The sequence below is a fragment of the Caballeronia glathei genome, assembly GCF_000698595.1.
Lineage (GTDB): Bacteria > Pseudomonadota > Gammaproteobacteria > Burkholderiales > Burkholderiaceae > Caballeronia > Caballeronia glathei.
This window is the reverse complement of sequence record NZ_JFHC01000064.1, coordinates 1-47511: the sequence shown is the minus strand read 5'-3', so window position 1 is coordinate 47511 and position 47511 is coordinate 1. Positions and strand designations below refer to the sequence as shown.

The window sequence follows — 47511 nt, the reverse complement described above, 5'->3', positions numbered from 1 at the left end:
CACCCCCTTAGCCTGCAATGCCGCGTCGATAGCGGCGATACCGAGTGCAGCGCGATCTCGCCACATGGCGAACCGGATGCGATCGATCATATCCATGTAGTAGCCTTTCTCGGCGTTCCACTTCCCGACAGCCCAGCAGTGGCCCTTGCAATACGCCTCGTAGAGCTTGCGCTCGTGCTCACTGTGAGGCGCGCCTTTCTCGCCCATTGCCTCGGCCTGCGCTTCGGTTGGCTCCAGCCGCATCGCGGGGGCGGAGAAACGATCCGCAAACTCACGCATCCTACGGCGCGCGTCATCGGCATATTCGCCTTTGATTTTCATGCGCATTTGCGGGGTATCGAAAGCGCCCTTGAACGCCAGATATGCTTGGGCAAAATCCAGCCGCATCGCATCTATGTCGGCGCTGCTCGCAGGAGTGGCTGCTAGCGCCTTCATGTGAACTCGGCCCCCAATGTAATGCCAGTCCACGCGTGCGCCGGTGGCCGCCGAAATCCCCGCGCATATCTCGTTGGCGGTGTGCTTGGGGATGTCGAACAGGCCGATGGACTGGCCCTTCTCGAAGACATCCTGCGCGCAGACTTCCGTCGATAGCACGGGATTCGCCCCCGCTGTGTCGGTGCTGTGCTGGGGGGCGGCGTAGAGCTTCGTGCCATCACCGATTTCAGGCCAGTTGATGTACGGGTGGAAGTACCAGCCCTCGAAGGAGCTGTGAGTTATTTCGCCGACTGCCTCCCCGCTGCTCTTGCCGCACTCGGCTTGCGTCGTCTTGCACTTCTCGCACAGTTGCACGCCTTCGTAATACGGGACGAACTTGTGGGCGCACTCGGCTTGCGCATCGCTCACAGTGCGGCGGGCGGCTTGACAAATTCTCTCGAACATATCTAGCTTGAAGACATCCGAACCGGACATGTAGGCGGAATACTCTCGGAACAGTTTTTCGCGCTCAGTCATTGCCCGCTCCCTTGTTCACTGCCTGTTCGATGGCGCGCTCAAGGCGCTGTTTGTGTGCCCGAAGCGACCGGACAATCGGTGTCTTGTCCAGATAGTTTCCCGGCGCACGTTCGGTGATCAGATCAAGCTGCCGCTCAAGCGTCTTGATGGTCAAGTCGATGGCATCCGTCAGCGCACGCGGGGCGCACTCGGCTTGCGTATCGCGCACAGTGCGGCGGGCGGCTTGCCAAGCTTGCCACATGCGATCTGCGGCAATATCGGCGTACCCTGACATGGTGCGACCAAAAGTCATTGGACTGTTCAATCGACTATTAAACCAGTGTTCAAACTTTTCTCGCTCAGTCATTTGCTCTGCACCCTTGCCATCATTCGCTAGAAGGGCACGGGCGAATCTGATAACATCGGCTTCGTCGCCGTAAGCATCAGCATCAAAGCCGGTAACGTGAAGCCAAAGTTCTTTAATCTGTTCGTCGTTCATTTCATCCCCTGAATAAGAGCGCGGATTGCTTGCAGTGCGTTCGCATAATGGTTGGCCCATCCGGGTTCTTTGCCCGCGTCTTTTGCGGCTTGGTACGCGCGCTCAATGCCGCGAAGCTCCGAATCCTTGCCGCCATCCGGCGCGTCAGACGATATAGCGGCGCGGGCATCCCATGCTTTCCTCGCTACGTCACACATCGAATTGACGAACCGAACGCCGTGCGACTCCGAAATCAGCCCTTCATCGCGCGCCCATGTCTCGAAGCGCTCACGTTCCGCTGCTACGTCTGCGCGGTCATTGCACACATTGCAGCCGTCGCAGCCTCGTGCGGCGCAGATCAACTTGTTTCGTTCTGTCACTTTCCACTCCTTGCGATCAGCACGCTGCCGATCCTGATTTCCACCGGTTGCCCGGCCAGTGTTGAGAACAGAGCCGCGCTCGCCGCTACCGCCTCATGCAGCAGCACGCTAGTCGGCATATTTGCGTTGCATAGCGCTCGTAGGTGAGTGAGAGCGGCGGTCTTTGTGGGGGTCATGCGGCGATTTCCTGCTTAGCCGCGTCATACTGGCGGATCGCCCAGGCGATCGCGTACAGGTTCCAGATGAAGCGGAACGTGTATTCCTTGCAGTTCCACTCCCAGCAATCCTCGAAGAGGCGCGGGAAGTCTTTCGATGAGAAATCCATCAATCGACTAAACGCGATGTCTTCGCGGTCGTCTTCCACGTAGGCGAAGACGTCGTCGTTGATGTCCCGCCACAGATCGGCGCGCTGCTCGGCCGTCGTCTCGCGCCCTTCGAGGTATCCGTCGACGCGCTCCTTCACGCGCTGCTTGAAAGACGATCCGGAGAAACGCTCTACAGCGCCACGACCGTATCCGTCGCTGCTGACTGCCTGAAGCTTCTCTGCCCAGTAGCCGGTGTTGATGTAAAGCTTCTTCGGGTCGTTGCCGCGGTCGACGCGGAAGAACGAGAACATGTCCGTCGTACGCGAGAAGACGTACGTGCCGCAGTCGCCGCGGATCAGCAGCGCGCCCGGCCACGTCAGAATCTCGAACCAGTAGCAACTGTCGCCGTCCGCTGCGCGGAACTTGATGTGCCGGTCGACGCCGTCGTCGCGCACGATGGTCATCTTGTGTTGCGCGATGTCGCGCTCAAATCGTTGCTGATCGCAGCTCATGATTTCTCTCTATCGTGTCCGGCGCTGTGCGCCATTATTCGGCGGTTGCTTTGCGGATTGCGGCGAGAGCTGCCTCATAAACCGGGCGCTCTTTGCAAATCGATGACGGAATAGCATGAGCATCAACCATTGCCTGCAGCGCTTCGAGCAACTCAGGAGCGGCGGCTATCAGGCGTGCATTCGCTTCCATTTGCTCAGGCACTTCAGTAGCGCCACACCAGGCGACCTCTTGCAGAACGCCGGGGCGCACCTTGCCTTCTACATATCGACTCAATCCTGTTCCAGTGACGAACCACGGTCCAGGCGTATGTTTCTCGCTCATTCCATTTCTCCTCGTACCGGCCACTTCACATTGCGCCGCGCTTCTTCCGTCCACTTACCAGTGCGCCGTGCTCGCTTGGCTCCATGCACAAACAGGCAGATGAACAGGCAGACGAGCGCCCATATACCCGCGACGATCAGCGTGCTCACGTCGTCAGCCCATTGCATCGAACGACCGAACAGCGCTCGATCTGAGCCGCGCGGTAGTCCATTTCTGCGCCAAGGGCGAGATAGGCGCTCGCGACGATCAGCGTCACCGCCCAAATCTTGATAATCCCCATCACGCACCTCCCGCAGCCAAGAAGACGACCAGATACCAAAAGCACCCGACTCCTACGCCGGTAAGACCGACGATCAGCCCGTTTTTCTGAGCGATGGTCATCGTTAGCTCCAGAATCCGCACCACACGCCGAAGCCGTGGACAATGCCGACCGGGAAGAAGATCGCGCCAGCAATCAACAGTCCCCACGAGTGCGAGATGAAGCAGTCTGCAATGTGCGTAAGCCACGCAGCGACGACAGCCAAGGCAATCGAAATACCAACAAATGAGCCCATGTCCACTCCCCAAGTTATCTGGCCGGTTTTGGCGCCCGGATTCGAACGCTATGGATCACCGGAAACCTCAGAACGATTACGCGTGCTCGGTTGCGATCAACTCGACAACCTCGTCGAAATACGCTCGGGCGGCTTCGACCTTCTGCTTGATCTTTTCTTCGAGTGCCCGGTCCCGTTGGTACGGAACCCGAGTCACACGAAGCGCCGGGTCGATGTGATCCACGTAATGGATCTCGGTCGGCTCGAAGCGGATCAGTTCATCGGGCGTCGTCACCATGCAGTAGGCAATCTCTGCCTCGTCTCGGTCCCACAGAAGCATGTAGCCGCGGAGCTGCCACTCGTAGTCCTTGTCCCGGCCGGCGCGTATCGTGGTGGGGAAGGTCGGGAGCGACCACGACGACTTGATGTCGATGATCTTGCTTCCGGTGTCGATATCGCATTCACCGGTCAGCCAGTCGTTCGTCTTGCGCTCCGTGTTCTTCGTGTAGCTGGTGAACAGCACATCGTTCAGCAGGGCGATGGACGTGTTCTCTACGATGATTCCCTTGTCCATTTCCTTGCTCCCGATGGTCTTCGTGTAGCCGTACACGAACTCGCTTGCCAGATCCTCGACGTACGTCTTCGCGCCGACCGACAGAACCTCATCCTTACCCTTCGGCTCCGTCATGATTCGGCTCAGCGACGAACATCTGATCTTCAGCATCACTTCCCTCCATCGCGGCCTTGACCGCATCGTTGACCTTCTTTTCCTGCTCGGCGGTCAGATCAAACTGCGCATTGAGCTTTTCCGTGGTGTACTGCCCCGCGAGAATCGACTTGATCGCCTTGTCCAGCCTGGATTCGTCTATCCGCTTCCTGGCTGGCTTCGCAACGGTCGGTCGTATTCGAAGGCACTCCACCGTCTCGCCGAAGGCCCGCGTCGTGCTGGCGAACAGTGTTATCCGCTTCCCTGACCATTCTTCGATGTACGGCCCGTAGAGCTTCTGGATCGACTTCGAATTCGTGTTGTTCAGAATCAGCGGCTTCTGGCCGACCAGATGAGCGACGGTGCATTCCTCCTTCTTTCCGTCCGCTCCTGAGACTTGTTCGCGCTGCACGTAATCGATGGTCACCGTCAAGTCTTCATCCGGATTCAGTGCATACGCGCCGATGTAGTCCGGATTTATCAGCTTCTTCCAATGCGTCAGTTGCTTGTCCATATGCGGCACTCCTTTGGCCGAATTCCGACAGTTTCAGATTTGCACTACTAATCGCAACGTTTTCAAGGATGAAAGCTGATATACAACTTGCATCGATCAAAACGCTGCGTGTTCCTGCTTATTCCGCGTCGTGCCCGTCGCGCCAGTCGAGAACCTTGTCGGCGAATTCGAACAGGTGCCACCACGTGTCGTTGTTCATCTTGACTTGGAACATGTCGATGTCCGGATTCAGATGCGCCACCGCCATTACTTCATCGCCGAAATCGTCCGTCGAAACTTGGATGGACACATAAGGCCGGGTGTCGTAGTAGGGGCTAATCTGCATCGCTCACCTCAGTTCAGTTTGTCGGTCCATCCGGTCGAAGTGCTCGTCCGAATGGTCATCGGTTGCTTCGTACTCGTCGTCCAGCTCGGCAAGCTCTTTGTCGTACAGCCACTCGCCTAGCCTCGTAACACCCTGAGGCGTGCATCCGTATTTCATGGCGTCACCCGTAGATCACATCGAACACGAACAGCACAGCGCAGAACGCAGCCAGAACAATCACGATGTTCGCGTCCATCTCAGCAACCCTCCCGCGTGTCGCGCAGGCCGTCCGAGATCAGACGGGCGGCTACTTCATGGAGCAGCTTTTCAACCAGCGCGCCGGCGCCACCTTCGGCGAGACGCTTCAGTTCGATCAGGTCTTCAGCAAGTACGCTCATCTCGGTCTCCATGTCGCTGTTCGTTCAGCGCATGGATGTACTCTACACAAGCAACGCTTGTATTGCAAGAGGCTCTTGCAAGAGAAGGCAAAATTTTTTTAGCGCAGCCCCTCTAACATTGCGCGACGCAACAAAAAACCCCGCTCAAGGCGGGGTTCTTGGGGCGCTTACTTGTACTGTTATTCGACTTCGATCGACATCGGGCAGATCGTGCCGAAGGGGTAAAGCTTGGTGAATTCTTGGCCGCTGTACTGGAAGTGGCAGCGAACCACCGTTTGTCCAGTCACGGTCTGCACCAACTCTTGTTGGCCGGTCGAATATGCTGTGACGGCGAATGCGTGCGCATTTGTCGCGGCTGCGAGGGCTATTATCGATGTGATTATTTTCTTCATATGATTACATCCGGTGCTTGATTTTACGGGCCGGGACGTAATGCGCAACGTAGTACATCCAGGTGATTTCCTCCGGCTGATAAAGGAGAGTGCCCGGCTCATTATATGAAGCGAGTTGGATACCTCCGCGGCGAGAAATAAGTCGTTTCAACATGGTTTCGCCGGTGTTCAGTCGCACCAGCACGTCATCTTCGATTTCCGGCGCCGTGCCGGGCTCTACAAAGGCGAAGTCGCCAGGATTGAACTTCGGCACCATTGAAGTACCGACAATCGGCGATAGAAAGGCATGCGGATCGGTCGTCGCCAACTCCGCATACTCATCGGTAGCTCCCACAGGATAATCCCCGTCCGTCCAGATTCGTTCAGGTAATCCGCCTTGTGCTCGCCCAACCACGAACACTCTGCGGAAGTTTTTAACGTCTACAGAATAGCGCAATGGCACAGCCTGCGCGCTACTTTCGGTAACGTTTGCGCCTTCGGATTCCGTCGATACGCTAGATTGACCTGTTTTTGTCTGCGGTGATTCCCCGAACAAGAGGTATTCCCGGGTTGTATTCAACGCTTCAGCAATTGCTTCAATTCTTTTTATGCTCGGCGTCGTTTTCCCCTTTTCCCATTGCTGAACGGTCTGCCATGACACGCCGAGACGGGCCGCAAGCGACTCCAGCGAGAGCTCTGCGGCTGCTCGCAATTCTTTGATTCTGGTGTGGATTGTCATATCCGCAATGCTAGCTGCAAGCGTTACTTGCGAAAATGCAAGAGGTGCTTGCAACACAAGCGGTACTTGTATAGAATGGTCTCCATGCACACCACTATCAAGTCCGTCATGACCCAAACCAACGATTCCCTCGAACGTGCCATCAAGCACTTCGGAACCTTGAGCGCTATGGCTCGGGCGCTGGAGCTGTCCGGGTATCAGGTCATCCAGGAGTGGCGAAAGCAAGGTCGCGTCCCGGCTGAGCACTGCTCCGCCGTCGAGGCGCACACCGGAGTCATGAGCGAGATGCTCAACGACCGGATCGACTGGACCTACTACCGGCGCACCGGAAAGATCGCCGCCTGATTTCCTTCTGGCTAGTTTCATGAGCCGGATCTTCTTTTGCGTCAATTTCATGTTGTTCTTTTTTTAACGAAAGGAGGTAAAGCAAATGTCTCGACGTGCTGAGTTCCGAAACGAAGTTAAGACCCGTCTGGAAGACCCGGTGTACGAAGGCATGCAGGCGTACAAAGCCCTGTATGGCATCGACTCGGATTCCGCGGCCCTGGCTCGCATCACGAAGCTGTTTCTGTTTGGCACTGTTGGCACTTTGCCTGCGAACCTCCTTGGGGTCAGTGCAGACGTGGCCCAAAACGGGTCCCGCATCGCAGCATGACCAATAGCACGACCAACTTGGCAGCTGAGCTCCCAATCCCTGAAGCGGGGGAATTGGTGTCTCGGGCTATCCAAATGGGCGTGTCGATGCAGATTTACATTGGGTACCACGTCCTGCGCTCAGCATATGGGCCGTTGCACCCGGTAGTTGTTCAGTTTGAAGCAGCCCACTTTGGGCGGTGACGGGGCCTAAAAACTAAACGGTCGACCACGATCGGATGAAGCAGTAATAAAAGCCGCTTTCCAATAGGCGCCTTCTATTTCTACTTTTCAGTACAACTAACGCCTGAAGGCGGTAGGGGCCTTGTGTGAGCATTCAAGCAATGAGTTGGGCGATGGAGCAGCAGATCGTGACGGACGCATCGGCGCGTCACGTTCTGCTGTGTCTCGCCAATTACGCCGACCATGATGGAAAGGCTGCATTCCCGTCGACTGCGAAGCTCGAACGGGACACTGGGCTTTCCGAAAGCACGATCCGACGCAAGCTCGACTCACTTGAGGAGTTGGGAATGATTGCAAAGGGCAATCAGTCGATCGTCGCCGCTTATATCGATCGCGCCGACAAGCGTCCCATCTGCTACGACATTCAGATGAAAAAGCCGGGTGGCACGGTGAACCCCCGTTCAGAGCGGGGTGTCACGGTGACGCCGACGGGGTGTCATGGTGAAGCTAACGGGGTGTCAATGACGCAGGAACGGGGTAGCACGGTGACACCCAATACGTCCTTTAACCCGTCCTTTAATCCACCCTTAAACCAAAAGCGTTCCAGCGACCGTGCTGACGCACTCGTCGCCGGCGCCGAAAAGAAGGCTTCGACGCTGACAGGCGAGACGTGGAATGCATACGAATCGGCTTACGAGCGTCGATACGGGACGAAGCCGGTACGAAACGCCACTGTCAACGCCCAGGTTGCCAACTTCGTGAAGCGTCTTGGCGGAACTGAGTCGCCCGCGGTCGCTGCGTTCTATGTCTCGCACAACAACCGGTTCTACGTGCAGACGATGCACAGCGCGGGCGCGATGGCGAAGGACGCAGAGAAGTTGCGCACAGAGTGGGCGACGAGCACCCGAGTCACCGAAACGAAGGCGCGTGAAGCCGACCGGCTCCAAACATCGGGCGATATGTGGTCCCGACTCATCGAACAAGCGGAGGTAGCAAATGGCGGCCGTTGATCTGATTCAAGCACTCGCGGCGACTGCCGAGTTGTGCGGAACGAACCTGAGCGAAGCGGCGGCAAAGATGCTGTTGACCGATCTCGCGGACTACGACGAGCGCGCGGTGCTGGTCGCGCTGTCGAAGTGCCGTCGCGAACTGAAGGGACGTCTGACGCTTGCCGAGATCATCTCGCGCATCGATGACGGCCGGCCGGGCGCAGAGGAAGCGTGGGCCGTTCTGCCGTTTGACGAAGGCACATCGGTCGTGTGGACCGAGGAAATGTCAAAGGCCTTCTGGGTTGCATATCCGCTCATCGAGGAAGGCGAAAAGGTCGCCGCGCGCATGGCGTTCAAGGAATCGTATCTGCGCCTTGTCGCTGAAGCGCGCGAGCATCGCATCCCCGCTCACTGGACGGCTTCTCTTGGTCACGACAAAGACGGCCGTCAGCCCGTCTTGGCGGCAGCAGTCGAGAAGGGACGCATTTCAAAGTCGCATGCATGCGCGCTGATTCCGAACTTTGAATCGGTCGACTCAGTTACGCCGTTGCTCGAATCGGCGAAGTCAAAAGAAGCTTTCGCATTGGCGGAACAGGTCATCAAACGCATCGGCGGCGGTAAGTGAGCATGAACTGCCGCAACTGCAAACACGCACAGGCTAAGACGGAAGCACGCGGGATGAACCAACTCGGTTTCCGCAACTGCAAGCACCTGCCGGTCTATCACTTCGTGGGCGGCGGCAACGTGTGCCGGATCGGCAAGTTCGAGGCGAAGGCGTGAAGCGCAGCCCGTCCGCATTGACTGCGGAACTGCTGAAAGAGCAGGGCTGGCTAGTTTGGACCGTAGAGCGCTGGATTCCAGGCGCGCGAATCCGAGTCGACCTGTTCGGGATTCTCGATCAGATCGCGATCAAGGACGGTGAGGTGATCGGATTGCAGCCTACGAGCTGGAGCAACGTGCCGGCCCGGGTGAAGAAGATAGCCGAGTCGGACCATATTGCCGAGGTCAGGAAATTGGGTTGGACGTTGCATGTGTATGGGTGGAAGTGGTGCCCCAAAACAAAGCAGTGGTTACACAAAATTGTTGACGTGAGCTAACGCGATGAAAGAAATCTGGCTTGGTTCTGCGAAAAATCCGCTTCTTATTGACGACTGCGATGAGGCTCTTGTGATGTCACGGGCTTGGCGTGTTGGGTCGCATGGCTACGCGCGGATCAACGTAAAGCAGGAAGGAAGGCAGACGACTGTACTTTTGCACCGCGCTCTGCTTGGGCTTATACCGGGCGACAAGCGAGAAGTCGATCACATCAATGGCAACAAGCTCGACAACCGACGCTTCAACCTTCGGGTGTGCGAGAAGGGGCAAAACGGCGCGAATCGCGGCAAGCAATCCAACAACCGGTCTGGTTTCAAGGGCGTCGAGTGGCACAAGGCGTCCCGCAAATGGTGCGCCCGCATTGGGTACAGGAACAAAAGCATTCATCTCGGGGTGTTCGATTCGCCCGAGTTGGCGCATGAGTTTTATTCGTTAGCTGCCGAGATGTTGCATGGTCAGTTCGCGAATGTTGGGGACGCGAAGGCAAAGGAATGGCGCCATCGCATTGTGGACGTGAGTTAGGGAACGGGGGTTCCAAATGGATCAGTGGTGGACTAACAGGGAAGTCGAGATCATCCGCAAGATTTGGTCTTCGACGGAAAGCATCGAGAGTCAAATGCATTTGCTTCCGAATCGGTCGCTTAAGGCGGCGAAGAACAAAGCGCGTGCGCTCGGGCTCGTCAAGGCTGTAGTTGAAAGGGAACTGATGCGCGATAAGGCGTTAGACCTCTTGGAGTTCTACGGGCCGATGTCGGCCGACAGGCTGATGGCTTTGATCCATCGATCCAGGCAAAACGCCGATTCGATTATCCGCCAACTCTACGATGAAAATCGCATCCACATCCACGGCTATGACGTGCTGATGCGCGCGAAGAAAAGCCGGATGGTCAAGGTATGGGCGGCCGGCGAGGGAAAGAACGCTAACGCGCCGAGGAAGCGCCAAAAGGTCGAGATTGCTGAAGTCCGGCAGGCCATCACGGTATCGCAGCCATTCCGTGACCCGTTCATCGAAGCCTTCTTTGGAGCAGCAGCATGAGACGAGCCCTGATTATCGGCGCCGATGGAATGTGCTTCGTTCTGCCGGCTCTGTACCTCGCGTACGTGAAGCAGAAATCCGAGTTCTCGGTGCGCAACGCGATCAAGAACGGCTGGAAATTCTGCGGCTACAAGATCGACTGGATGGAGCAGAAATGATCCCTGACAACTTTGATCCGCTCTATTTCGCGCTCGGCATCAGGCGCCGCGACTGGAACCAACCGACGCCGGTGAAGCAATGAACGACGAACAGAAAGCCGCGCTCGACTTGGCCGTGCTGAACCTCAAAACTCACGGCGACGATCAGTTGCTGCGCGCAGTGCAACCGTTGATTGAGTATTACGAAGCCCGCGCCCTTCTATCCGATGGCGGCAAGGGTGAGGCGGGATGCAGCATGGGCGTTGGTTGCGATGAGGCCGGAGTCTGCTACGCAATGGCTCACGGTCAGCCGGAACGATGTGCCGCCCCGCAAGCCGAGTGCGCCCCGCGTGCCCTGACGGATGAGCAGATTCACGAAATTTGGGTCAAATCGACCGCTCATACGATAAGTAGGCGGGTCGCTGTCGAATTCGCCCGCGCCATCGAACAGGCAGTGAGGGAGCCGAAATGACCGGCCGCGAGCAATTCGAAGCGAACTACGAAGAGCGCAAGCTTCCTCTCCTGTCGTCGGTGAAGGAGAGCCATTGGAATACATGGCAGGCCGCGCAGGAGGCGATTCTGTCGGCGCATGGGCCGGCGGTGATGCTCACGTGTCTCGACAACATCGCAATCATGCCGGCGCTTCCGGAGATTGTGAAATGAACGCCTGCAACGGCTGCGGTTCAGGCGGAACGACCCCGCACACGCACGATTGCCTGTTCGGTCACTTCCTCGACTACCAGAACTGGCGCGAACTCTCATGGGCGACGAAGCAACTGTTACGCGTCGCTTACGAGCATGCAGCTCGGGACGCTACGCCGAAATGGCGGCCGATCGATTCGGCTCCAATGGACGGCACGCCGCTGATGCTGTTCGCTCGTCACGTCGATGCCGAGGCGCCTATTCGCGTCGTGGGGTGGTACATCGATGGCGAGGGATGGATCGATTCAGCATTCCGCCCGAACAGGCCGCAGCGCCTAGCCCCTTCTCATTGGATGCCGCTTCTGGAGTTCCCGAAATCATGAGCGAGGTCCAGCGGTTCCGTCTTGTTCACCCCACAGCGCGGCAACTCGCCTCGCGCGCGTGTATCCAGGCTCCGGACGGATGGCTCGTCGAACTGAAGCCCGCCACGAAGTCCCGCGTTCAGGAAGCTCTCTATCACGCGATGTTCAGCGACATCGCCAAGCAAGTGCCATTCATGGGCGCCATGCGGGATAGCGAGACATGGAAGCGGCTCCTAGTCGATGCGTTCGCACGGATTAAGGCTGCTGAAGGCGATCCAGTACAGGGAATCGGTGCGATCGTACCGAACCTCGACGGGACGGGATTCGTGCAGCTCGGCGTGCAGACGCGCAAGTTCAGCAAGAAGCACGCTTCGGAGTTCATCGAATTCCTGCACGCGTGGTGCGCTGAGAAACAGGTGAGATTTTCCGGGAGTGGGGAATGATGGCAATCGGGTTTGTTATGTTTTCAGTCGCATGCTTAATGTCGTTCTTCGAGCCGTTCTTCGTCGAAAAGAGCGAAGGGACGCCGACATGGTATGCGGTTGTCGGCGTCATCTTTTGGGTAGGAGGCGCACTCGGGGTTATCGGTAGCTTCGGAGCCATCCTCTGGAAGCTGTTCCCATGACAGCCCGGCTGATCGGCATCCCCAAGCCGCAGACCTTCCGCTCGGAGAAGTTGCGCCGGGCGGTGGCGACGTTGCCGTGCCAGGCATGCGGACGCAGCGGCTCTACTCAGGCGGCACACGCCAACATGGGTAAGGGAATGGGAATCAAGGCGAGCGATGCATTGGTCGCGGCTCTCTGCACCAAGTGCCACTCGGAACTGGATCAGGGCGGCAAGATGAGCAAAGTTGCGCGCCGTGAGTTCGAAGCCGAGATGGTTCTCAAGACTTATGTCGCATTAATAGAGGCAGGCGTCATCGGTGTGTTGAAATGAAGTGTAAAATATGCATACCTAAATATTGGAGCGGAGATGGCCTCTCAAAAGCATAAAGAGCCGGTCGTCACGCACAGCTGCGCGAACTGCCGGCATTACGGTGTATCGCAAAAGATCGCGTGCTGTAAGCGTTATCCGCCCGTACCGGTTTATGACTATTCATCGGGGAACGTCATGGCGCACTATCCAGTAGTCGAGCAGGACGACAAGTGTTCGGAGTGGGCTCCGGTGCTTGCATCATGACGGACCAGAACTTGCGCAAGTGGGCGACGGATCGCGAGCTGAAGTATCTGGACGCCATCGAGGAACAGGGAAGCCGCACGAAGGCCGCCAAGAAGCTTGGTCTGCATCACAGCACGGTCGCTCGGGCGATTGAACTGCTTGAGAAGCGCGCAGCCAGATCGGGGTATGCGCCGGCGTACAACATGACGCACCCAGCGCCGGACGGATTTCTGACCAAGGGCACATCAACTTATTTCGGGAAAGACGGACAGCAGGGCGGCCAATGGGTCAAGACGGATATTGACCGGGAGCGTCAGGCCGAGATCATGCGCGAGGCATTCGGCGCGATGGCGGAGAACGTGCCGCGCCTCGCTCCGATCAAGAGGCCGAAGAAGACGATCGACAATCTCTGCAATCTGATCGTTTTCACGGACTATCACCTCGGACAGCTTTCATGGCATCGCGAAGGTGGTGCGGATTGGGATCTGAAGATCGCAGAAAGCCTGTTGCGGGATAGTTTTATCCACATGGTTGAAACCGCGCCACAGGCGAAGACCTGTATTTTGACAATACAGGGTGATTTCCTGCATAGCGACGGGCTGCTGCCTCTGACTCCGGCGCACAAGAACGTTCTCGACACGGACGGGCGCTTCTCGAAGATCGTCGCATCCGCAATCCGCGTGTTGCGCCACCTGATCGACCACGCGCTCGCCAAGCATGAAACGGTTCATCTGGTGATGTGCGAAGGGAATCACGACGAGGCGAGCTCGGTTTGGCTACGTCAGATGTTCGCCGCGCTGTATGAGAAAGAACCACGCCTGACGGTGAACGACTCAGAACTGCCGTTCTACGTCCACCAGCACGGCGAGATCATGTTGGCGTTCCACCACGGTCACAAGGTGAACAACGAGCAGCTTCCGATGCTGTTCGCGGCGCAGTTCCCGAAGGTGTGGGGCGCGACGACGAAACGATACGCGCACTGCGGCCATCGTCACCATGTCGACGAGAAGGAATACAGCGGGATGATCGTCACGCAGCATCCGACGCTATCAGCCCGAGATGCTCATTCCGCACGCGGTGGCTATATCTCGCAGCGTGCAGCGTCAGCAATCACATACCACGAGAAATTCGGCCAAGTGGCGAGAACGATTGTCACGCCCGAGATGTTCGATAGCGCGGAGAGTTGAGAAATGGCAATGACGATCACATCGCCGATGACGCATGCGGCGGACGCAATAGCGAATAACGTCCAGGAGACGATTTGCGCGGAAATTAAGCGCGTCATCCACGAGCACATCGATCCGGTCATCTCGGAAATTGCAGATGCCAAGGCTCGTGAGCTATGCCGGAACGTGCATGTGGTCATGCAGCGGAATATGGCGATGCCCGGTGACATGAACGTTTATGTGACATTCAAAGCGGGGAATTGAAATGATACTGAAAGAATCCAACAGCGCAGCATGGCTGGTCGAAGTCAAGAAGCGCGTCACCCGGCTGGATCAGATGACCGCGCAGGGTGGAAGCGACGCGGCATGGAAGGAAGCGGGCGAGTTGATCGCTGCTGCTCAGATCCTGCGGGATGAAATCGCGGTAGAGGCGAGCAAGGGAGGGTGAAATGGCAGCGCGTCTACGCAAGACGCACCAAGAGGATGTGAGAGCAAAAATTCAGGCAAGTCAGCTAATAAATGTCTTGCAGAATTATGCACTTGGTGTTACGGAATCCGAAATCCCGATGGGGCGATTGAAGGCGATAGAGATCCTGCTGCGCAAGAGCGTGCCGGACCTGTCGCAATCGTCGCTTGAGTTGAGCGGGAAGGAAGGCGCGCCGGCTGTGCAGGTGAACATTGTCAAGGCGAAGTCGTAAAGCGTTGATATATATCCCATTTAAGATAAAATACGCAGGAAACCTAAGCATTCTGCGTTGCTGGTGGTGCGCGCGGGAGGTTGGTGAGGGTGAGACGTGCTGCGATCCGCGCGAGAAGCACTTTTGAGTCAACGGGAAGCTGAAAATCTGCGCCGCGCGTATGTGCACATACGGCGGAGGCGGTAAGTAGGGTAGAGGAAAGCGCCGCCGGCGTGAAGCGAGGTTCGAATCCTCGCCTTCCCTCCAAATTTTACGAGGTGTCACCTATGACGATTGCCATTTTCAAGCCGATTGCCGATGCGCTCGGAGAGGGCGAGGTTGTGTGGAACAAGCTCGTGCAGAAGGTCGTGGACGAGATCGAGCACGCTGAGCATATCGCCGCGGGCTGGTTCACGTCGGCGCATGCGGCGTTGGAAGCGGCTGATAAGCCAGTCGAAGAGAAGGTCGACGGGCGCACGAAGGCAGCGCGGGACGCCAAGAAGGACGCGTCGTGAGAGCCCCGAAATCGTACTTCGTCGAACAGGGCCTCGCTGAGCTTGGACTGAGCGGCGCAGTCTACGATTTCGAGCCGGAAGACTTGGAACGCATCAGCAATCGCCTGGATGCGAATCTGGCCGAGTTGGAGAGCAAGGGCGCGCGTATTCCTGGCTGGCAATTCGCCGATGCGCCGGGCGTCTCTAACCTGTCGACCGAAGTGAACATTCCGACCGCGCTGGTCAATCTCGTGATTCTGTCCGCTGCGATCGTCGCGGCGCCGAGCATTGGCAAGTCGTTGCATTCGGTCACGGTCGCTCAGTTGAAGATCGCGCGGGATAACTTGCTGTTCTTCAACAAGCCAATCCCACAGTATCAGCGCCCGAGCAACATGCCTGTCGGGTCTGGGAATCAGCCGTGGGCTGATGGAGTTCAGTTTTACCCGCAGCGGCCGCCGAAGCTCGATGCAGGCCCGGATTCGCATATGGCGCCTGACATGGAATTGTGGTCGGGCAACAACAATATCGAGGGGTTTTGATGGCAACGATCAACAATCTCTGCTTCGACCAGACGCCGAACCTCGCCGATCAGGTTCCGATCTACGCGCAGTCCAGCGGCACGACTCAGCGCACGTCGATCAATCTGCTTCTGCAAGTGCTGAATCAACTACCGACCGTGCAACCGGCAGCGGGATCGGGCGAGCTGTGGATCGATACCAGCGCCGGCAATGTGATCAAAGTCGCGCTCTAGGAGCACACATGTACGTTACCGCAGTCAGCCCGCTCAAGACGAAGCACCTTGTCACCGCAGCGACGACCAACGCAAGCATGCTGTCCGGCTTTCCGAGCGATCTGGACGGGATTAGCGGATGGGCGACGGTCACGTGCTACCTGAAGATTTTCGACTTGGCGAAGGCGCCGACGCTCGGCACCGATCTGCCGATGATGACGGTCATGCTGCCGGCGAACGTGCAGGTGTTCGCCAATTTCGGCGTGAAGCCGCTGTCGCTGAAGAACGGGCTCGCGATCGCGGTCACGCTGAACCCGGCTGACACTGACGCGACGGTGCTGGCCGCGGCGAACACGTCGGGCGCTGACATCTTCTACAGCCCGAGCAACGCGAATCCCTGATGGCTCAAGTCCCGTTGGCTAATACGCAATCGCTCCCGGTGCCGTTAATGACCGGGGGAACGAGCACGACTGACGACGGGAATGTGCAGGGCGGATTCGCGGTCAATCTCAAGCTGCGCCAGATCCCGACGAAGGACAAGCCCGGCACGTGCACATCCCACGGCGGCCTGACGCAATGGCTTCCTTCCTCGGCGATCGGCGAGTCGGACCGCGGCGGTATCCTGTGGAAAGACAAGATGTACCGCGTGCAGGGCTCGTCGGTCTATGCATACGCTGCTGACGGAACGCGCACGCTACTCGGGGGTGTTGTTAATGATGGCCTGAAGTGCCGTCTAGACTACAGCTTCGATAATCTGATCATCGTGAGCGCTGGCCTTCTGTATTACTACGCGCCGACCGGTTATAGCAACGCGACCGGCGCAACTGCGGTGAGCGGCGGCACCGGCTACAACGTCGGCGACACGATCACGATTGGCCCGCTTGGGTGCTTCGCGACTCTGACCGTTACGGCGGTATCGTCTGGTGTCATCACGGCCGTTGCAGTTACGACTCAGCAGCGCGTGCTGACGAACTTCATCCCGGCGAATCCAGCGCCGCAAGTGCTGTCTAGCGGTGGAGGAACGGGGGCGACGTTCAATATCGTGTGGACGAGCGTCGGCAACTTCCTGCCAGTGAATATGAGCCTGTCGGCCGGCATCACGCCGATCGTCGACGCGTGCTTCATGGCTGGCTATGTGATCGTAACGGACGGCGTGGACGTCTGGGTTAGCTCGCTGGTGAACCTGACGTTCTTCCCTGGCTACTTCGGGAGCGCGGAATACGATCCGGACGGCATCACGGCAATCTTCAAGCTGAACAATCAGCTGTATGTGCACGGAGTGAACACCACTCAGACGATGGCTAACACGGGCGGGAATAACTTCCCGTTCACCGTGCAGCAGTCTTACACGTTCGACATCGGCTGCGTGTCCCGCCAGACGATGTGCTATTTCAACCGCTCGCTCGCGTGGATTGGCGGCGGCCGGAACATGCCGAACGGCGTATGGATGCTCAACGGCAACGCGCCGGCGAAGATCAGTTCCGCGGCGGTCGACTTCGAGTTGGCGAAGCTGTCGGCCGCACAGGTCGCGGTGGTGACGCTTGAGGCGATCTCGTTTGAAGACTCGGAACTGCTGTACGTGCACCTGCCGGATAAGACGCTGGTGTTCGACGCCACAGCAACGGCCGGGCTCGGCGTGAAGTTCTGGACGCAACTGAACAGCGGAGCGGAAGCCAATGATTTCTATCGCGCTCGCAATTTTGTACGTTTCAACGGCATGTGGGCTTGCGGCGATCTTGCTGACAACCGTGTCGGATTCTTGGATAGCACTACTGGCGGTCACTATGGCGCTCCTGTACTGCATCGCACTTCGAGCCCTATGGTTATGCTGCCGCTGGCATCAGCGGGGCTCCGGTCGGTCGAACTGAAGTGCATCACGGGGCAGGCCGGCGACACGTCGCGTATCGCCATGACCTACTCGTCGGACGGGATTCGCTGGTCGCAGACGCGCTACACGCGGGCGGTTACGCGCGGTGGCTATAGCAAGCGCATCCGATGGCTTCCAGGCGGTCTGACGCGCAACAAGATGCAGGTTCGGATCGATCACGTGACGACAGCTCATGTCACTTGGTTTGGGCTGGACGTCGAACTCGAACCGCTGGCGACCTGACATGGCGAACCTAACTCGCATCCCGCAGATGTTCCTGACGTCCGCTCTCAACGGAGATTCGGCCGTTGCGGATGCTATCGGGAACGTGGTGAACGGTAGCGCAATGAATGGCTACGACCCGGTTGTGTCGGGCGGCACAGCAACGGCTGTGTTCTCGTCGATCGGCACGAACATCTACGTTGAAATTACGTTGGTCACGCCGGGCGGTTTCCCGAGCGTATCGCTTCCATTTACTCACCAAGGATTGAGCAGCCAGAGGGGCGTTATTCCTGGCATATCAGCCGCAGGTGTCGCAGTGACCGGGGTTATCGACCCGGATTCAGCGGATCTCAGGTTGTTTCGCTATGACGGCGCGGCGCTGTCAGCAGGGACGTACTTTTTGGCAGGCACATATCAATCTTCGGTGGGGTGACCTATGGTAGCAGCAGCGGTAGGCGCGGGCGTCGCCGTGGCGGGCGTGGCAGGATCTGCCATGTCTGCCAACGCGGCTGGTGACGCAGCAGACGCGCAGTCGCAGGCAGCGCAGAGCAATCTCGCGCTCGCGACGCGCCAATACGACACGATGCAGCAGCAGATTTCACCGTATCTCGCGGCCGGGCAAACCGGTCTGACGGCGTACGGGGATCTGCTCGGCTCGAACGGCGCCGGCGCGCAGAATCAAGCAATCGGCGACATCAAGAACGGTGCGCAGTTCCAAGGGCTGATGCAGACGGGCAACGAGAACATTCTTGCCAATGCCTCGGCGACCGGCGGTCTGCGCGGCAGCAACACGAGCAACACGCTCGCAAACACGTCGATCAACACGCTCAACGGGCTCATCACGCAGCGCCTCGCTGGATACGGTCAGTTGATGGGCAACGGGCTGAACGCGGTCAGCGGCTCACAGGCGGCCGGGAATGCGTTCACTGGTGCGGCGACCAACGCGAACAACCAGCAAGCCAACGCCGCGACGTCTCAGGCCGGCGCGCTGTCGAATGCGTTCAACTCGGGTATCGGCGCGATTACGCAGGGGGTGAATGCGTACTCGACGATGGGTGGCGCGGCGAATCAGCCGACCTACGGCACGACGGGCGCCGGCAATCCGATCTATTTCACGGGGACGTAAATGGCCGAACTCATCGACTTCTCGAATATCGGGAAGGGCATCGATTCGCAGATGGCGAACGCCGCGCTGTCCGGGCAGCAGATCGGGCTGAACGCGGCGACCGCGCCGTCACGTATCCAGGCGACCAACGCAGCGAACGCGGCGACCGTATCGAACTCCGGGCTTCAGATCGCGAATAATCAGCGTCAACAGGCGTTCCAGATGGAATCGCAGGCGCTGGCGTCGAACCCGAACGCTCAGCCGGCCGACTATCAAGCGCTTGCGGTCAAGTACCCCGAGTTCGCGCAGACGGTCAACCAGAACACGAATCAGGCTCAGACGAATTGGGCCAACATCCGTCAGCGCATGTCGTCGGACGCTGTGAGCACGGTTGCCGGCATGCAGGCTCGGTTGCAGGCGAACGACCCGAACGGCGCGCTCGAACTGTTGGAGGCGCGTGCGGTGCGTCAGGAGAACTCGGGCGACGCGGCCGGGGCTGCTCAGACGCGCTCGTTCGAAGCGTTGATTACGAAGAACCCTGAACAGGCGAAACAGGTTGCCTCGCAGATCCTGAACGCTGGCAGCGCGAACACGGCGGATCAACTGTATGCAAACCAGACATCCCAAGCTCGCGCGGTGGTGGCGCAGAACACAGTCCCGGCAGCGGTCGCTCAGGCGAATGCAGATGCTTCTCGTGCTGGAACGGCAGCCGCGTATGCCCCGCAGCAAGCCGAGGCGGGAATCCAATCGACTCAGGCTGGAACTGGTCTGACGACGGCCCAAACAGGCGTCACCAATCAGCAACTGATCGCGCCTCCCGCGGCGATTGCTGCTGCTCAGCCGGAATACACGGCCGGGCAGACGAACCAGCAGCTGGCCGACCAAGCCGGCGAACTTGCGGGCGCATTCAATCAGGTCGAGAGCGGCGGCACGAGCGGCGTGCTCGGCGCGACGTGGGACAACGCTGGCCGCAAGTGGACGGGCGACACGTCGAAGCTTCAGCAGTTGCGACAGGAAGCCGCGTCGGTCGTGGTGCAAGGCGAGGTTGCGAGCATGGTCAACGGCAACTTCACGGACGCATCGACTGCGAGGGCCGCGGCGAACGTCCCGACGATCACGGACGGTCCGAAAGCATGGGCGACGTATCTTCAAGCGCGGCAGAAATTCCTCGCATCGAAGGCCGCGTGGTCGAACGCGCGCGGCGATTGGGCGCGCAGTAACAACGCGTCGTTCGGCCCGGCATACCGCGATTTCACCATCCAAACGCCTGACGGCAACGCTGTGCTCGTCAAGTCGGGCGACAGCTTCACGAAGTTCGCAAAGAAGGTTGCGCCGACTTATTACACCGCGCCGGGTGAAAACTCCTTCGATCCGACGAAATGACCAAAGATACCTTTCCTGTGTCGTATCGCGATCCGGTCTACGCGGCTGCGGATCAGGCTGCGTCGGCTGCTGCTGGCATTCCGTCTGGCTTGCTGTCGAGCATCAGGCTCGCTGGCGAGAAGTCGAACGCCAATCAGGTATCGAGCGCGGGAGCAACCACGCCGTATCAGTTCACGCCGACGACGCGCCAGTTGATCATCAAGAAGTACAACATCGACCCGACGTCATCGCCTCAGGCCGCGGCTCTCGGTGCTGCGTATCTGCTGAAAGAGGGCATCGAGCGCACTGGAAGCGCAGCGGGCGCGGTCACGCAGTACATTGGCGGCACCGATCCGGCGAATTGGGGCGGCCAAACGCGCGCATACACCAACCGCGTCATGTCGCACTTCACGAAGGGCGGCGGACAGGATACCCCGCAGGCCGAGCCGATCCCGGCTGCTCCGCTTCCGAGTGCTGCGTCGTACGGGCTTGACCCGTCCGTAGTTGGACTTGGCGGCGCTGCTAGTCCGCAGCCTACCGCAACGGTTCAGGCGCCCCAAGCCGCGGCGCCCGGTGCTGGCGTGAACGCTCAGGTCGTCGCGGATTACAACGCCGGCCGGCTGTCGCCCGAGGACATGGATGCAGTCGACCAGCGCGTGAAGTCAGGAAAACTGGCGATTGATCCTGGCGCGTTGCAACGTCCGACCACCGCCCCCGCTCCCAATGCCGCCGGCGCTTCCGGGCCAACGCAAGCAAATCCAACCACCGCCCCCAAGCCGATCGGCCCGCAAACGCTCGCCGCGATGCAGGCTGGCACGCTCACGCCCGCTCAACTGGCAACGATCAAGGCGGGGCTCGACAATGGCACGCTGACCATGCCGGCCCAGGCTCCGCAACAGGCGCCTGCTCAGGACGCGACCGGACCGCAGAACGACGGGTATTTCGTCGCGGGATTGCCTGCTTCGGCCGCTCCGACTGCGCCGCAGGATCCTGCCACGGCTGCGAAGAATGGTTCAACGTGGTCCGACGTCGCGGAAAAGGCTGTTGGCGGTGTGGCGGGCAGTCTGTTGGACATCGCATCAGCCGGCGGTCGTCTGGTTGGTGCGAACGACTTTGCCAATCAAGCCCAAGCCGCGCATCAGCAGATCGACGCACAGATGGCGCGCGACTCGAGCAACAGCGTCGCGGGCAAGGTGGCCGGCGCTGTCGGCTCGGCTGTGCCGTACGTCACGATGGGCGGCGCATCGCTTCCGGGTGCCGTGGCTGGTGGCGCTGTGGCTGGCGCGGCTCCTGCTGTCGCACAGAACAAGTCCGGTATGGAAGTGGCGCGCGACGCTGCTGTCGGCGCTGGCGCTGGCGCTGCTGGCTTCGGCCTCGGCTCGGTCGTCGGTAAGGGAGTCTCCGCGCTGGCTGAGAACCCGACCGTCGCCAAGGGCATCGCGCGTATTCAAGAGATGTTCGGCAAGACGCCATCGGCGGCGACGAAGGTAGCAGCCAGTGGCGCGGCTCCGGACGCTCAGGTCGCGGCCGATATTGCCCGAGCAACGGACAATACGCCCGGCGGACTGGCGACGAAGCTTGAAACGGCTCAGGCGCCGCAAACGCCTGGATATGTGCCGACCGCGGCCGAGCTGGCGAACGACGCCAACGTGACGACGCTCCAGAAGGCGAACACGAACGCGAATCCGTCCATCGCTGCCAACGCGAGCGCGAACAACGACGAGGCGATCGCGCGTGAACTAGCGCAGCAGGGCACGCCGAACAACCCAGGCACGCCGGCCAATCCGCAGGCAGCGGACCAAGCAGCAGAAGCCGCGGCGCAGCGTAGTGATGCTCTGGCGGCACAAGGGCAGGCCGAAGTTCAGCCGATCGCTCAGGACGTCGCTCAGAAACTCCAGACGCCGCAATTCGAAGCGCCGGTCAAACTCGCTCAGCGCATGGCGCGCGACGAGGGCTCGACCGTGTTCGACGACTTGCAGAAGGCGCGGCAGGCAGAAGCCGCCAACACGCTAGAGCAGATCATCGGCACGCCGGAACAGCTTGACGCGCTGAAGACCGCGCGAGGCGCGCAGGCGGCAGATGACTTCCTCGCGACGCATGTCGGCATCCCGGTCGATTCGCCCGAAATGGCTGCGCTTCTGAAGAAGCCCGCAATCAAGAAGGCAATCGCACAGGCCGAGACGACCGCGCAGAACCAGGGCGAGTCGAGCATTTTCACGACCGCTCAGAACCGGGCGAACGCTAATGTCGGCGGGGCGAAGTCTGCGCCGCAGAAGTACGTATCGGGTCGTGGTCTGGTCAATGCCAAGGCGGCTCTGGACGACCAGATCAGCGCAGCCGCGCGTGCCGGCGAGAACTCACAGGTGCGCACGCTTCAGGGAGTCAAGAACGAGCTTCTGACCGTCATGGATACGGCCATTCCCGACTACGGCAAGGCTCGCGCAAACTTCGCCCAGGCGTCCGGCCCGATCGACGCAATGGAGGCGGTGCAGAGCCGCCTGTACAGCGCGATTGATCCTGTAAGCAAGGAGGTCGATCCGGGCAAGCTCGTCACGGCGATCAACAGCATCAAGGCCGAGCAGATGAAGCCCGGTATTCGCGCGGCCGACAAGATTCCGTCCGACACGATCGACGCGTTGACCGAACTTGCTCGTCATTTGCAGAACAAGAACGATCTGACCGGCCTTCCGGCGCAGGGGCAAGAGTACATCCGGCGCGCTCTGGCATCGAGCGAGAAGCACGCTGGCGCGAACGCCGAGTTTCAAAAGGTGCTCGACGCTCAGTCTCCGGCGTACAAGGAACTGCACGGCGCGCACGCTCAGAACGTCGCGTCGATCGAGTCGCAGCGCACCAGCCAGTCGGCTCTCGCGCAGGCTCAGGAAGCGTTGCAGAACGCCGACTCGCCGGCCGGGCTGCGCAGTATCGAGAAGATGCTGCCGGACATGGAAGCGGCCGACCGGGCCAAGGCGATCGCTCTACAGCAACAAAAGGCGCGTGAACTTGCTATGGGCGAGGTGCAGGACCGCAACCTGAACAGCCGCGGCAACACGGAATTCAACCGCAGCACGTTCAAGAACGCATCCGACAAGTACTCGTCCTTCATGTCGAAAGAGGACGCGCAGCAGTTCGCCAACGTGGCAGGCGATCTCCAACGGCAGACGACGACCTATGCCAAGACAGGCAAGATCGGCGGAAGCGATACCGCGCAGAACCAGAGCGCGGGACGGCGATTCGGTCGCAACATCGGCGAGGCGTTCAGGGACAGCGCTGTGCAAAGCCTGATCGGTGGTGCGCTCGGATCTGCTGCCGGGCCGTTCGGCACTGTCGGCGGATTGGCCGCCGGCGCCGTGACAGGCGCAATCGGCCGCACGATCACGCAAAAGGTCTCGTCAATAACCACCGAGAACGCTGCAAAGCTTCTGTCTAACGGTAAACTATTGGCCGCGGCGCTGCGTAATTATGAATCGCTCGCGGCACGCCGTCTGTTCGTCGAGCAACTCTCGCAGAAAGCGGGTTATGTGGCAGGCGCCGCAGCCGCGAATCAGTTTAACAGTCGCCGTTAGGACAACTCATGACCAAGCCCGTTTTCACTGTCGAGCGGTTCCAGGATGTCTACGACGAATTGCTGCCGCTGCTCCACCAGCATTACGACGAGATCAGCCTGCACAAGCTGCAAGGGTACGACCTGAAGCCGAACGTCGCGCTGTACCGGGCTATGCAGGACATGGACCAACTCATGATGATGATTGGCCGCTTGGACGGCCAGATCGTCGCCTATTTTGTCGCGTTTGTGCGCCCGAGCATCCACTACACGGACTGCATGGAAGCTGCCGGCGACATTTTTTATTGCTCGCCCGACCGCCGCGGCGCAATGATCGGCTTGCAATTGTTTGAGGCGGCCGAGCAGGAACTGAAGCGGCGCGGCGTGAAGTGCTTCATGGCTGGCGAAAAGCTTGCGTACCCCGCGGGGGCTCTCTTCGAGCGTCGGGGCTTCGAACCCATCGAACGGAAATTTTGCAAATGGCTCTGACCAAAGAAGAACGACTCGGCAAGGTTTGGGACCGCGCAACGGCCCGGTTCGATCGTGCGTACGCGCCGCAGCAGCAAATTCGGCTGGCGTCGCTCGAAGACCGGCGCTTTGCCTTTGTAGACGGTGCGCAGTGGGAAGGCGGCCTCGGCGCACAGTTCAACAACCGGCCGCGCTTCGTCGTCAACAAGGTGCAGAAAGCCGTGCGTCGGATCGTTTCCGAGTATCGCGCCAATGCGATGACGGTCAACTTCCGGTCGAGCGACGACGACAAGCGCCAGGATGATCTCGACGCGCTCCGGATCGTCTACCGGTCCGACGAGCAGTACAGCGGCGCCCAAGACGTCTACGTGGCAGCGTTCGAAGAAGCCGTGGCGGGCGGTATTGGTGCATGGCGCCTGACGAACGACTACGATCACCGCGCAGAAACCGATCTGGACGACGACACGCCGCAGCGGATCTGCTTCGAGCCGATCCCCGATGCGGATATCAGCGTCTTTTTCGACTCGGACAGCCGCAAGCCGGACAAGTCCGATGCGAAGTGGTGCACGGTGCTGAACCCGATCTCGTGGGACACGTACACGACGGAATACCTGGGCGATGCCGTGACGTTGGCCGAACGCCCGAGCAGCTTCAAGGAAGTTCGCTCGCTGAAACAGTTCGACTGGTTCACGAACGATTCGGTCTACATCGGCGAGTATTACGAGGTTGAGCAGAAGGTCGAGAAGTATTCCGTGTGGCGCGAACCGCATTCCGGGCTCGAAGAGAAGGTCTATTCAGGGCTGGATGCCGAGGAACGAGAGGAAGCAGCCGAGGAAGAGGAGCATTGGGCTTCGGTCGGCTACGCAAAGGTCCGCGAGGGTAAGCGCAACTGTAAGCGCGTGCGCAAGTACTTCCTCGACGGCTGCGGCGTGCTGAAGGACTGCGGCTATATCGCCGGCTCGGAGATCCCGATTGTCGTCGTCTATGGCATCCGTCAGGTGATCGACGGTATCGAGCGCTTTCAAGGTGCTGTGCGGCTGGCGAAGGACTCGCAGCGCCTGTATAACATGCAGATTTCGACGCTGGCCGACATTACCGCGTTCACGCCGCGCGAGAAACCGATCTTCCTGCCGGAACAGGTCGCCGGGCACGAACTCGCATGGGCGAACGATCTCGTCGCGAACAACCCGTATCTGCTCGTCAACCCGATCACTGGCTCGGACGGCTCGTCCACGGTCAGCGGCCCGGTCGGAGCCATCAAGCAGCCGGACGTTCCGCCCGCGCTCGCCGGTCTGGTGCAGATCACCGCGGCCGACATGCTCGATGTGACGGGTGGCGATCTGGCGGCCGGTCAGGTGACGTCGAACACGTCGGACGCTCTGGTGAGCCGCGTTCAGGCGCACCAAGACATGCAGGTCTACATCTTCGTCGACAACATGTCTCGCGCGATGCAACGCTGCGGCAAGATTTATCTGTCGATGGCGTGCGATGTCTACACCGAGGACAACCGGAAGTTTGCAGCGAATGGCGAGGACGGTTCGCCCGAGACGACGACTATCAACGTACCGGCGATCGACGAATCCGGCGCGCCGACCATCGCGAAATGTTTCACGCCCGGTCTGGACGTTTTCGTGGATGTCGGGCCTGCGTTCAACAGCCGGAAAGATTCGACGGTGAACGCTATCGCCAAGATTCTGCCGGGCATCGCTGATCCGCAGATGCAACAGCTGATGGTGGCGACGCTGGTCCGGAATCTGGACGGCGAGGGGATGGACGATCTGGCGAAGTTCGCCCGTATGCAGCTCGTGAAGGCTGGCGTGACGAAGCCGACCGACGAGGAAGCGCAGGAACTGCAAGCCGAGCAGCAACAGGCCGCCAATGCGCCGCCTGACGCTCAGACGGTCGCGCTGCTGGCGCAGGCCCGAGAGTCGCAGGCGAACGCGACCAAGAGCGAAGCATCGGCCGTGCAGAGTCTGTCGGCCGCCGAACTCAACCAGGCGAAGGCAGCGCAGGCGATCTCCGACACGAACGCAAGCCAGTTGTCGACCATCATGGCGATGCTTCAGAACATCAAGGACCAAGTGAACGCGCAGGCCAGCCAGGTGAGCACGCCGCAAGGTCCGATGGATGGCAAGGTTGACGCTGCGATCGCAAGCGGGAATGCGGCGCCGTCTCCGGGCGTCAACGCGCTCCACGGCGTGCAACAGGTCGATCCGTCCGCGCAGCAGTTGACCGCGGGCAACGCGCCGGCCGCAGCCCAGGCGCCGGTACATGTCACCAATCACCCGGCTGTCGGTAGATGAGCGAGGTATCGCTTCCGGAATGGGCTGAATGCCTTCTGACACAGGGTCCGCGCTATACCATCTTTCACGGTGGGCGCGGCTCTGGTAAGTCGATGGCGTGCGCGACGGCACTGGTGATTCGGGCTGCATCGGAACCGCTGCGTATCCTATGCTTCCGTGAAATTCAGGAGTCGATCGACGAATCCGTCAAGGCGATCATCGAGCAGCGCATGATCGATTGCGGGCTCCAAGACTTCTTCGACATCCCGAACAAGAAGAAGGAAATCGTCGGGCGGAATGGCAGCAAGTTCATTTTCCGCGGTCTGAGCGACGAAACGTCGACGTCGATCAAGTCGATGAACGACATCGATATAGCCTGGGGCGAGGAAGCGCAGGCGATCTCCGCTGCTTCACTGAAGCTTTTCCTGCCGACAATCCGAAAGGATACGTCAGAGATCTGGTTCAGCATGAACCCGGAGATGGACACCGATCCGGTCTACACGACGTTCATCGAGAAGCGCCCAGCTAACGCCCGAATCATCCAAGTCAATTGGGACAGAAACCCGTTCTGGAATGCAGCGCTTGAGGCTGAACGCCTGCGCTCGCAAGCGGATGACCCGGACGACTATGATCACATCTGGGAAGGCATCCCGAAGTCCGCAGTCGCCGGCGCTATCTACCGCAAGGAAATGCACGCGCTGGTGACGGGAAACCGCATCCGGCCGCTTTCGGCTGATCCGGCGCTAGGCATCCACGCTGTGTTCGACCTCGGCATCAACGATATGACGTCGATCACGATCGCGCAGGCGGATATCAGCGGCCTACGTGTGCTCGACTTTCACGAGGACAACAATAACGACCTGAAGGATTACAGCGACTGGCTGAAGGGCAATGGATACAAAGACGCCGTGGTGTGGTTCCCACACGACGGGAACGCGCGCTCGATTCAGACGAAACTCACGAGCAAGGCGATGATGGAGTCCTACGGATGGCAGGTTGAGACGACGCCTGACATCGGTGTAGAGCCGGGCATCAAGATGGCGCGCGCGGCTCTGAAGCAGGCGTTCATATCGGACGGCTGCACCGAGCTACTTGAACACCTGCGACGATACTCCCGCAACAAGTCGGGGCATCCGAAGCATGACGAGCACTCGCACGCGGCCGACAGCTTCCGCTATACGGCCGTGGCGATGGCTCAGTTTAAGAACGTGTCGGAGCGCAAGCGCCACAACGCCCACATGGCAGCAAGCGTGCGAATAGTGCCTACGGTGACACACTGGAACCGCACTTAAGCGTGACGGGCAAAGTCTTCATGCAATTCCATGCGGCGCTTCTGGACGGCCTGGGCCGCCTCGTCTAGGCTCTTGAATGAGCCTAGGTGCTCCTTCTTTCCATTCGCTCGAATGATCGCAACGTACCGGGTATATGCGCCGACAGTTTTAATCTGGACGCCTTTTACCCCGGTCGCGTTGTGAGCACGAACTTTAGAATTCCATTGGTTTTCGCACAGCGTGGCTTCTCGAAGATTCGCAAGCCGGTTGTCGGCCCGATCTCCGTTGATATGGTCTATCACCGAAGAGGGCCATCGCCCATAGGCGCAAAGCCACGCGAGACGATGTGATAGGTAGAGTTTTCCGCACACGCGAATCGTCAGATAGCCTTTGCTGTGCGTCGGCTCTGTCTTTGTACGAGGACGACCGCCGATGGCCGGCACTCTCCGTGAAACAACCCCCGTTTCATGGTCGTAGTGCAGAAGCGCGATCAGTTCTGTCTCTGTCATACGTGGAAATCCATCACCATAGAGATTCTGTCCACGGATGACTCGTTGCGGACTTCATGGTCCAGTTCATTCCGGAACCAGAACAATCTTCCAGTCAGCATCTGGATTGTCTCGTCCTTGCTGCCGTCCTTTTCCTCGCCGCAGTAGATCACCGCGCCCGGCTGGCCTTGAATGACCAAGTGAAATCTGCGCCAATAACGCACGTGCTCTGCCGTGTCGGCGTGGCGGAAGATCCGGCCGCCCGGGCGAATCCGGTTCACCATCACGCGCCCGATCCGCGTCGCCTCGACGAACCGCGCCAGATCGAACACGAACGCATGCGCCTGCGTCAGCTTCGACCATGCCGGGTACGCGATCGACTCGTGCTGGTCGTATCCGGCGAGCTGGTTCTGCTTGTATAGCTCGATTTCGTCCTCGCTCATCCCGGTCTGGATCTCCGGGAAGCGGAGCATGATCGTATCGGTATCGCCGAACGGTCCCTGTGGGTAGTTCCGCAGGAACGTGTCGGCCGTCCATAGGTCCGGGTTCATCGAGATCGCCAGCCCAAGGGCGCCGACGTCCATACCGTCTTTGATTACGCGGAAATTTCGCATCAGAAGGAGATTTTGAAAGCAGTAACGAACAGGACGAGGGCGCCGATAGCGACGCTCCATCCGAAGATAGCCTTGAGCACGGACGCACCGTTGCGCCTGATGTCGCCGGCCAGTTCGAACGGGAAGGCGAGCATGCGGATGACGATCTCCGCGACCGCCTGGATAAGCCCGAGGCGCACCAGCATGATCGCTAGGCCGATGAGCACGCCGATGACAAACGCGTGACTGAGTGCGGACATCATTCCTTTTCTTTCTCCTTCTCGATCTCGATTTGCTTGCGCAACATGTCGCGAACTACCTCCGCAAAGGATAGGTCGTGCTTCTCGGCATATTCCACAAGCCATTTAAGCATCGGCTCGGGAAAGAAGAGGCTAATACGTTTCATGTGGTCATGATAGGCATACAATACGCGCATCACAAGATATTTTTATCGTATACTTGACGAATTGCATCTTTCCACCTACAGGTGAGTGAATGGAACAAGAACTCGAAGCGCAGCAGCCCGAACTTGAGCAGGAACAGCCCGCCGAAATCGCGGCTCCCGTTTTGTTTGAGGACGAAGATCAGGAGTCCCAAGAGCAAGAACCCGCAGAGGGCGCCGAGCAACCCGAAGGCGAGCCCCCGTCGCTGAAGGGCCAACCGGCGCCCAAGTGGGTGGCGGAGTTGCGTAAGAGCCACAAAGAGGTGATGCGCGAGAAGCGCGAGCTTCAGCGCAAGGTGGAGGAGTTGCAGTCCAAGCTGCCGCCACCGGTCCCGACGCTCGGGCCGAAGCCGACGCTCGATCAGTTCGACTACGACGAAGCCGCGTTCGGTGAGGCGTACGACGCCTGGATGCAGCGGAAAGCGGCGGCCGATGCGGAAGATCAGCGGAAGGTCGACGCACAGCGCAAGGAACTGGAAGAAGTCGAGAACTTCAAGAAGTCCTACGCCGACCGCAAGAAATCGCTCGGCGTCGACGACTTCGACGAAGCAGAAGCGGAGGTCGGTGCGATCCTGAACCAGACGCAAGCCGGGCTGCTGATGCGCGGCGCGGATGACCCGGCCGTTCTGGTCTATGCGCTCTCGAAATCCCCCGCGCGGTTGATGGATCTGGCGAAGATCACCGATCCGGTCAAGTTCACCGCGGCAATCGCGAAGATGGAGGTCCACTTGTCGACGAAGAAAACCAGCCGGCCGGCGCCGGAACCGCGCATCACTGCCGAGCGTGGCTCAGGCTTCAGCGCATCGAGCAACCAACTCGACAAGCTCCGCGCGGAAGCAGAGCGCACCGGTGACTATTCGCGCGTTGTCGCGTACAAGAAGCAAATGGCGCAAAAATGACGGATACGAAAGCTAAACTCCTGAGCCATGCCCGGCTCAAGGAGTTGTTTGCCTACGACCCGGAGACGGGGCTGCTTACGCGGAACGTTGCGGTCGGATCGGTGCGAGCCGGGACGGTTACGGGCGGAAGTACGGATCAGTACGGTTATAAAAAGATCAACGTCGACAAATGCACGCACCTTGTGCATCGTCTGGTGCGCGAAAAACACCACGAACGTTATGCATGCCACGCTTAGTTAGTATTGCCATCTAGCTTTAAAAGTAATATAGTGCTAGCAAGCTTGTGCGCGTCAGGACTGAGACAAATCCTTTTCTGACGCGAGCGGCGGTTTCAACGTATTCAGCTCCATCGGCGTGGCTCTGCCCGTTAGTCCTGCTGACTGCGAAATCCTTGGGGAAATCCCCAACGCTTTCTCATTCATTTTTTTAGGACTACAGAAATGGCCAACCCCCCGGCAGCCCCCTTTTTGTCGACCGCAAACTCGTTCTCGAAAGAAGAGCGCATCGCGTTCGAAAACCTCCTCGAAGGCTTCAATGACCAGTTGGTCATGTCGAAGGCCGTCACCGTATTCTCGAACGATCAGACCATGATGGCTCGTGCCGGCGACATCATCCGCCGCCCGATGCCGTACATCGCCCGTTCGTTCTCGGGCCTCGACCAGACCGCAAACTTCGTCGGCAAGACGCAGTTGACCATCCCGGCCGCGATCGACACGATCCGCAGCTCGCCGTGGGTGATGGACGCAACCGAACTGCGCGACGCGCTGCAAGAAAACCGCCTCGGCACGGCTGCGAAGCAGAAAATCGCGTCGGACATCAACGTCGATGTGGTGAACGCTGTTTCGACGCTCGGCTCGCTGGTCGTGAAGCGCACGGTCGCCGCGACCGGCTTCGACGATCTGGCACAAGCTGATTCGCTGATGAACGAGCAGGGCATCGACTACGACGGCCGCTACTCGGTCTTCGGTTCGCGCGACTACAACGCAATGGCCGGCAACTTGGCTTCGCGTGCGTACGTCGTGGAAGGCCAGAAGGCTGCCAACGCCTACGAAATGGCAACGGTTGGCCGTCAAGTGGCAGGCTTCGAGCGCGTGCTGAAGGCAGACTACCTCGCGCGTCTGACGGCTGCGGCCGGCGTGACGGTCACGGTCAACGGTGCAAACCAGTTCACCACGCCGAAGGCGCTCGCAGCGAGCCCGACCGGCCCGCTTCAGTCGAACGTCGACAACCGCCTGCAAGCTCTCGCGATCACGGTCACGTCCGGCACGGTCAAGGTAGGCGACGCCTTCACGATCGCGGGCGTGAACAACGTCCATCCGATCACGAAGATCGACACCGGCCAACTCAAGACCTTCCGCGTCGTCGGCATCGTCTCGGGCGCAGGTGGCACGGGCACGATCACGATCACCCCGGCGATCATCTCGGGTCAGGGCGCAACCGATGCGGAACTCGCGTACAAGAACTGTACCGCGACGCCGGCTGCGGGCGCTGCGATCACGTGGCTCAACACGGTCACGACCGGCGTGAATTGCTTCTGGAAGAAGGAATCGGTCGAAATCCTGCCGGGCCGTCTGGCAGTTCCGTCCGACCAGGGCATGGCCGTGATGCGCGGTACGACCGACCAGGGTATCGAGATCGTGATGGCGAAGCAGGCCCACATCGAGAACTACAAGTCGCTGTATCGCGTCGACGCTTTTTACGGCGTAAGTGTCACGAATCCCGAGATGTGCGGGATCATGCTCTTCAACCAAACGTAAGCAACGTATTCCGGGCGCCCTTCGGGGCGCTCCGCTTACCTTTGGGAGAATGCTATGGCAGCCACAAGCGAGGCGCGTGCGCTTCCTTTCTTCACGGATCTCTACGGGTCACCCCTCGAATCCGGGTTCATCTATATCGGTCAAGCCGGGCTCGATCCCGTCGCATACCCGGCTGTCGTCACGTCCGACATCGCCGGTAGCGTCGTTGTCGCTCAGCCGATCAGGACCACGCACGGCCACGCAACGGCTGCGGGTTCGCTGATCCATCTGTTTGTTGAAATCCCCTATTCGATCACGATCCTTGACGCTGCGAGGCGGCTCGTCTACGCGTCGCTGAACGAGACGGACCCTATCGTCATGGCGATCGGGTCGAGCAGCGTGCAGAGCGTCGCGAATGCGGCCGAGCTTCGTGCGCGCGACAAGAACTCGACGAACCAAGTCTGGATGACGGACGTAGGAATGTACACGTACGTTCCTACTGACAACACGTCGCCGGAAAACTTCCCGTTCGTCGTAGTCGGAAATGACGGGGGCCGGTATCACCTCAATTTGCAGGATGTGAACGCGAATTGGGTGAAGGTGACGGGTAATAGCAACCCGTCAACGCAGGGGTTATGGATTGGCTGGAACGCCGCCGGCGATGGGTCTGCATTTATAACGAACAACAGGGGTATTAGTACCGGCGGCATTGTGATCCGCGTCGTCAATGCAGACAACTCCGTTGAGACGGGCCGAGCGACCATCACGACGACTGGCGGTCTGGTAACGACGGATGGCATTCAAGCGACCGGCGACATCAAGGCGACGCACAACCTGATTGCGATGAATTCCGTAGTCGAGTTGAACAACATCGGTACTCGTTCGATTCTGTGGGACTCGGTTGGCGACACGTACGCTTTGCCGAACGCACCTCTTCTTGTAAATGGCTCGTTGGCTCTCACGACTGCCACGTATCAGAGCTTCATCGCGGCCAACCAATTGGCTAACGGCATCGGTGCCGTTGCGCTCGGTAACAACATCGCCCCCAATCCCGTTCTTCCTGGCACGTGGGTTTCCCCCGGCACTGGCGCGAACGCCGTATTTCTCTGGGTGAGGACTGCATAAATGGAATATCACTCGATCGCAAATCCGGTATGGACCGACGCGGCGCACTCGATGGTCACGGTCGACATTGTGTTTCCGTCGCTCGGCGATGAACCGGTCAAGTTCAACGCGTCGGACAAGGATTGCATGCCGTACGGCCGCGAGATCCACGCCGATCTGATCGCCGGCAAGTACGGCTCGATCGCAGAGCCAATCGTTCAAGGATAAGAGATGTCGACCATCGGGGATTTGTGCGTAACGTCGTCCGTAAGCTCGGGCGATAAGCTGCCGATTTGGCAGAACGCAAATGGCGTAACGCGCGCGCTGCCGATATCCGTCTTGGACGATCGGTACATCACGCAGGAAGAAATCGCGTTGTTGGCTATCAGCCCGGCGACGGAAATCTTTGTTGCTGGCGCGGACTTCACGCCCGGCGTTTCGCTCGCTTTGACGCTGGCGAACCTGTACAACTCGGTCAACAACATCGAGGTCTTCTTCGATGCGTCGTATCAGGGACCGGATCAGTACGATCTGATCGGGCATGGCTTGTCCTTCACCTCTCCGATTCCTGTCGGCGTGGAAAAGGTTTATGTCCGCGGCGGGGCATCTCGACTCGTCGTGACCCCGAGCGATGGCGCGGTAACGGACGCCTCGATCGCGACCGGCTCCCATCTATTCAACCGCGTCAATGACGTGCGCAGCATTCGTGACTTCGGCGCGCGCTGCGATGGCGTGACGGACGATTCGTTGGCGTTCCAGGCGGCATCGAATGCCGTTCCTGCTGGCGAGACGTGGGAAATCTTCGTCCCTGCCTCGTCCGTCGTGAACAGCACGGTTACGGCCGGGCTCGGGACGATCGCATGGAACTTCGCGCAAGAGGTTGAACTGCTCGGGACTGGAACGATTCCGTATCAAGCCGCAACGATGGGGTTCAACTCGACGCCGAATGTCGGGAAACGCCTCAGCATCTGGCACGGCACGAACGCCAACCCGACGACTGACGGCGTGACGTCGACGGCGTACATCCAGCGCGTGGACAAGTCTGTTGTCGGTGACGATCCAGCGCACCTGATCTCGTCGCTCTACGTGACGCACAAGCGGCTGCCGGGCGGAACCGGCTGGCTGTATGGCGGCTACTTCTACCTTGAGGACCAGTCGACGACGGGCACCGCTCAGTCTGTCGCCTTGGCTGCGTCGGCTCACGGAATCACGAAGGGCGCGGTTTGGGGCCTTTATTCGGAGGTCTTAGGGCAGTCGCCGAATGTCACGATGACGGCGATTGAGGTCGACACGTTCAACTTCACTAATGCCGATTACGCCTACAACGACGCGTTCCCGACGACCGCGCCGTTCTCTGCCGGCATGTGGAACATCTCGTTCGGGCAGAACAAGAACTCGTTCGCGCACGGCATCGCAAGCGGCAGCATCGCCAATCAGTGGCACGTCGGCATCTACATGAAGACGTTCTCGATCGATCACATCGGGATCGACATCCAGGCGCAGCCGCCGACGCTCATCAATTTCAAGTACGGCGCCTCGACGGACGGGACCGGGATTACCCCCGGCGGCATCGGGCTCGACGTGGGCGCTCAGATCAATGCCGCGTACGGATCTGGCGCGAATCAATGCGCGATCCATATGCGCGATCAGCGTCTTGGCTTCGGCAACTTCGGTTTCATGCAGTTCAACCCGACGTCCGGCTTCCTCGAAATCTGGTCGAGCCCGTCGACTCGCGCAGTTCACCTCAACCTATCAACCGGCGTGTGGATCGCAGGCTAACCATGAACAAAGACATCGAATACATCAACACGCAAATCGCGCAATCGAAGGCCAAGCTATTCGACCTTTCGAAAGCTCGTGACGACGAAGAAAACAAGCTCTTCGGTTTGTATGGCGCGCTCGAAACGCTTCAGATGCTTGAGCAAAAGCAGAAGGCTGCTGCGCCCGCGGAACAGCAGCGCGAACCGAGCCCGCTGACGGCCGCGGTGCGTGAAGCCGCCGCTGCGGAACAGGCTGCGTTTCGTGCACAGCCTCAAGACACGTCGCAGATCGGCGCCATTGTGTAACACATAGCGGCCCAAAGAGGCCGCTTTCTTCGGGGAATGGAAATGAACGACGTCGCATCGAGTGTCGCAAAGGCGGTGCCTCCATTGGGGGCGAATTATTGGCTCTGGTTCACGAGCCACGACATCAATTGGTATGTGGCGTTGTTCACGATCGCCTACATCGTTTTGCAGGCGTTCTACCTCATCAAGAACAAGGGGCGCAAGGGAAATGACTGACGACAATCTGCGCCTTCTGATCGCCGAGCTACGGCGCGACGAGGGCGTCGAGTACAAACCGTACAAGGATACGAAGGGAATTCTGACGGTTGGCGTCGGGCACAACCTGCAAGCGATTCCGCTGCCTGCCGGGTGGTCGTATCCGCTGACAGACGAACAGGTCGACGTCCTCCTGACCGATGACATTCGGAACGTGTTTGAAGATCTCGACCGCAACCTTCCGTGGTGGGTCGATCTGAACGACGTCCGTCAGCGCGTGCTTGCCAACATGGGGTTCAACCTCGGAATCACGAAGCTGCTCGGGTTCAGAAACACGCTGGGCGCCATGCGCCAGGGCAAATACGACGACGCAGCCCGCGGGATGCTCAATTCCGCGTGGGCGTCTCAGGTGAAGGGCAGGGCAATCCGTCTTGCCGACATGATGCGTAAGGGGCAATGACATGGCTGCATTCGATCCAGTCACCGCAATAACGAACGTCGTCGGTCAGGTCATCGACCGCGTATGGCCCGATCCCGCGCAAGCCGCACAGGCAAAGCTCGAATTCTTCAAGCTTCAGCAGACCGGCGAGCTCGCGCAGATCACCGGGCAGATGGAGATCAACAAGACCGAAGCGTCGAACGCGAGCGTCTTCGTCTCGGGATGGCGCCCGTTCATCGGGTGGGTGTGTGGCGCCGGCTGCGCGTGGAACTGGATCGGCCTCCCGGTCGCGAAGTTCGCGCTCATCTTCGCCGGCCATCCGGTCAACATCTCGCCCGCCGACCTATCCGAAATGATGCCGCTTCTGTTCGGCCTTCTCGGCCTCGGGACGCTTCGCACCTTCGAAAAGACAAAAGGGGTAGCTGCAAAATGAAGAAGATCATCGCCGGCGCGCTCGCGCTATTCTCCGCGCTGTCTTTCGGCGCCACGCTGAACCCGATCCAGTTGCTCAACCCGGCCGGTTCGACAGCAGGGCAGTCGATCGTCTCGACCGGACCGACGACGGCGCCGGCGTGGGGAGTATCAACCCTCGCCCCCATCGCTGGTAACACGGTGCTCGGCAACTCGACCGGCGCGGCCGCGGTCCCGGGCGCCGTTTCGGTTCCGAACTGCTTGGGCGCTTCTTCGGCTCTGAACTACACCGCCGGATCTGGATTCGGCTGCAACGCCACCATCAACGCTATCACCCTGGGAGGCGCCACGTTTTCGTCGCCCGGTCCGATCGGCTCCGTCTCGTCGAGCACCGGGGCATTTTCATCGATCAGCACGCCGTCAGCGACTATCGGCGGCGGTACGATCGATAACACGGCTATCGGTGCTAGTGCAGCCAGCACCGGGCGCTTCACTTCGGTAACGGTGACAACCGGCGGGGTGGGAATCACCGGCGGCCTCACGATGGCGACCGGCGCTATAACGCCCGTCTCGACAGCCGGCATCGCGGGCACCACGACGAACAACAACGCGACCGCGGGGAGTTGGGGGGAGTATCAGACGAACTCGACCGCCGGCACTTCGCTAACTAGCGCGACGGCGGCGAACGCAACGAGTATCACGAATCTACCGGCCGGCGATTGGGATGTGTCGTGTGTGGTGACGTTCGTCCCGGCTGTAGGGACGATACCTTCAATCATCGCGGCGGGCGTCACCACGGCATCGGCCACGCTGCCGGGTCCGAATATCGGCGGGTTCGTGCAGTTTGCCAGCAGCTTCCCGTCCGGGGCCGCGCAAGTCATGATCGCCCCGACCGTGCGTGTAAGTCTCGCGAGCCCGACGACGACCTTTTGCGTGGCGCAGTCGACATTCACTGGTGGCACGTCGACCGTGAACGGTTTTATCCGCGCGCGACGGGTTCGATAACGGCAGCATGGCGGCGCACTCGTGCCGCCTTCTTCAGCACCAGATACATCCGGTGCTCGACCATCCCGAAAGCCATTGCCCCGACGAAAGCTGCCGCGAACGTGATCGCCCATAGCGGGCCCAGTCCGATCTCCGGGTGCGCGCCCGTCACGACGTGGATCGCCAGCATGGCAAACGGCACGTGCACCAGATAGACGCCAAACGACATATCGCCGAACCAGACGAGCGGCTTGATGCTCAACCGCGGCGCGCACAGCACGACGAGCAGCGCGAACGACGCGGCGAGAGTCATGTCGTGCGCCATCATTGAGATGCGCCCGAACGCATCGCCGACGACCCACAGGAACATCGCGCCCAGAGCGGCCGGCAGCAGCGGCAACCGAAGCAGAACATCTCGGTTCAACGCGGCGAGCATCCCAGCGATGAAGAACACATCGACCTTCGAGAATAACACCATCGCGCCCGGCTGCGCGACGTCGATGTCCACGTACTGACTGACCAGCAGAATCGCCATCAGCCACATCAGGCAGACGCTCGTCGCGTGCCGCGCGCCCATCAGAACAATCGCGTATGTGACCAGATAGAACGCCATCTCATAGACTAGCGTCCAGTAGGGGATCATGTAACTAGCGTTGAGGCTCGTCGTCGGCAGGAGCGACGTCGAGAACCAGTCGAATTTCCAGATCGGGAACCACCAGCCGACCAGACAAAATGAAACGACGATCGCGAGCCAGAACCCCGGATAGATACGCAGCGCGCGGTTCCAGATGAACGCCTTCCCCTGGGACATGCAGCCTGCCATGACGAAGCCCGAAATCACGAAGAAGATTTCCACGCCAATGCTACCGAGATCGATAGGCAAGGAGTGGTGATAGTCCACCTGCTTGGCTGAGCACACGTAGAAGTTGATGTGTTGGACCAGCACCGCGAGCGCCGCAATTCCTCTCAGGCTCTGAAGTCCGTCCAGCCGCGTCTTCGTCATTTTTACCGTCTCTCTCGAAGTCTTTCCGCTTGTTACTTTCGTCGGACGGATTCTAACGCAAGTCCGCGTTTGCTCAAAAACTAAGCGTCTGGAATGGCGTTGTAAGTCTTTGATTTTGCTAGTGCAGCATTGTGCATTTATGGCACCCAAACAGGGGCGCCAAAACGCGCATAACCGTTTGATTCGATTGCGAAAAATGGCGTTTTTACAGCATTACCTGCGAGGTAATGGAAAGCGGGCGCGCGCTTCGACTATGATCGGCGGCATGAGCCCGACCCTTTCACACGCCGCGCCGCTCGCGCCCGTCGGCGCATTGCTGCGCGAATGGCGGCAGCGAAGAAGAATGAGCCAGCTCGACCTTGCGGGCGAGGCCGACGTATCGACGCGCCATCTGAGCTTCGTCGAATCGGGCCGCTCGGTGCCGAGCCGGGAGATGCTGATGCGGCTGGCCGAGCAGCTCGACGTGCCGTTGCGCGAGCGCAATACGCTGCTCGTCGCGGCGGGCTACGCGCCGCTTTATCGCGAGCGCCGCCTCGCCGATCCGCAGCTGTCGGCCGCGCGCCGCGCTGTGGAGCTGGTGCTGAAGGGGCACGAGCCATATCCGGCGCTCGCCGTCGATCGGCACTGGACGATGGTTGCCGCCAACGCCGCGATCGCGCCGCTCGTCGCGCTTGCCGATCCGTCGCTGCTCGCGGGGCCGGTGAACGTGCTGCGTCTTTCGCTGCATCCGAAGGGGCTCGCGCCGGCGATCGTCAACTGGCACGAGTGGCGCGCGCATCTGCTTGCGCGCGTGAAGCGGCAGGCCGAAGTCTCGGGCGATGCGACACTTGCCGCGCTCTTCACCGAACTCGAGGCGTATCCGGCGCCCGACGGTGCAGTGTCGGTATCGCACGGTGAAGCCGATGCGGTGGTCGTGCCGTTTCAGCTGCGCACGCCAGCGGGCGTGCTGTCGTTCTTCAGCACGACGACGGTGTTCGGCACACCGGTCGATATCACGCTTTCGGAACTCGCGATCGAGGCATTTTTTCCCGCCGACGCAGCCACCGCCGATGCGTTGCGCGCGCTCGCGAAGACCTAGCCAAACGTTTTCGCGGCGGCCACGACGCTTACAAAGTTTGAACCTACGGCCCGGCCGAAGATCAATGAAACTAGGCGAGCGGGGCACCCGTTCGCGGCACGCGTACCTCGCGTATTCCGCACGTACTCGTTACCGGGTCGATCCCGGGTCCATTCACCAGAGGCGGAACATACCGATGATCCAGACATTCGAGCACAACATCGCCGGCCAGCCGATGCAGTTTTGCGCCAGCATCGCGGAAGGCGGCGGCCCGCAGCGCGTGATCATCAGCCGCGCGGATTCGGCGGAGTCGCTCGTGATCGTCGATGCGTCGGGCATCATCGGCGCAATCAGGGCGGAAGTGGAGGCGCCGGAGAGCTTCGTCGCGGATGCCGTGCGCAAGGCCCAGCAGGAAGCGCTCATCGAGCGCGCGCTCGAAACGGGCGAGGTGCAGACGACGACCCTTTAAGCGCTCGCGCCGTTCCGGCGGCCGGCAAGAATGCCCGCTTTGCGACTCGCGAAGCGGGCATTTTTTCATTCGACGCGCAAGTCGCGACGGACCTCACATGCGCGGTTCGCCGTTCTTAGGATCGGCGGGCACGAGCGGCGTGGCGGAATCGGGACCGTCGGGCAGGTCCGGGTCGTCGGGATTCGGGGACGCGTCGGGATCGAGCAGCTTGTCGGGGTCGGGTTCGAACGGCTGTGCGGCAGGATCGTGCGGTGTCGACATGATGGCTTTCCTCAGCTTTCCTTGGGGCGGCCCGCGGACCGCGCGTTGCACCGGAAGGTGCGCGGATTTCTGCGCGCAACCGTCGTTCCCGCTCTGGGTTGGCGCCTCCCGCAGGCATTACGGCAGCATTCACGATCGGCACGTCGAGTTCGCAACGATCAGCAGGTGGCGCGGGCTCACCCGGGAAGCAGGAGCGCAAGCGGTTCGGTTCGGGTTCATGGCCTTCATCGCAGGCGCGCGGCGCGTTCGATGTTTCGCGCCGTGGTGAAACGTCGCTGCGCGAAAAAAATGGCGTGCCTTGACGGCACGCCATGTTCATTCCGTCTGATCAAAGCAACCCGTTCAGCGGGTTTGCGGCGCCTTCTTGATAAAGAGTGTCGTCACCGCGCCGACCACGCACAGCGCGCCGACATAGAGCGCGGGCGCCATCGGGTTCGACTTCATCATCAGCGACACGACGATCGGCGTGAGGCCGCCGAAAATCGCGTAGGCGACGTTGTAGGAGAACGAGATGCCCGAAAAGCGCACGGCGGCCGGAAACGCCCGCACCATCACGAACGGAATCGCGCCGATCACGCCCACCGTGAAGCCCGTGAACGCGTACCACGGCAGCAGGACGGACGTATCGACGGCGAGTTGCTGGAAGAGCGTGTAGTACGAGATCGCGAGCGCGATGCCGCCGACGAAAATCGTCTTGCCCGCGCCGATCCGCCCCGCGATCGCGCCCGCCAGCACGCATCCGATGGTGAGACACAGCGTCGCGAGGCAGTTCGCGATCAGCGCGGTCGCCGGCGCGATGTGGAACTGCTTTTGCAGGAGCGTCGGGGTCATCAGGATCACGACGACGATCGCCGCCGACAGCATCCACGTGAGCAGCATCGACACGATCACCGCGCGCCCGTGATCGCGCAACACGGCCTTCAGCGGGATTTCAGCGGCGAGCGACTTGCGCTTCTGCAGTTCGGCGAAGACGGGCGTTTCGTGCAGCCAGCGGCGCAGGTACACGGAGAAAAGGCCGAACACGCCGCCGAGCAGGAACGGAATGCGCCACGCGAAATCGCTGACTTCGGCCGGCGCGAAGTGCCGGTTGACCGCCGCCGCGATCAGCGAGCCGAGCAGGATGCCGGCTGTGAGACCCGCCGTCAGCGTGCCGCAGGCATAGCCGACGTGCCGACCCGGCACATGTTCCGAGACGAACACCCACGCGCCCGGCACCTCGCCGCCGACCGCCGCGCCCTGCATCACGCGGAACACGAGCAGCAGGACCGGCGCCATGATGCCGATCGAGGCGTAGGTCGGCAGGAGGCCCATCAGCAGCGTCGGCACCGACATCAGCAGCACGCTCAGCGTGAACATGCGCTTGCGTCCGAGCAGGTCGCCGAAGTGCGCCATGATGATGCCGCCGAGCGGCCGCGCGAGATAGCCCGCCGCGAAAATGCCGAAGGTCTGCAGCTGGCGCAGCCAGTCAGGGATCGTCGCGGGGAAGAACAGCTGACCGATCACCGGCGCGAAGAACACGAAGATGATGAAGTCGTAGAACTCGAGCGCGCCGCCGAGCGCGGCGAGCGACAGGGTCTTGTAGTCGCCGCGCGTCAGCGCACGGCCCGCGGCGGGAACGGCGCCGCCCAGTGGTGTTGCTTGCATCGATGAAAAAAGCCGGTAAATGGAAAAGCCACGCAAGGGTTGCGTAGGACGAGGCATGGCCCGGCGGCGGAAAGGCTGTGCTGGATGAGCGCAAAAACCGCGGCTGCGGGGCGCGACGGGAAGTCGCGGACGCAGTCTGCATCCCCGGGGTCCTGGTGGGACGCCCGAAGCGGGAACTTTTTGCCAAACGTCGGATATTACAGGATGAAGGCTTGTCGCCAGCATTTTCAGGACAACATGGCGCCGGCTTTTCGGTTGCCCGTATGGGCGAACAATCGGACTGGTCTGATGGGCGCCGCCGCGGCGCTTCGTCAGAATCGCGCGTTTTGGCGGACTCGTGATCCTTCGCGGGTCCCAGGCGATGTGTCCCGCATCTTCGCTTCGGCGCATCGCCGTGTCCCACAGACTCACCGGACCCGATTTCATGCGCGTTGCCGTACTCCAAACCGATTTCTCCCACCGCGCGCTCATTGGCGATGTCGTCAAGCGGCTCGGCCATGACTGCCTGCTGTTCGGCGACGGACTCGTGCTGTCGAAAGCGCTGTCACGTTCGACCGTCGATTTCCTCGTGCTCGACTGGCATTCCACCGGACTGTGCGGTCTCGACCTGCTCAAATCGGTCCGTTCCAGCTTCGGCGAACGCGTGCCGGTCCTGTTCGCCACCGCCGACGGGGCCGAACACAACGTGGTGCGCGCGCTGACCGCCGGTGCCGACGACTACCTCGTGTATCCGCTGCGTCCGGCGGAGCTTGGCGCGCGTATCGAAGCGCTGCTGCGCCGTGCGTATCCGTCGAACGCGTCCGCGACGCTCGATGTCGGCCCTTATCACTTCGACGCCCGCCAGCAGTCGGTCACCGTGCGCGGCAAGCCGGTGCAGCTGAGCGGCACGCAGTTCCGGCTCGCGCTGCTGTTTTTCTCGAACGTCGGCCGCGTGCTGTCGCGCGATCACATTTTCGCGATGGTCTGGGGCCGCGAATTCCGCGAGACCACCCGCACGATCGACAGCCACGTGTCGCGCCTGCGCCTCGCGCTCGAGATAGAACCGGAGAATCACTTCCGGTTGCAGCCGGTGTACAAGAGCGGCTACCGGTTGCTGCATCTTTATTGATGACGGCAGGAAAGCCGGAAAGCCGGCGCGCGGTTCCCGCGCCCGGCAATGAAATGAAAAATGCCGTCGCAAGACGGCATTTTTTTCGCCCGCGCCCAGCCCTGCGTGTCAGATAGCGGGCAATTCCGGGCGCGTTTCGATCGAGCGGCGGATCAGCGCCTCGACCTGCCGGCGCTCCTCGCCGTCGAGCGGCAGGCGCGGCGGGCGAACCGGCTCGGTGCCGAGCCCGACGATCGCTTCCGCGAGCTTGATGTTCTGCACGAGCTTGTGCGACACGTCGAGCGCGAGGAGCGGCGCGAACCAGCGATAGATCGTGCGCGCTTCCTCGATGCGCCCCGCCTGAAGGAGCCTGTAGATCGCGACGGTTTCCTTCGGAAACGCGCAGACGAGCCCCGCAACCCAGCCGTGCGCGCCCATCAGTATCGCTTCCATCGCGAGGTTGTCGACGCCGCAAAAGAGCGCGTAGCGATCGCCGGTTTCGTTGATGAGATCGGTGATGCGCCGCACGTCGCCGGACGATTCCTTGATCGCCGCGAACCTGGCGTCGGCGGCCAGTTCCGCGAACATCTGCGGCGTCACGTCGACGCCGTACGCGAGCGGATTGTTGTAGACCATGATCGGCAACGGGCTCGCGTCGGCGACCATGCGAAAGTGGTTGAGCGTCTCGCGGCGGTCGGAGAGATAGCGCAGGCCCGGCAATACCATATAGCCCGCCGCGCCGTGCCGCGCGGCGCGCTCGGCCTGCCGGCAGCCGTCGAGCGTGCTGTTCTCGGCGATCGTCAGCAGCACCGGCACGCGGCCCCGCGACGCCTCCACCGCGACATCGAGCACCTCGAGCTTCTCGTCGAGCGACAGCGTCGACGCTTCGCCTAGCGAGCCGCACACGATGATGCCGTCGACGCCCGCGTCGATCTGCGCCTCGATGTTCTTCCTGGTCCACGCGCGGTCTATGCTGAAATCCGCGTTGAACTTGGTGGTGACGGCAGGCAGTACGCCTTCCCAGATATGCGCCACGGCGGCTCTCCTGAAGTGAATGTCCGGAGCGAAGTTTAAGCACGCTGAAATGGCGCGTCTTGCGTCTTTCGCGCGTGTCGCGTGCAGATTTCGGCACAGGTGCCGTGCGCCTTCGCTCTGTGCCGAAATCGTCATCAAATCCGCCTAGCGCCGCCAAGACGCCCCGCAGCCGCATTTTTACGATAGCGGCATGAAAACCCTCGACATCATCGATTCGCACACGGGCGGTGAGCCTACCCGCCTCGTCGTGTCGGGCGGGCCCGACCTCGGGCGCGGCACGCTCGCGCAACGGCTCGACGTTTTTCGCACGCGCTTCGACGACTGGCGCGCGGGCGTCGTGACCGAGCCGCGCGGCTCGGAGGTGATCGTCGGCGCGCTGCTGTGCGAACCGGACGACCCGGCGAGCGCCGCGGGCGTGATCTTCTTCAACAACGTCGGCTATCTCGGCATGTGCGGGCACGGCACGATCGGGCTCATCGTGTCGCTCGCGCACCTGGGCAGGCTCGCGCCGGGGCGGCACCGCATCGAGACGCCGGTGGGCGCCGTCGAGGCGACGCTCAACGCGAACGGCAGCGTCAGCGTGCGCAACGTGCCCGCGTGGCGGCATGTGCACGCGGTGACCGTCGACGTGCCGGGCCACGGTCCGCTGACGGGCGATGTGGCGTGGGGCGGCAACTGGTTCTTCCTCGCCGCCGGCCACGGGCGCGAACTCGTGCCGGCCAATATCGCGGAACTGACCGCGTTCACCGTGGCGATCCGCGACGCGCTGCACGCGCAGGGCATCACCGGTGCGAACGGCGCGTACATCGACCACATCGAGCTGTTTGCCGACTCGCCGCGCGCCGGCATCGACAGCCGCAATTTCGTGCTGTGCCCGGGCAGCGCCTACGACCGCTCGCCGTGCGGCACCGGCACGAGCGCCAAGGTGGCGTGCCTCGCCGCCGACGGCATGCTCGCGCCGGGCGCGGTCTGGCGGCAGGAGAGCATCATCGGCAGCGTGTTCGAGGCGAGCTATGGCGAGCCCGAAGCGGGCGAACGCCTGGAAGTGATCCCGACGATCACCGGTCACGCGCACATCATGGGCGAAGGGCGCCTCTGCTTCGACGACGCCGATCCGTTCGCGTGGGGCATCCGCACGGCATGAGCGCGGACGCGATCGTCGTCGGGGCGGGGATCGTCGGCGCGGCCTGCGCGGCGGAACTGGCCGCGCACGGGCTGACGGTGGACGTGCTCGACGCCGGCGGCATCGGCGGCGGCACGACGGCGGCGGGCATGGGCCATCTCGTCGTGATGAACGATTCGCCTGCGGAATTCGCGCTGGCCCGCTATTCGCGCGAACTCTGGCTCGAACTCGCGCCGCAGCTGCGCGCAAGCGATGCGTTCGCGCGCTGCGGCACGCTGTGGGTCGCGGAGGACGACGACGAACTCGCCGCCGCGCGCGACATGTGCGGCGCGTTCCGGTCAGATGGCGTGCGCGCCCGCATGCTCGACGCCGCCGCCCTTCGCGAGAGCGAACCCGCGCTCAGCCACGCGATGCAGGGCGGCCTGCTGGTGGAGGACGACGGCATCGTCTATGCGCCCGGCGTCGCGCAATGGCTGCTCGCGCGTTCGCCGCACGCGGCGCGCATCCGCGTGTCGACGGGGTGCGCGGTCCGTGCGGTCCGGCGCGGGGGCGTGACGCTCGCGAACGGCGACGAGCGCGCCGCGGCGCATGTCGTCGTCGCGAACGGCCTCGCGGCCCGCGACCTGCTGCCGGGCGTGCCGCTCGCAGCGAAGAAGGGCCATCTGCTCGTCACCGACCGCTACCCGGGGATGATCCGCCATCAGCTGCTCGAACTGGGCTACATCAAGAGCGCGCATCACGCGACGGGCACGTCCGTCGCCTTCAACGCGCAGCCGCGCCCGACCGGGCAGTTGCTGATCGGCTCGTCGCGTCAGTTCGATACGCTCGACCCCGCCGTCGAAATGGACGTGCTTGCCGCGATGCTCGCGCGCGCCGCGCGCTATCTGCCCGGCCTGCCAGCGCTCAACGCGATCCGCGCGTGGACGGGCTTTCGCGCGGCGTCGCCGGACGGTTTGCCGCTGATCGGCGCGGCGGCCCACGCGAGCGACGAGCATCGCGACGACAACGGCGGCGGCCTCTGGCTGGCGGCCGGCCACGAGGGGCTTGGCGTGACGACGTCGCTTGCCACGGCGAAGCTGCTCGCAGCGCAAATCCTCAAGCTCGATTGCGTGCTCTCGGGCGACGCTTTCACGCCCGCCCGCTTTTCGATGGAGCATGCCGATGGCTGAGATGGTCTGCGTGACGATCGACGGCGAGCCGGTGAGCGTTCCCGCGCTCACGACCGTCACCGCCGCGCTCGCGATGCAGGCGCGCGCGGCCACGCGCCGCTCGGTGAGCGGCGAGGCGCGCAACGCGCTGTGCGGAATGGGCGTGTGCTACGAATGCCGCGTGAGCGTCGATGGCCGCGCGCACACGCTCGGCTGCCAGACGCTCTGTCGCGAGGGCCTCGTGATCGAGACCGCGCGATGAACGTCGACAGCTATGACCTCGTGATCGTCGGTGCGGGCCCGGCGGGCTTGCGCGCGGCGCAGGTGGCCACGTGCGAAGGCGTGCGCGTCGCGGTGATCGACGACAATCCGCGTCCCGGCGGGCAGATCTGGCGTCAGGGGCCGCAGCATCCCCCCGGCGACGCGTTGCAAAAGTGGCTCGTCGATACCGCCAGCCGCGCCAATTTCACGCTTGTCAGCGGCGCGAAGGTCGTTGCCGCACTGGACGGCCGGCGCCTGCTGCTGGAGCAGGGCGACGCGCCCGCCGTCATCGGCTATACGCAGCTGATTCTCGCGACCGGCGCGCGCGAGCGCATGTTGCCCTTCGACGGCTGGACGCTCCCCGGTGTCACCGGCGCGGGCGGCCTGCAGGCGCTGATCAAGGGCGGCATGCCGGTGGAAGGCGAGCGCATCGTGATTGCGGGCAGCGGCCCGCTGCTGCTCGCCGCGGCCGCGAGCGCGAAGCAGTGCGGCGCCGACGTGCTCGAAGTGGTCGAGCAGGCGCCGCGCGCGCGGGTGCTGCGATTCGGGGCGTCGCTTGCCGCGACGCCGGCGAAGCTCGCTCAGGCGCTTGCGCTTGCCGCTTCGCTCGGGCCGTCGCGTTATCGCACCGGCAGCGTCGTCGTGAAGGCGCACGGCAGAGGGCGCGTGGAGGCGGTCACGATCCGCTCGGCGGCGGGGGAGCGGATCGTCGAGGCGGACCGCGTCGCGTGCGGGTTCGGTCTCGTGCCGAACGTCACGCTCGCGCAGGCGCTAGGCTGCGAGATCGATGCGCCGGGCGCGATTCGAGTCGACGGCGGGCAGCGCACGTCGGTCGAAGGGGTGCTCGCGGCGGGTGAGTGCACGGGCGTCGGCGGGATGGAACTGGCGCGCGCGGAAGGCGCGCTTGCGGCGTACGCGGCGCTCGGCATCGGCGATGGTCGCGTCGCGGCGGCGCACCGTGAGCGCGCACGCTGGCGGCGCTTCGCCGCGCGTCTCGCCGATGCGTTCCAGCTCGGCGAAGCGGCGTGCGCGCGGCCGTCGCCGGAAACGCTCATGTGCCGCTGCGAGGACGTGAGCGTCGGCGCGGTGGCCGCGTACACGAACTGGCGCGACGCGAAGCTGCACACGCGCTGCGGCATGGGGCCGTGCCAGGG

Annotated in this window: 70 protein-coding genes; 47 read left to right on the top strand and 23 right to left on the bottom strand. The window is 61.2% G+C overall.

Annotated elements, in window-relative coordinates; translation table 11 throughout:
• From BG61_RS29925 to BG61_RS44205, 15 genes are all read right to left on the bottom strand, one after another.
• Positions 1-951, bottom strand: a 951-nt coding sequence (locus BG61_RS29925) for a hypothetical protein (RefSeq protein WP_035942512.1), incomplete at its 3' end; no start/stop codon positions are given.
• The gene (locus tag BG61_RS29920) at positions 944-1429 is read right to left on the bottom strand and encodes a phiTE_015 family protein (RefSeq protein ID WP_035931507.1); all 486 of its coding nucleotides are present in this window, start codon (positions 1427-1429) and stop codon (positions 944-946) included. The genes BG61_RS29920 and BG61_RS29925, both read right to left, overlap by 8 nt.
• Positions 1426-1788, bottom strand: a complete 363-nt coding sequence (locus BG61_RS29915) for a hypothetical protein (RefSeq protein WP_035942511.1) — start codon at positions 1786-1788, stop codon at positions 1426-1428. The genes BG61_RS29920 and BG61_RS29915 overlap by 4 nt, the downstream gene beginning before the upstream one ends.
• Positions 1785-1964: a hypothetical protein gene (locus BG61_RS29910; protein ID WP_035942510.1), complete on the bottom strand. Its 180-nt coding sequence runs from the start codon at positions 1962-1964 to the stop codon at positions 1785-1787. Before BG61_RS29910 ends, BG61_RS29915 begins: the two co-directional genes overlap by 4 nt.
• Positions 1961-2605, bottom strand: coding sequence for a hypothetical protein (locus BG61_RS29905; protein WP_035931501.1), 645 nt, complete (start codon positions 2603-2605; stop codon positions 1961-1963). Before BG61_RS29905 ends, BG61_RS29910 begins: the two co-directional genes overlap by 4 nt.
• A 34-nt stretch (positions 2606-2639) precedes the next feature.
• Positions 2640-2927: a hypothetical protein gene (locus tag BG61_RS42245; protein WP_129572145.1), complete on the bottom strand. Its 288-nt coding sequence runs from the start codon at positions 2925-2927 to the stop codon at positions 2640-2642.
• Entirely contained in the window at positions 2924-3076 is a 153-nt protein-coding gene (locus BG61_RS42995; RefSeq protein ID WP_161783714.1) for a hypothetical protein, read from the bottom strand. The genes BG61_RS42245 and BG61_RS42995 overlap by 4 nt, the downstream gene beginning before the upstream one ends.
• Positions 3073-3207, bottom strand: coding sequence for a hypothetical protein (locus BG61_RS44710; RefSeq protein WP_267908592.1), 135 nt, complete (start codon positions 3205-3207; stop codon positions 3073-3075). The genes BG61_RS42995 and BG61_RS44710 overlap by 4 nt, the downstream gene beginning before the upstream one ends.
• Before the next feature lie 103 nt (positions 3208-3310).
• Entirely contained in the window at positions 3311-3481 is a 171-nt protein-coding gene (locus BG61_RS43400; protein ID WP_169743326.1) for a hypothetical protein, read from the bottom strand.
• A gap of 76 nt (positions 3482-3557) precedes the next feature.
• Positions 3558-4148, bottom strand: a complete 591-nt coding sequence (locus BG61_RS29895) for a hypothetical protein (RefSeq protein ID WP_232256155.1) — start codon at positions 4146-4148, stop codon at positions 3558-3560.
• Entirely contained in the window at positions 4129-4680 is a 552-nt protein-coding gene (locus tag BG61_RS29890) for a hypothetical protein (RefSeq protein WP_051672874.1), read from the bottom strand. The genes BG61_RS29895 and BG61_RS29890 overlap by 20 nt, the downstream gene beginning before the upstream one ends.
• 118 nt (positions 4681-4798) lie before the next feature.
• On the bottom strand, positions 4799-5005 hold the full coding sequence (locus BG61_RS29885) for a hypothetical protein (RefSeq protein ID WP_035942509.1): 207 nt from the start codon (positions 5003-5005) through the stop codon (positions 4799-4801).
• A gap of 236 nt (positions 5006-5241) precedes the next feature.
• Positions 5242-5394 carry a hypothetical protein gene (locus BG61_RS43395; protein ID WP_169743324.1) on the bottom strand — a complete coding sequence of 51 codons (153 nt, stop codon included), beginning with the start codon at positions 5392-5394 and terminating at the stop codon, positions 5242-5244.
• Positions 5395-5561: 167 nt separating this feature from the next.
• On the bottom strand, positions 5562-5774 hold the full coding sequence (locus BG61_RS29880; protein WP_035931478.1) for a hypothetical protein: 213 nt from the start codon (positions 5772-5774) through the stop codon (positions 5562-5564).
• A gap of 4 nt (positions 5775-5778) precedes the next feature.
• On the bottom strand, positions 5779-6888 hold the full coding sequence (locus tag BG61_RS44205; RefSeq protein WP_232256152.1) for an XRE family transcriptional regulator: 1110 nt from the start codon (positions 6886-6888) through the stop codon (positions 5779-5781).
• A gap of 34 nt (positions 6889-6922) precedes the next feature.
• On the opposite strand from BG61_RS44205, the gene BG61_RS29865 reads away from it, so the two are divergent.
• The 29 genes from BG61_RS29865 (at position 6923) to BG61_RS29725 (ending at position 27933) form a co-directional block, all read left to right on the top strand.
• A complete protein-coding gene (locus BG61_RS29865; protein ID WP_035931462.1) occupies positions 6923-7147 on the top strand; it encodes a hypothetical protein in 225 nt (74 codons plus the stop codon).
• 334 nt (positions 7148-7481) lie between these two features.
• On the top strand, positions 7482-8318 hold the full coding sequence (locus tag BG61_RS39455; RefSeq protein ID WP_051672872.1) for a helix-turn-helix domain-containing protein: 837 nt from the start codon (positions 7482-7484) through the stop codon (positions 8316-8318).
• A 106-nt stretch (positions 8319-8424) separates the two neighbouring features.
• Entirely contained in the window at positions 8425-8922 is a 498-nt protein-coding gene (locus BG61_RS29850) for a hypothetical protein (protein ID WP_129572144.1), read from the top strand.
• Positions 8923-9073: 151 nt separating this feature from the next.
• Positions 9074-9394 carry a hypothetical protein gene (locus BG61_RS29845; RefSeq protein ID WP_035931454.1) on the top strand — a complete coding sequence of 107 codons (321 nt, stop codon included), beginning with the start codon at positions 9074-9076 and terminating at the stop codon, positions 9392-9394.
• A 4-nt stretch (positions 9395-9398) separates the two neighbouring features.
• Positions 9399-9914 carry an HNH endonuclease gene (locus tag BG61_RS39450; RefSeq protein WP_051672870.1) on the top strand — a complete coding sequence of 172 codons (516 nt, stop codon included), beginning with the start codon at positions 9399-9401 and terminating at the stop codon, positions 9912-9914.
• Positions 9915-9930: 16 nt separating this feature from the next.
• Positions 9931-10428 (top strand): hypothetical protein, encoded by a 498-nt coding sequence (locus tag BG61_RS29835; protein WP_035931452.1) that lies wholly within the window; start codon positions 9931-9933, stop codon positions 10426-10428.
• Complete coding sequence (locus BG61_RS42990; protein WP_161783712.1) at positions 10425-10586, top strand: hypothetical protein; 162 nt, start codon at positions 10425-10427, stop codon at positions 10584-10586. Before BG61_RS29835 ends, BG61_RS42990 begins: the two co-directional genes overlap by 4 nt.
• Before the next feature lie 79 nt (positions 10587-10665).
• On the top strand, positions 10666-11037 hold the full coding sequence (locus BG61_RS29830) for a hypothetical protein (protein ID WP_035931450.1): 372 nt from the start codon (positions 10666-10668) through the stop codon (positions 11035-11037).
• Complete coding sequence (locus BG61_RS29825; protein WP_035931448.1) at positions 11034-11228, top strand: hypothetical protein; 195 nt, start codon at positions 11034-11036, stop codon at positions 11226-11228. Before BG61_RS29830 ends, BG61_RS29825 begins: the two co-directional genes overlap by 4 nt.
• Positions 11225-11590: a hypothetical protein gene (locus tag BG61_RS42985; RefSeq protein ID WP_035931446.1), complete on the top strand. Its 366-nt coding sequence runs from the start codon at positions 11225-11227 to the stop codon at positions 11588-11590. Before BG61_RS29825 ends, BG61_RS42985 begins: the two co-directional genes overlap by 4 nt.
• Entirely contained in the window at positions 11587-12012 is a 426-nt protein-coding gene (locus BG61_RS42980; protein WP_035931443.1) for a recombination protein NinB, read from the top strand. Before BG61_RS42985 ends, BG61_RS42980 begins: the two co-directional genes overlap by 4 nt.
• Entirely contained in the window at positions 12009-12194 is a 186-nt protein-coding gene (locus tag BG61_RS29810) for a hypothetical protein (protein WP_035931434.1), read from the top strand. Before BG61_RS42980 ends, BG61_RS29810 begins: the two co-directional genes overlap by 4 nt.
• Positions 12191-12505 carry a DUF968 domain-containing protein gene (locus BG61_RS29805; protein WP_051672869.1) on the top strand — a complete coding sequence of 105 codons (315 nt, stop codon included), beginning with the start codon at positions 12191-12193 and terminating at the stop codon, positions 12503-12505. The genes BG61_RS29810 and BG61_RS29805 overlap by 4 nt, the downstream gene beginning before the upstream one ends.
• Positions 12506-12744: 239 nt before the next feature.
• Complete coding sequence (locus BG61_RS29800; protein ID WP_051672868.1) at positions 12745-13914, top strand: helix-turn-helix domain-containing protein; 1170 nt, start codon at positions 12745-12747, stop codon at positions 13912-13914.
• Positions 13915-13917: 3 nt separating this feature from the next.
• Positions 13918-14157, top strand: coding sequence for a hypothetical protein (locus tag BG61_RS29795; protein WP_035931431.1), 240 nt, complete (start codon positions 13918-13920; stop codon positions 14155-14157).
• A gap of 1 nt (position 14158) precedes the next feature.
• On the top strand, positions 14159-14341 hold the full coding sequence (locus BG61_RS29790; RefSeq protein WP_035931429.1) for a hypothetical protein: 183 nt from the start codon (positions 14159-14161) through the stop codon (positions 14339-14341).
• Position 14342: 1 nt separating this feature from the next.
• A complete protein-coding gene (locus BG61_RS29785; RefSeq protein ID WP_035931424.1) occupies positions 14343-14591 on the top strand; it encodes a hypothetical protein in 249 nt (82 codons plus the stop codon).
• Positions 14592-14857: 266 nt separating this feature from the next.
• Positions 14858-15085: a hypothetical protein gene (locus BG61_RS29780; RefSeq protein ID WP_035931421.1), complete on the top strand. Its 228-nt coding sequence runs from the start codon at positions 14858-14860 to the stop codon at positions 15083-15085.
• Positions 15082-15603 carry a packaged DNA stabilization gp4 family protein gene (locus tag BG61_RS29775; protein ID WP_035931420.1) on the top strand — a complete coding sequence of 174 codons (522 nt, stop codon included), beginning with the start codon at positions 15082-15084 and terminating at the stop codon, positions 15601-15603. The genes BG61_RS29780 and BG61_RS29775 overlap by 4 nt, the downstream gene beginning before the upstream one ends.
• Entirely contained in the window at positions 15603-15815 is a 213-nt protein-coding gene (locus BG61_RS29770) for a hypothetical protein (protein ID WP_035931418.1), read from the top strand. The genes BG61_RS29775 and BG61_RS29770 overlap by 1 nt, the downstream gene beginning before the upstream one ends.
• An 8-nt stretch (positions 15816-15823) precedes the next feature.
• Positions 15824-16195 (top strand): hypothetical protein, encoded by a 372-nt coding sequence (locus BG61_RS29765; RefSeq protein ID WP_035931417.1) that lies wholly within the window; start codon positions 15824-15826, stop codon positions 16193-16195.
• Positions 16195-17904, top strand: coding sequence for a packaged DNA stabilization protein (locus BG61_RS29760; RefSeq protein WP_081868221.1), 1710 nt, complete (start codon positions 16195-16197; stop codon positions 17902-17904). Before BG61_RS29765 ends, BG61_RS29760 begins: the two co-directional genes overlap by 1 nt.
• Position 17905: 1 nt before the next feature.
• The gene (locus tag BG61_RS29755; RefSeq protein WP_035931406.1) at positions 17906-18316 is read left to right on the top strand and encodes a hypothetical protein; all 411 of its coding nucleotides are present in this window, start codon (positions 17906-17908) and stop codon (positions 18314-18316) included.
• A 60-nt stretch (positions 18317-18376) separates the two neighbouring features.
• Positions 18377-19009, top strand: coding sequence for a hypothetical protein (locus BG61_RS29750; protein ID WP_051672867.1), 633 nt, complete (start codon positions 18377-18379; stop codon positions 19007-19009).
• Entirely contained in the window at positions 19010-20371 is a 1362-nt protein-coding gene (locus tag BG61_RS29745; protein ID WP_035931404.1) for a hypothetical protein, read from the top strand.
• Entirely contained in the window at positions 20368-23913 is a 3546-nt protein-coding gene (locus BG61_RS29740; RefSeq protein ID WP_035931402.1) for a hypothetical protein, read from the top strand. The genes BG61_RS29745 and BG61_RS29740 overlap by 4 nt, the downstream gene beginning before the upstream one ends.
• A gap of 8 nt (positions 23914-23921) precedes the next feature.
• Positions 23922-24380 (top strand): GNAT family N-acetyltransferase, encoded by a 459-nt coding sequence (locus tag BG61_RS29735; protein WP_035931400.1) that lies wholly within the window; start codon positions 23922-23924, stop codon positions 24378-24380.
• Positions 24371-26662, top strand: coding sequence for a portal protein (locus BG61_RS29730; protein ID WP_051672866.1), 2292 nt, complete (start codon positions 24371-24373; stop codon positions 26660-26662). Before BG61_RS29735 ends, BG61_RS29730 begins: the two co-directional genes overlap by 10 nt.
• Positions 26659-27933, top strand: coding sequence for a PBSX family phage terminase large subunit (locus tag BG61_RS29725; protein WP_075584250.1), 1275 nt, complete (start codon positions 26659-26661; stop codon positions 27931-27933). Before BG61_RS29730 ends, BG61_RS29725 begins: the two co-directional genes overlap by 4 nt.
• Here BG61_RS29725 and BG61_RS40470 read toward each other — a convergent pair.
• Genes BG61_RS40470 through BG61_RS42975 form a run of 4 tightly spaced genes read right to left on the bottom strand, consistent with a single transcriptional unit; the run spans position 27930 to position 29399 of the window.
• Positions 27930-28421, bottom strand: coding sequence for an HNH endonuclease (locus BG61_RS40470; RefSeq protein WP_075584249.1), 492 nt, complete (start codon positions 28419-28421; stop codon positions 27930-27932). The two genes, BG61_RS29725 and BG61_RS40470, sit on opposite strands and share 4 nt — an antisense overlap.
• A complete protein-coding gene (locus tag BG61_RS29715; protein ID WP_232256151.1) occupies positions 28418-28984 on the bottom strand; it encodes an aspartyl/asparaginyl beta-hydroxylase domain-containing protein in 567 nt (188 codons plus the stop codon). Before BG61_RS29715 ends, BG61_RS40470 begins: the two co-directional genes overlap by 4 nt.
• Positions 28985-29013: 29 nt before the next feature.
• Positions 29014-29256 (bottom strand): hypothetical protein, encoded by a 243-nt coding sequence (locus tag BG61_RS29710; RefSeq protein WP_035931397.1) that lies wholly within the window; start codon positions 29254-29256, stop codon positions 29014-29016.
• Positions 29253-29399, bottom strand: coding sequence for a hypothetical protein (locus BG61_RS42975; RefSeq protein WP_161783711.1), 147 nt, complete (start codon positions 29397-29399; stop codon positions 29253-29255). The genes BG61_RS29710 and BG61_RS42975 overlap by 4 nt, the downstream gene beginning before the upstream one ends.
• Positions 29400-29488: 89 nt before the next feature.
• On the opposite strand from BG61_RS42975, the gene BG61_RS29705 reads away from it, so the two are divergent.
• The 11 genes from BG61_RS29705 (at position 29489) to BG61_RS29660 (ending at position 37290) form a co-directional block, all read left to right on the top strand.
• Positions 29489-30334: a hypothetical protein gene (locus BG61_RS29705; RefSeq protein WP_035931396.1), complete on the top strand. Its 846-nt coding sequence runs from the start codon at positions 29489-29491 to the stop codon at positions 30332-30334.
• Positions 30331-30570, top strand: coding sequence for a hypothetical protein (locus BG61_RS29700; protein ID WP_051672864.1), 240 nt, complete (start codon positions 30331-30333; stop codon positions 30568-30570). Before BG61_RS29705 ends, BG61_RS29700 begins: the two co-directional genes overlap by 4 nt.
• Positions 30571-30774: 204 nt before the next feature.
• Positions 30775-32091, top strand: coding sequence for a P22 phage major capsid protein family protein (locus BG61_RS29695; protein WP_051672863.1), 1317 nt, complete (start codon positions 30775-30777; stop codon positions 32089-32091).
• 54 nt (positions 32092-32145) lie between these two features.
• Positions 32146-33195, top strand: coding sequence for a hypothetical protein (locus BG61_RS29690; protein WP_035931395.1), 1050 nt, complete (start codon positions 32146-32148; stop codon positions 33193-33195).
• On the top strand, positions 33196-33402 hold the full coding sequence (locus BG61_RS29685; RefSeq protein WP_035931393.1) for a hypothetical protein: 207 nt from the start codon (positions 33196-33198) through the stop codon (positions 33400-33402). It begins immediately after the preceding gene.
• 111 nt (positions 33403-33513) lie between these two features.
• Complete coding sequence (locus BG61_RS29680) at positions 33514-34953, top strand: hypothetical protein (protein WP_152565248.1); 1440 nt, start codon at positions 33514-33516, stop codon at positions 34951-34953.
• 2 nt (positions 34954-34955) lie between these two features.
• Positions 34956-35240 carry a hypothetical protein gene (locus tag BG61_RS29675; RefSeq protein ID WP_035931390.1) on the top strand — a complete coding sequence of 95 codons (285 nt, stop codon included), beginning with the start codon at positions 34956-34958 and terminating at the stop codon, positions 35238-35240.
• Positions 35241-35282: 42 nt separating this feature from the next.
• A complete protein-coding gene (locus BG61_RS43390; protein WP_169743325.1) occupies positions 35283-35456 on the top strand; it encodes a hypothetical protein in 174 nt (57 codons plus the stop codon).
• A complete protein-coding gene (locus BG61_RS29670) occupies positions 35449-35895 on the top strand; it encodes a glycoside hydrolase family protein (protein WP_035931388.1) in 447 nt (148 codons plus the stop codon). Before BG61_RS43390 ends, BG61_RS29670 begins: the two co-directional genes overlap by 8 nt.
• Before the next feature lies 1 nt (position 35896).
• Positions 35897-36307: a holin family protein gene (locus tag BG61_RS29665; protein ID WP_035931387.1), complete on the top strand. Its 411-nt coding sequence runs from the start codon at positions 35897-35899 to the stop codon at positions 36305-36307.
• Positions 36304-37290: a hypothetical protein gene (locus BG61_RS29660; RefSeq protein WP_035931386.1), complete on the top strand. Its 987-nt coding sequence runs from the start codon at positions 36304-36306 to the stop codon at positions 37288-37290. The genes BG61_RS29665 and BG61_RS29660 overlap by 4 nt, the downstream gene beginning before the upstream one ends.
• Here BG61_RS29660 and BG61_RS29655 read toward each other — a convergent pair.
• Positions 37265-38272 (bottom strand): acyltransferase family protein, encoded by a 1008-nt coding sequence (locus BG61_RS29655; RefSeq protein ID WP_035931385.1) that lies wholly within the window; start codon positions 38270-38272, stop codon positions 37265-37267. The two genes, BG61_RS29660 and BG61_RS29655, sit on opposite strands and share 26 nt — an antisense overlap.
• A 265-nt stretch (positions 38273-38537) precedes the next feature.
• Here BG61_RS29655 and BG61_RS29650 point away from each other — a divergent pair, with 265 nt between their 5' ends.
• Positions 38538-39350 (top strand): helix-turn-helix domain-containing protein, encoded by an 813-nt coding sequence (locus BG61_RS29650; RefSeq protein ID WP_035931596.1) that lies wholly within the window; start codon positions 38538-38540, stop codon positions 39348-39350.
• Positions 39351-39525: 175 nt separating this feature from the next.
• Complete coding sequence (locus BG61_RS29645) at positions 39526-39798, top strand: hypothetical protein (protein ID WP_035931383.1); 273 nt, start codon at positions 39526-39528, stop codon at positions 39796-39798.
• 93 nt (positions 39799-39891) lie between these two features.
• Here the strand turns inward: BG61_RS29645 and BG61_RS42970 are convergent, their stop codons facing one another.
• Together BG61_RS42970 and BG61_RS29640 are read right to left on the bottom strand one after the other, a co-directional pair.
• Positions 39892-40059, bottom strand: coding sequence for a hypothetical protein (locus BG61_RS42970; RefSeq protein WP_161783710.1), 168 nt, complete (start codon positions 40057-40059; stop codon positions 39892-39894).
• A 342-nt stretch (positions 40060-40401) separates the two neighbouring features.
• Positions 40402-41703 carry an MFS transporter gene (locus tag BG61_RS29640; RefSeq protein WP_035931380.1) on the bottom strand — a complete coding sequence of 434 codons (1302 nt, stop codon included), beginning with the start codon at positions 41701-41703 and terminating at the stop codon, positions 40402-40404.
• Positions 41704-42127: 424 nt separating this feature from the next.
• On the opposite strand from BG61_RS29640, the gene BG61_RS29635 reads away from it, so the two are divergent.
• A complete protein-coding gene (locus BG61_RS29635; RefSeq protein WP_035931378.1) occupies positions 42128-42811 on the top strand; it encodes a response regulator transcription factor in 684 nt (227 codons plus the stop codon).
• Positions 42812-42919: 108 nt separating this feature from the next.
• Here BG61_RS29635 and BG61_RS29630 read toward each other — a convergent pair whose 3' ends face one another.
• Positions 42920-43825 carry a dihydrodipicolinate synthase family protein gene (locus BG61_RS29630; protein WP_035931376.1) on the bottom strand — a complete coding sequence of 302 codons (906 nt, stop codon included), beginning with the start codon at positions 43823-43825 and terminating at the stop codon, positions 42920-42922.
• Positions 43826-44015: 190 nt separating this feature from the next.
• Between BG61_RS29630 and BG61_RS29625 the strand changes: the two genes are divergently transcribed.
• The 4 genes from BG61_RS29625 to BG61_RS29610 all read left to right on the top strand — a co-directional run.
• Positions 44016-44969 (top strand): 4-hydroxyproline epimerase, encoded by a 954-nt coding sequence (locus BG61_RS29625; protein WP_035931374.1) that lies wholly within the window; start codon positions 44016-44018, stop codon positions 44967-44969.
• Positions 44966-46117 (top strand): NAD(P)/FAD-dependent oxidoreductase, encoded by a 1152-nt coding sequence (locus tag BG61_RS29620; protein ID WP_035931592.1) that lies wholly within the window; start codon positions 44966-44968, stop codon positions 46115-46117. The genes BG61_RS29625 and BG61_RS29620 overlap by 4 nt, the downstream gene beginning before the upstream one ends.
• The gene (locus tag BG61_RS29615; protein WP_035931372.1) at positions 46110-46358 is read left to right on the top strand and encodes a 2Fe-2S iron-sulfur cluster-binding protein; all 249 of its coding nucleotides are present in this window, start codon (positions 46110-46112) and stop codon (positions 46356-46358) included. The genes BG61_RS29620 and BG61_RS29615 overlap by 8 nt, the downstream gene beginning before the upstream one ends.
• Positions 46355-47511: FAD-dependent oxidoreductase (locus tag BG61_RS29610; protein WP_035942505.1), on the top strand; the 1157-nt coding region annotated here is incomplete at its 3' end. The genes BG61_RS29615 and BG61_RS29610, both read left to right, overlap by 4 nt.

Excerpts from the sequence above, each read along its gene's own strand:
- BG61_RS43390 (WP_169743325.1), top strand. The coding sequence starts at position 35,283 with ATGAACGACGTCGCATCGAGTGTCGCAAAGGCGGTGCCTCCATTGGGG.
- BG61_RS39450 (WP_051672870.1), top strand. The coding sequence starts at position 9,399 with ATGAAAGAAATCTGGCTTGGTTCTGCGAAAAATCCGCTTCTTATTGAC.
- BG61_RS29745 (WP_035931404.1), top strand. The coding sequence starts at position 19,010 with ATGGCCGAACTCATCGACTTCTCGAATATCGGGAAGGGCATCGATTCG.
- BG61_RS29755 (WP_035931406.1), top strand. The coding sequence starts at position 17,906 with ATGGCGAACCTAACTCGCATCCCGCAGATGTTCCTGACGTCCGCTCTC.
- BG61_RS29625 (WP_035931374.1), top strand. The coding sequence starts at position 44,016 with ATGAAAACCCTCGACATCATCGATTCGCACACGGGCGGTGAGCCTACC.
- BG61_RS29685 (WP_035931393.1), top strand. The coding sequence starts at position 33,196 with ATGGAATATCACTCGATCGCAAATCCGGTATGGACCGACGCGGCGCAC.
- BG61_RS29910 (WP_035942510.1), bottom strand. The coding sequence starts at position 1,964 with ATGACCCCCACAAAGACCGCCGCTCTCACTCACCTACGAGCGCTATGC.
- BG61_RS42975 (WP_161783711.1), bottom strand. The coding sequence starts at position 29,399 with ATGAAACGTATTAGCCTCTTCTTTCCCGAGCCGATGCTTAAATGGCTT.
- BG61_RS42245 (WP_129572145.1), bottom strand. The coding sequence starts at position 2,927 with ATGAGCGAGAAACATACGCCTGGACCGTGGTTCGTCACTGGAACAGGA.
- BG61_RS29650 (WP_035931596.1), top strand. The coding sequence starts at position 38,538 with ATGAGCCCGACCCTTTCACACGCCGCGCCGCTCGCGCCCGTCGGCGCA.
- BG61_RS29790 (WP_035931429.1), top strand. The coding sequence starts at position 14,159 with ATGATACTGAAAGAATCCAACAGCGCAGCATGGCTGGTCGAAGTCAAG.
- BG61_RS29895 (WP_232256155.1), bottom strand. The coding sequence starts at position 4,148 with ATGACGGAGCCGAAGGGTAAGGATGAGGTTCTGTCGGTCGGCGCGAAG.
- BG61_RS29880 (WP_035931478.1), bottom strand. The coding sequence starts at position 5,774 with ATGAAGAAAATAATCACATCGATAATAGCCCTCGCAGCCGCGACAAAT.
- BG61_RS29615 (WP_035931372.1), top strand. The coding sequence starts at position 46,110 with ATGGCTGAGATGGTCTGCGTGACGATCGACGGCGAGCCGGTGAGCGTT.
- BG61_RS29710 (WP_035931397.1), bottom strand. The coding sequence starts at position 29,256 with ATGATGTCCGCACTCAGTCACGCGTTTGTCATCGGCGTGCTCATCGGC.
- BG61_RS29825 (WP_035931448.1), top strand. The coding sequence starts at position 11,034 with ATGACCGGCCGCGAGCAATTCGAAGCGAACTACGAAGAGCGCAAGCTT.
- BG61_RS29725 (WP_075584250.1), top strand. The coding sequence starts at position 26,659 with ATGAGCGAGGTATCGCTTCCGGAATGGGCTGAATGCCTTCTGACACAG.
- BG61_RS29700 (WP_051672864.1), top strand. The coding sequence starts at position 30,331 with ATGACGGATACGAAAGCTAAACTCCTGAGCCATGCCCGGCTCAAGGAG.
- BG61_RS43400 (WP_169743326.1), bottom strand. The coding sequence starts at position 3,481 with ATGGGCTCATTTGTTGGTATTTCGATTGCCTTGGCTGTCGTCGCTGCG.
- BG61_RS29785 (WP_035931424.1), top strand. The coding sequence starts at position 14,343 with ATGGCAGCGCGTCTACGCAAGACGCACCAAGAGGATGTGAGAGCAAAA.
- BG61_RS29800 (WP_051672868.1), top strand. The coding sequence starts at position 12,745 with ATGACGGACCAGAACTTGCGCAAGTGGGCGACGGATCGCGAGCTGAAG.
- BG61_RS42985 (WP_035931446.1), top strand. The coding sequence starts at position 11,225 with ATGAACGCCTGCAACGGCTGCGGTTCAGGCGGAACGACCCCGCACACG.
- BG61_RS29805 (WP_051672869.1), top strand. The coding sequence starts at position 12,191 with ATGACAGCCCGGCTGATCGGCATCCCCAAGCCGCAGACCTTCCGCTCG.
- BG61_RS42980 (WP_035931443.1), top strand. The coding sequence starts at position 11,587 with ATGAGCGAGGTCCAGCGGTTCCGTCTTGTTCACCCCACAGCGCGGCAA.
- BG61_RS44205 (WP_232256152.1), bottom strand. The coding sequence starts at position 6,888 with ATGAAATTGACGCAAAAGAAGATCCGGCTCATGAAACTAGCCAGAAGG.
- BG61_RS29640 (WP_035931380.1), bottom strand. The coding sequence starts at position 41,703 with ATGCAAGCAACACCACTGGGCGGCGCCGTTCCCGCCGCGGGCCGTGCG.
- BG61_RS43395 (WP_169743324.1), bottom strand. The coding sequence starts at position 5,394 with ATGGAGACCGAGATGAGCGTACTTGCTGAAGACCTGATCGAACTGAAG.
- BG61_RS29795 (WP_035931431.1), top strand. The coding sequence starts at position 13,918 with ATGGCAATGACGATCACATCGCCGATGACGCATGCGGCGGACGCAATA.
- BG61_RS29750 (WP_051672867.1), top strand. The coding sequence starts at position 18,377 with ATGTCTGCCAACGCGGCTGGTGACGCAGCAGACGCGCAGTCGCAGGCA.
- BG61_RS29770 (WP_035931418.1), top strand. The coding sequence starts at position 15,603 with ATGGCAACGATCAACAATCTCTGCTTCGACCAGACGCCGAACCTCGCC.
- BG61_RS29810 (WP_035931434.1), top strand. The coding sequence starts at position 12,009 with ATGATGGCAATCGGGTTTGTTATGTTTTCAGTCGCATGCTTAATGTCG.
- BG61_RS29670 (WP_035931388.1), top strand. The coding sequence starts at position 35,449 with ATGACTGACGACAATCTGCGCCTTCTGATCGCCGAGCTACGGCGCGAC.
- BG61_RS29780 (WP_035931421.1), top strand. The coding sequence starts at position 14,858 with ATGACGATTGCCATTTTCAAGCCGATTGCCGATGCGCTCGGAGAGGGC.
- BG61_RS29715 (WP_232256151.1), bottom strand. The coding sequence starts at position 28,984 with ATGGACGTCGGCGCCCTTGGGCTGGCGATCTCGATGAACCCGGACCTA.
- BG61_RS29740 (WP_035931402.1), top strand. The coding sequence starts at position 20,368 with ATGACCAAAGATACCTTTCCTGTGTCGTATCGCGATCCGGTCTACGCG.
- BG61_RS29645 (WP_035931383.1), top strand. The coding sequence starts at position 39,526 with ATGATCCAGACATTCGAGCACAACATCGCCGGCCAGCCGATGCAGTTT.
- BG61_RS29905 (WP_035931501.1), bottom strand. The coding sequence starts at position 2,605 with ATGAGCTGCGATCAGCAACGATTTGAGCGCGACATCGCGCAACACAAG.
- BG61_RS29655 (WP_035931385.1), bottom strand. The coding sequence starts at position 38,272 with ATGACGAAGACGCGGCTGGACGGACTTCAGAGCCTGAGAGGAATTGCG.
- BG61_RS29620 (WP_035931592.1), top strand. The coding sequence starts at position 44,966 with ATGAGCGCGGACGCGATCGTCGTCGGGGCGGGGATCGTCGGCGCGGCC.
- BG61_RS44710 (WP_267908592.1), bottom strand. The coding sequence starts at position 3,207 with ATGGGGATTATCAAGATTTGGGCGGTGACGCTGATCGTCGCGAGCGCC.
- BG61_RS29885 (WP_035942509.1), bottom strand. The coding sequence starts at position 5,005 with ATGCAGATTAGCCCCTACTACGACACCCGGCCTTATGTGTCCATCCAA.
- BG61_RS29765 (WP_035931417.1), top strand. The coding sequence starts at position 15,824 with ATGTACGTTACCGCAGTCAGCCCGCTCAAGACGAAGCACCTTGTCACC.
- BG61_RS39455 (WP_051672872.1), top strand. The coding sequence starts at position 7,482 with ATGGAGCAGCAGATCGTGACGGACGCATCGGCGCGTCACGTTCTGCTG.
- BG61_RS29830 (WP_035931450.1), top strand. The coding sequence starts at position 10,666 with ATGAACGACGAACAGAAAGCCGCGCTCGACTTGGCCGTGCTGAACCTC.
- BG61_RS29695 (WP_051672863.1), top strand. The coding sequence starts at position 30,775 with ATGGCCAACCCCCCGGCAGCCCCCTTTTTGTCGACCGCAAACTCGTTC.
- BG61_RS29705 (WP_035931396.1), top strand. The coding sequence starts at position 29,489 with ATGGAACAAGAACTCGAAGCGCAGCAGCCCGAACTTGAGCAGGAACAG.
- BG61_RS29690 (WP_035931395.1), top strand. The coding sequence starts at position 32,146 with ATGGCAGCCACAAGCGAGGCGCGTGCGCTTCCTTTCTTCACGGATCTC.
- BG61_RS40470 (WP_075584249.1), bottom strand. The coding sequence starts at position 28,421 with ATGACAGAGACAGAACTGATCGCGCTTCTGCACTACGACCATGAAACG.
- BG61_RS29835 (WP_035931452.1), top strand. The coding sequence starts at position 9,931 with ATGGATCAGTGGTGGACTAACAGGGAAGTCGAGATCATCCGCAAGATT.
- BG61_RS29890 (WP_051672874.1), bottom strand. The coding sequence starts at position 4,680 with ATGGACAAGCAACTGACGCATTGGAAGAAGCTGATAAATCCGGACTAC.
- BG61_RS29920 (WP_035931507.1), bottom strand. The coding sequence starts at position 1,429 with ATGAACGACGAACAGATTAAAGAACTTTGGCTTCACGTTACCGGCTTT.
- BG61_RS29675 (WP_035931390.1), top strand. The coding sequence starts at position 34,956 with ATGAACAAAGACATCGAATACATCAACACGCAAATCGCGCAATCGAAG.
- BG61_RS29735 (WP_035931400.1), top strand. The coding sequence starts at position 23,922 with ATGACCAAGCCCGTTTTCACTGTCGAGCGGTTCCAGGATGTCTACGAC.
- BG61_RS29730 (WP_051672866.1), top strand. The coding sequence starts at position 24,371 with ATGGCTCTGACCAAAGAAGAACGACTCGGCAAGGTTTGGGACCGCGCA.
- BG61_RS29635 (WP_035931378.1), top strand. The coding sequence starts at position 42,128 with ATGCGCGTTGCCGTACTCCAAACCGATTTCTCCCACCGCGCGCTCATT.
- BG61_RS29660 (WP_035931386.1), top strand. The coding sequence starts at position 36,304 with ATGAAGAAGATCATCGCCGGCGCGCTCGCGCTATTCTCCGCGCTGTCT.
- BG61_RS42970 (WP_161783710.1), bottom strand. The coding sequence starts at position 40,059 with ATGTCGACACCGCACGATCCTGCCGCACAGCCGTTCGAACCCGACCCC.
- BG61_RS42990 (WP_161783712.1), top strand. The coding sequence starts at position 10,425 with ATGAGACGAGCCCTGATTATCGGCGCCGATGGAATGTGCTTCGTTCTG.
- BG61_RS29665 (WP_035931387.1), top strand. The coding sequence starts at position 35,897 with ATGGCTGCATTCGATCCAGTCACCGCAATAACGAACGTCGTCGGTCAG.
- BG61_RS29865 (WP_035931462.1), top strand. The coding sequence starts at position 6,923 with ATGTCTCGACGTGCTGAGTTCCGAAACGAAGTTAAGACCCGTCTGGAA.
- BG61_RS29760 (WP_081868221.1), top strand. The coding sequence starts at position 16,195 with ATGGCTCAAGTCCCGTTGGCTAATACGCAATCGCTCCCGGTGCCGTTA.